Origin of the sequence: Aliiglaciecola lipolytica, from assembly GCF_018860635.1 — a bacterium.
Lineage (GTDB): Bacteria > Pseudomonadota > Gammaproteobacteria > Enterobacterales > Alteromonadaceae > Aliiglaciecola > Aliiglaciecola lipolytica_A.
In genome coordinates, this window is the sequence record NZ_JAHKPT010000026.1 from 57,992 (window position 1) to 115,662 (window position 57,671).

The window sequence follows — 57,671 nt, forward strand, 5'->3', positions numbered from 1 at the left end:
CCAAGTTATATATATGTACCCCTGCTTGTTCGTGCTTTTTCTCTAACGCAGATACGTGACCCTCAGCCAAATCCACCACATGAATATAATCACGTACTCCAGTACCATCTGCCGTTGGATAGTCACTACCAAATACTGCCAGCGACTCACGTTTACCCACCGCCACTTGCGCGATAAAAGGTACCAAGTTGTTTGGGATGCCATTGGGATCCTCACCAATCAAACCGCTGTGATGAGCGCCAACAGGGTTGAAGTATCTTAGAATAATAGCGTTAAGATTTGCATTCGCTATAGCCGCATCTTTTAGCATTTCTTCAACAAACAGCTTTGTGCGGCCATAGGGGTTAGTCGCTTTTAGCGGAAAGCCTTCGTCAATGGGAACTTGATGCGGATCACCATAAACTGTGGCTGAAGAGCTAAACACAATACTATTGACGCCATGTTTTTGCATCACATCTAAAATCACCCTAGTGCCACTAATATTAACGTCATAATATGCCAAGGGCTTTTGTACTGACTCACCAACCGCTTTTAATCCAGCGAAATGAATTACCGCATCAAAATCATGTTGAACAAAAACTTCATCCAAACCGTTTTCATCTCGAATGTCGACATTATAAAATGGAATTTTTGTTTGCGTAATTTTTTCGACGCGCTTCAAAGCTGCAGCTTTACTGTTAATTAGATTGTCTACCACCACAACATCATGACCGCTCGCGATAAGCGAAATCAGCGTATGTGTGCCAATGTAACCTGCTCCACCGGTAACCAATATATTCATATTATGACTCCTTAAGGTAAACATGAAGGTTATACGTTTTCCCTACATAAATAAAGGGATATAATGGAGATAAATGAAAAACAGGTTAAACTTTCACAAAAACAGCTAGGATGGTAGCAATAGTTAGTTTACTATCAGTAGCGTTAATGCTCACAACAACTTCGGATTTGAGAGGTACTTCCAGCTATGGCTACAATTAAAGATATTGCACAAGAAGCGGGCGTTTCGTCTGCCACGGTATCTCGTGTGATCAATAATGGCCCTAAGGTGGGAGAGGCAACACGCAATAGAGTAAAAAAGATCATGGCCGACCTTGGATATCGGCCAAATGCCAATGCACGCGCGCTTGTTACCCAGCGAAGTGCCTCTTTTGGCATCGTACTACCAGAATTATCAGATCCATTTTTTGCGACTATGGCACATGGCATTGAATCGGTAACCCGTAAGAAGAATGTTCAAATATTGATGAGCACAGGATCAATTGAAAAGGCCACAGAATTAAAAGCAATTGAAACCCTTTTAGAGCACCGCTGTAACGCTATGGTGGTGCATAGTAAGGCACTAGATGATGCCACTTTGATAGATTTCGCAAATACCATTCCCGGATTTGTATTAATCAATCGTTATATCGAAGAAATCGGCAATCGTTGCGTTTGGTTGGACAATATTGCGGGGGGGGAAACTATGGCTCGATACATACTAAAGCAAGGACACAAAAAGCTTGTTGTTGTAAGTAGTAAATATCAGATAAACGATCCAGTAGACCGAATTGCAGGTATTGAACAAGAGCTGAACGCAAACGGTATTGATTTATCACCTAATATGATTGAGTACAGCACGCCAGATCAAGAAGGTGGCGAAGTAGCGATGCAAAATTTTCTCGCTAAGGGAGCAGAATTTACCGCAGTGTTAGCCTATAACGATGCGATGGCTTCAGGTGCAATGACCATGCTACTAGATCACAGTATTGATATACCCAACGAAGTCTCAGTCATCGGTTACGATGATGTTTTACTTGCCAAATATTGTCGCCCTAAATTGACTACACTTCGATACCCTATAGAAATGATGGCAGTCAAAGCGACCGAACTTGCGCTGCAATATGCAGCAGGGATTCAGCCTGAGCCAGGAAAAACTTTTAAGTACGCACCGACTATAGTAAAAAGAGAATCGGTTTCCAAAGCAAACCAATAAACTATGACCCCATCCAGACAGGTTTGTATAAATACCTAAAAAAAGTTTTTGACCTAGCTAACCAAAGTCTGATCATGGCCTAATTACTAATATGCAATATGAGGGTGTTAATCACTACTAATTCCTGTATTTTAAGTCCCTAATTTAAGATGTTTGCCGTTTTTAAATTTAGCTGCATCGTCTAGGTATTTTTATATAAGTAAATTGTGAGTTTAATCCATGAAGTTTGTTCCTTTGCTTTTGTTGTTGCTGTGGTTTTCTAATATTGGTGAGATTAGCGCCTCGATTAATGCGACAGATTGTGTCTCTTGCCACCAACAAGCAGTGTCAGATTGGAATCAGTCAGACCATGCAAAGGCGATGGCCATCGCCAACAAACATAGTGTGTTGGGTGACTTTTCCGGCGTTGAGGCAGAGCATTATTCACAAAACGCCAAATTTTATACAAAAAATGATACCTATCGTATTCGCTTTACTGAAAACGCAAGCACCAATGATTATGAAGTAAAATTCACCTTTGGCCATTACCCATTGCAGCAATACCTCATCGAAAAAGACGGTGGCCGATTGCAGGTTTTTCCCTTTGCCTGGGACTCTAGAACAGAACAAAACGGTGGGCAGCGTTGGTACCCCATTTATCCCGAAGAAGACATCAAACCCAATGACCGCTTACATTGGAAACAACCTTTGCAGAACTGGAATGGCATGTGTGCGGACTGTCATTCTGATGGTCTGAAACGTAATTACAATGTGGCTGACAACAGTTTCGATACACATTGGGACAACATCAATGTTGGCTGTCAATCATGTCACGGGAAAATGACCGAGCACCCAAAAACTGACTCCACTCAAACCACAAGCTCTGAGCCCCTATTAAGCAAAGAAGAACAGCAGGAGTTTGGCAATTGGTTGCGTACAAAAGATGATAAGGTCGCCCATTGGCAAGGGCCTCCCCGCGACAACAAATTTATGGATACTTGCTTTGCATGCCACTCGTTACGCGCTCCACTGACAGATGGAATCGATTCCGAAACGGCATTTTTAGATCAATTTTCACCCACGTTATTATCACCTCCCTTGTATCATGCTGATGGCCATATTAAGGAAGAGGTCTATGTTTATGGCTCATTTTTACAAAGTAAAATGTTTGCAGCTGGAGTCAACTGCCTTGACTGTCATAATCAACACAGTATGAAGATTAAGGTGCAAGGCAACGGATTATGTCTGCAATGCCACAATCCTCAAGAATACCAACAGCCTGAACATATTCGTCACCCAATGGATTCTGCTGGTGCTCAATGCGTTAATTGTCATATGCCGGAGACCACATATATGGGTGTAGATGATAGGCGCGACCACAACTTAACCGTCCCTCGCCCTGATTTGTCGGTAACCTATGACACACCGAATGCGTGTAACCAGTGCCATCAAGATCAGTCAGCCCAATGGGCAGCCAAAAATGTCGAACTCTGGCACGGCAAACCTAAGTCGTTACCGCAAGGAGAACAGGCTTATATTGACTTAATGCATCGAGGCTATTTGCCCCAGCAAGCGCATTTCAGATTGATTAATGATGAACAGCTGAGCGTGATAAAACGCGCCAGTGCCATCTCTATGTTACCAAATTCTGTGCAACAATTGAGTGATGCAGATATTCAAAAATGGGTAAACTCAGAGCATGATTTAATTCGCTTGGCTACCGCCAGAATAGGCCATTTACTGCCACCAGCAGAGCGTTTAAAAAGCTATCAAACACTGCTCAGCGATCAATATAAAGCGGTACGCGTTTTTGCGGCCAGTAACCTAATTAACTTGGGCTTCGAAGCAACCCCAGTTTTCAAACAAGCATTAGACGCTTTACTTAGCAGCAATGAATTAACCCAGTGGCGCGGTGAAGGGAACCTTAACCAAAGCCAAGCGTATATGAAACTTCAACAAAACCAGCAAGCGATAGATGCACTTTTACATGGAATTGAAGTCGATCCTTACTTTGATATCAATTACGTTAATTTGGTGGATATTTATCGTGCATCACAACAAACCGATAAAGTTGCACAAACCCTTCAACAAGGGCTAACAGCCAATCCTAAATCAGCAGTATTACACTACGCGCAAGGTTTGCATTTAATTCGTCAGCAACAAAAATTGCAGTCTATAAAGTCATTTAAACAGGCTATAAAATGGGACTCGCAAAATGTTCAATACGCTTATGTTTACTTTATTGCATTAGATAGCGTTGACCAAACAAAACGCGCGGTCAGTGAACTGAAAAAAGTCATTAAACAGTACAATAATGCACCTCAATTGATTGAACTTGGCATTAGTTTTTCTAGAAAAATCGGTGACCAAGGATCATTCAATTTTTTCCAAAGGTTAAACTAACAAATTAACTTTCACTGACCGAGCAAGGCGATATTGCCAGTTTATGGGCAAATCGCCATCGGCGTGAGCGCAACAAAACTGCTAACAATCCCTCATTTATGATCGCAAGATAGTCCATAATGTTCACAAGATTATCAATCTTCTAGTTCGGCCAGATATGCTAATCTTAAAGTATTGATACGATACTTGAGAATTGTTATGTCCGAACAAATACACAAAGTGCCATTGCTAATTAATGGTGAGCTAGTCCAAAGTAAAACCCAACACTGGTTGGATGTTACCAACCCAGCCGACCAACAAGTGATTGCTCAAGTCCCTCTCGCCACCTCGCAAGAAGTCGAAGATGCAGTGAACGCAGCCAAAGCAGCGTTTGAAACTTGGAAAGATGTGCCAGTTGGTGACAGAGCGCGACTCATGTTGCGTTACCAAGCTTTACTTAAAGAGCATCATGATGAACTTGCAAGCTTACTGGCTAAAGAAACCGGAAAAACCTTTGCTGATGCCAAAGGGGATGTATGGCGGGGTATCGAAGTTGTTGAACATGCCTGCAATATCGCCTCATTGAGTATGGGTGAGATTCTTGAAAACGTAGCTAACAAGATTGACTGTTACAGCATCACGCAACCTTTAGGTGTTTGCGTCGGTATTACCCCCTTTAATTTTCCAGCGATGATCCCGTTGTGGATGTTCCCCATGGCAATTGCCTGCGGTAACACATTTGTACTTAAACCGTCAGAACAAGATCCACTCACGCCTATGCGATTGGCGGCACTGTTTAAACAAGCAGGTGCACCTGACGGCTTATTGCAAGTTGTGCACGGTGGAAAAGATGCTGTTAATCAATTATTGGAACATAAAGATACACCGGCGATTTCCTTTGTAGGATCAGTGGCTGTGGGTGAACATATTTACCGTACCGGTACCGACCACCTAAAACGAGTACAAGCCTTTGCTGGCGCTAAGAATCACATGGTCGTCATGCCTGATGCATCAAAAAACCAAGTTATTAATGGTATTGCAGGAGCTTCAGTTGGCGCTGCCGGACAACGTTGTATGGCGATTTCGGTAGTCGTGTTGGTAGGTGAAACAAAGCAATGGATTGGTGAAATGCGTGATGCATTGGCGAAGGTCAAACCTGGTGTTTGGGATGATCCTGAAGCCGGTTATGGTCCTTTGATCAATCCACAAGCGAAACAACGGGTGTTGAAGCTGATTCAAGAAGGCAAAGATGCGGGGGCAACCTGTTTACTCGATGGTAGTGACTATCAAGTTGCTGGATATCCCGATGGTAATTGGGTTGGTCCAACGATGTTCACCGATGTCACTCGCGACATGTCAATTTACCAACAAGAGATATTTGGTCCGGTATTGATTGTATTGGAAGTGGACACCTTAGAAGAAGCCATTAACCTAATTAATGAAAACCCTTATGGCAATGGCACCTCCATTTATACCTCTTCTGGCGCAGTTGCTCGTAAATATCAACACGAGATAAAGGTCGGACAGGTAGGTATCAATGTCCCAGTCCCTGTGCCGCTCCCGATGTTTTCGTTTACTGGTTGGCGAAAATCGTTCTACGGTGATCAACACGCTTATGGTAAGCAAGCCGTGAAGTTTTATACTGAGACAAAAACCATCACAGCAAGATGGTTCGATGATGATATTGATACCGGTGTAAATACCACTATTGAATTGAAATGATTTTTCACCGTTTAACTTTATATTAGTAAGGGACAAAGTCATGGCCGTTATTGGTTTTATAGGTTTAGGTAATATGGGTGGTCCAATGGCCATCAATTTAGTTAACGCTGGTCACTCTGTTAAAGTATTCGATTTATCTTCTGAGGCGATTAAACATGTCGTAACAAAAGGTGGTTTAGCCGCAAGCAGCGCGGTTGAGGCGGCTCAAGAGTCAGATGTAGTGATCTCAATGTTGCCTTCAGGGAAGCATGTTGAAGGGCTTTACGTATCGTCATCGCAACCATTGTTTGATGTGGTTAAAAAAGACGCCTTAATCATTGATTCATCAACGATTGATGCAGCAACTGCAAAACGTGTATGTGAAATTGCCGAGCAGCGCGGATTAAGCTTTGTTGACGCTCCAGTTTCTGGTGGTGTGGCTGGCGCAGTGGCAGGTACCTTAGCGATTATGGTTGGCGCGACAGATGCACAATTTGCCGAAGCTAAACCGATTTTATTGAACATGGGTCAAAACATCTTTCATGCAGGCGCTAGTGGCGCAGGTCAAATCGCAAAATGTTGTAATAACATGTTGCTGTCAGTGCTAATGGCAGGCACTGCGGAAGCACTTAATATGGGCGTAAAAAATGGCCTAGATCCCGCAGTGTTATCGCAAATAATGTTACAAAGCTCTGGCAATAATTGGGCGTTACAAAAATATAATCCTTATCCCAATGTGATGGAAGGAGTGCCTTCGTCTAACGGATATCAAGGAGGCTTCCAGGTTGATTTGATGTACAAAGATTTAGGCTTGGCGATGGACATTAGCCATCAAAGTGGCTCACCAGCGCCCATGGGTTCGCAAGCAAAATCACTGTATTCGATGCACAAGTCAAAAGGCAATGGAGCTCTGGACTTTTCCAGCATAATGCAATTATATCAAGACTAATAAAACCAGTTTATTCAAATACATACGGCTAAAAATAGTCCGTTATAAGTGACACTAATTTGACCGTTACTAGGCTAGTATGATGGAATTTATGTTTTGTGATGATTATTGAGGTAAAGCAATGAGTATCTGGTTTGCAAAACCACAGGTTGAAGATCTAAATCAAATGTTAGCCAAAGGTCAGATTAATCGCTCACTTGGGCTGGAAGTAACGGAAGTGGGTGACGACTTTATACGTGGAACTATGCCAGCGGATGAACGCACTTTTCAGCCATACGGTGTAGTCCATGGAGGCGCAAATGTGGTACTTGCAGAAACCTTAGGAAGCATAGCTGGTTACTACTGTGTCGACACAAGCTTATTTCAAGTGTTTGGTCAGGAAGTCAATGCCAGTCATATACGTTCGGTATCCTCAGGTTTAGTAACGGCAACAGTTAGACCTATTCACTTAGGTTCTCGCTCACAAATCTGGGAAATTCGCTTAGAGAACGATCAAGGTAAACTTAGCTGTTTGTCGAAATTGACGACTGCGGTAGTTCCAATAAGACGTTAAGCAAGAATAACCAAAGGCATTATCACTTAACTATGCTTTAGTTTTCGATACTCTGAAGGCGACAACCCAGTGTGTTTTTTAAATAATCGAGAAAAATACAAACTATCGTCATAACCTACCCGTGAAGCGATACCCTGTATCGCTAATTCGCTGGTTTCTAATAAGTAGCTGGCATATTCCACTTTCATTTTTAAAAAGTGTTGAACCGGTGAAAAACCCGTCGCTTCTTTGTATTTCTTACTGAAATGAAACTTAGACAAATTCACCTGCTTTGCCAATGCATCCAGATCAATTGATTTATTCAGGTTCTGCAACATATAAGCTTGTAAAATATCGAGGTTAAATTGCTGCCTTTCAGGAGTGTTAACTTGCTGCGCCAGCTTACCGATATAAGCAAGTAGTTGTTTAAGCATATTGGCAGCATAGATCATAGCTGGCGTATTGTAACCTGTGCTTGATTCGGCCAGCACTGAGGCAAACTGTGCCATTAGTTGGGGTGAATGCCCGATTTTAAGGATCGGCATTTGCTTTTTATAATCCATATTAAAGACATATTCTTGAGCTTGATGACCGGAAAAGTGACACCAATAAATCGACCAAGGATCATCGGCATTTGCCCAATATCTATGACTCACTCCCCTAGGCAATAACGCCAGCTCACCACTTTGTATCTCGCCGCTCCAGTCACTAGTACGTAAAAAACCTTTGCCCGAAAAGCAATAAATCAAGATATTGTCGTCATGCCTATTTCGTGACATTTCATGAAAAAGCGCTTTTTCGTAGCGGCCCACTGCCAAAGGGTAACAATCTTGAGTAAGTGGATGTTGTTGTAGTTGCTGGCGAATAACAACGGGCGACACCATTCGTTCGCTGTGGCTACTGAGGGGCCAGTTCGATGTTTTGCTCACTGCGCTGTTCTCTCCAATTGGATAATCTAAACCTAAGGCTTCATTTTACTCAAGGCTGCACAACGCAATATAATCCATATTAATAATGAGATACAAAATAAATTAGCGGAACCGAGAGGGTGATCCAGATGAGTAGAAGTCTAATGTGAGGACGCACTGGGGCCATCTTCTAACAGAAATTAGCAGCTAGCAAAGCAGTGGCAGGGGGTGTGGCAAACTAATCGGCTGTCCAACCACCGTCCACCACTATACTGGTTCCAGTGACTAACGAAGAAGCATCCGAAGCCAAATATACTGCAGCGCCCATCAAATCTTGCACTTGTCCTAATCGACCCAATTTAATTTTGCTTAATACCGAGCGTAAAAATAACGGATCTTCAAAAAACGGCTTGGTTAAGGGTGTTTCAATAAAGGTTGGCGCTATGGTATTGGAGCGAATGCCATAACTTGCAAGATCCAGAGCTAGGCTTTTATTCATTCCCTCTAAGGCCCATTTTGAAGCGCAATATAACGACCGATTAGGGCCGCCAACATGACCCATTTGCGAACCAATATGTATAAGCGAACCTTTAATATTTGACGCGACCATTTTTTTCACACATGCCTGTGCAACAAAAAACGCACTTTTGAGATTCAGATTTAAAACTGCATCGTAGTCATCTTCAGTGACATCCATCATCCCTTTCGGACGATTAGTACCCGCGTTATTAATCAAAACATCAAACCCTTGGCGCTGCTCGAAAAAGACCTCGACTTGTTGTAAATCGGTAACATCCAAACACACAGCTTCAGCCTGACCACCAGCAGCGACGATGGCCGCAGCCACCGCACTTATTTCGCCCTGACTACGGGCAACTAAGGTCACATGCGCACCAACCTCAGCTAAACCAGCAGCCATTGCCATGCCAATACCTCGACCAGCCCCCGTCACTAGCGCACGACGTCCATCTAGTCGCATATTTGGAAGTTTAGGTAAGCTAATCTCAGTCACAATTCACCTCAGGCGCGAGTTTTATCAGAAGGAACAACGGCACTTGCGTATGGCACATCTCTATGACCATAACGACGAACACGTATATTCGCTTGTTCACCATGACCAGAAAAACCTTCCAAGTTACATAAACGTGAACAATACTCACCCACCAAAGCGGATGCTTCGTCAGTGGTGACTTTTTGATAGGTACAGGTTTTCAAGAATTTACCGACCCACAATCCGCCAGTGAAACGAGCCGATTTTTTGGTTGGTAATGTATGGTTAGTACCAATCACCTTATCTCCAAAGGACACATTGGTGCGTGGACCAAGGAACAAGGCACCGAAGTTTGTCATGTTATTCAAGAAATAGTCCGGGTCACTGGTCATCACTTGAACATGCTCAAACGCAAGTTCATCGGCAATTTGTACCATTTCTTCGTAACTTTCTGCGACTATAACTTCACCGTAGGTTTCCCACGCTTTGCGCGCGATATCTGCGGTCGGCAATATCTCTAATAGGCGTTCAATTTCAGCCATAGTTTCACGGGCAAGTTTTTCAGAGTTGGTTAATAAAACACCTGGACTATCAGGGCCGTGTTCAACTTGACCAAGGATATCGGTAGCACATATTTCACCGTCAACCGACTCGTCTGCAATAATCAATGTTTCCGTAGGACCGGCAAATAAATCGATACCGACGCGACCAAATAACTGGCGTTTGGCTTCAGCCACAAAAGCATTTCCAGGGCCAACAAGAATATCGATAGGATCGATAGTTTGCGTACCTAATGCCATCGCGCCCACAGCTTGAATACCGCCTAAAGCATATATTTCATCAGCTCCCGCCAACGCCTGAGCTGCGACTATCGCCGGTGCAGGTTTACCTTTGAACGGTGGCGCACAGGTTATGACTCGTTTAACCCCAGCCACTTTTGCAGTGATAACTGACATATGAGCAGAGGCCAAAAGCGGATATTTACCGCCAGGTACATAACAACCAGCAGCGTTAACTGGCACATTTTTGTGGCCCAAAATAACTCCGGGCATAGTTTCCACTTCTACGTCTTGCATCGATTGGCGTTGAATGGTGGCAAAATTTTTGACTTGTGCTTGAGCAAACTCGATGTCTTTTAAGTCTTGTTTCGACAAGGTATCAATACATGCTTGGATCTCTTTAGCTGAGAGTCGATAATCTTCACGATCCCAACCATCAAATTTTATCGACAAATCTCGCACTGCGGCATCACCACGTTGATCGATATCGGCTAAGGTACTTTCTACAATATCTCTGACTTTACGATCAGCATCAGCTTTTACTTCTGCGGTTGCTCCGCGTTTTAACCAAACGGCCATTCTATTATCCTAGTTTGTTAATTGGGCTTGTTGTTTTACTTCGTTTTACCAACGGTACTGCTACGAATAAGCAGCTCTCCTGGTACGACAAAATGTTCTGCCTGTTGACTCACAAGTGCAGGGTTTATAATTAGCTCGGCGGCCTTTTGTGCCATCAGTGCCACCGGTTGACTAAAAGTGGTTAATTCAAAGCTCGGCCAGCTAGCGGCGCTTACGTCATCAAAACCGACGATGCCGATGTCTTTACCAGGCTCTAAATCAAATTCAAATTTTGCGACATCAAGGCAAGCCATAGCCATATGGTCATTGGCACAAAATATGGCATCTGGCGGCTGTGGTAGCGCTAATAGTCGTCTTGCCGCTGCTAATGCACCTTGACGGCTAAAATGTCCTACTTCGCGAATTGGAGCTGGCCGCCCTTGTTCTTGTATGTATTGGCTAAATGCCTGCTCTCGTTCTGAGCTGGTAGACGAATCAACATAACCAGCCATAAAGGCGATTCGCTGATAACCACAATCGATTAAGTGCTTACCAATTAAGTGTGAGCCACGCTGGTTATCACCTGTCACTGCCCAGCATTCGGGAAATTGTCCCGTGCGGTTTAAAAAGACAACGGGAATACCGGCACTTTGACATTGTTTAGCGAGTGAGGAAGACAAGGTGGTCGACATAAGAATCAAGGCATCAACTCGGTACTGAAGCATTTCATCTATCTGCGCATCAGCTTCAGCATTGGCTCCAACGGTAAAGACCAACAGCCTTTTACCACCCGCCGATAAACTGGTTGATAACACATCAAGTATCTGAGAATAAAACGGGTTTTCCAGATTTCCTAAAACCACGCCAACAATATTGGACTTACCCTTGAGTAAACTGCGAGCCAATAAATTAGGTCGATAACCTAATTGCTGCGCCGCTTCGATTACTTTGTTACGGGTTTTTAGCGAAACACTCGCTCCTTCAGTAAAGGTGCGGGATACCGCGGACTGGGATACGCCTGCGAGTTTGGCTACATCGCTGGCCGCGGCCACTTGTTTATGATTTTCACTCATTTACCAAACCAACAATTAGATAGTTATGACAACGTTTTAGCGCTGCGCAAAAATGCCCGCTAATGAACACTCGCCTAAAGTCCATTTGTACTATTTGATAAATCATATTCAGACCTTAATTAAGCTTGTTTTTATCAGCCAGAATTGGCTAATCAGCATTTTTGCATAGCTATGCAAAAATCTATATTTGCACGCATTGATAATTATTGTCAATATAAATTCGAAAGTTGAAATATATGCAATCTGAGATAATTGCAGTACGGCTTATTAAGGATTAAAAGAGTTTGACGCTTAAAAAAGCGTCATAATGAGTATTAGCAAAGAAGAAACAATTTGAGTTTATCGGCCTTGCAAGGCGTGTAATATGATTAAACTAAATAATGCCATTTGTGGGGCATAAACTTATCAAGCGCAAAACTAAATTAGCTTCGCGCTGAGTGCGGTTTTGATATCACTAAATTGACGTTGGAGTGCAATGTAGTTTTGCAAAATCAAACACTTGCTTGCCAACCAGTGTGAGTTGAGTGTCTACGTTAGCATCATCAACTGCACCGTCTTTAAACATACCTGGGGTTACTCGAATACCAGCTCCAAAAGGTGTAGGCCAACCGCGCAATGCATGTACAATTGAGCGCATTGAGCCAAGTGTCGATCCTATTGCTTGCCAACCATAAGCTGTCACAATAATCCCAACCGGAAGACCATCCATATAAACTCGGGAATCCTTAGACGTTTCTTCGAAATAATCAATGGCGTTTTTTATTAATCCAGAAATTGAGCCATGATAACTTGGAGTGGCAATGATAATACCATCTGCCTGACGTATCTTGGCGACTAACTCACGAGCTTCAGCAGAATTGTTTAGTGCATCCATTGAATAGTGCGGTAATTCGGAAAGAAACTTTCCGTCAAAATGGGTTACTGAAGCGCCTTGAGACACAGCTGATTGCAATGCAATATGCAACGCACACTCAGTAGAAGAGTTCGGTGAAGTAGTACCACCAATTCCGACAATTGATATACTTTCAGTCATTCATCTTTCCTCGATTAATTGGGTACAAAGTCTTGAGTACCGTTTATATTAGTTATAATTCTTAAGTTACTATCTTGCATCGCCACTTTTTCACGGATCAGCGGGATAAGCTCCTGACCAAATAGACGAACATCGTTTATCGTATCGAAACCATTTAGGAGGAAACGGTCGACTCCCACTTGGTAGTAGAGCATGAGCGCATCAGATACTTGTTCGGCAGTACCAACAAGGGCCATTGCATGCAACCGCCCTTCAGTTGCTTTGGTAATACCAGTCCAAAGTCTTTCATCAAGACAATCTCCCTGCTCTGCAATCGCTAACATATGTTTAGCGCCCAAATCATCAGGCCCTTTATCACGACCGATTTTTTTGCCGGTAGACTGAATTTTAATTACAGCGTCCAATACTCCTTGTGCTTTTTGCCATGCGGCCTCTTCAGTTTCTCCGACAATGACTCGCATCGACATTGAAATACCCGGGTTACGTCCGTGCTCTGCAGCTGCGGCTTTAAAATTTTCGATAACCTTAGCTGTCTGCTCAACAGTGCCAGGGCCGATTGCATATGTATCCGCACATTCTGCGCCCAACTTAACGGCGAGCTCCGAACCGCCGCCCCAATAGATTGGAATAGATTCCTGCTTGGGTTTGATGGTTGAATAGCCAGCATTAAAGCGATACCAGTCTCCTGCAAAATTTGAAGGAGCATCGCTTTGCCAAATTTGACGCAATACATCAACATATTCACGACTGCGTTTATAGCGTTCATCTTTAGTATGGAAGTCGCCATCGCACTGCATTTCAACATCACTGGCGCCAGTAATAATATGCACACCCACACGACCATTTGATAACTGATCTAAAGTAGCGAACATACGAGCAGCCATAGTCGGGGCAATGAATCCTGGACGATGTGCGATCATAAATTTCAGTTTGGTTGTTACCGCAGCAATATGACTGGCGATAGTAATTCCATCTGGCCAAGTGGCAGTTTGCCCAATCAATACTCGATCAAACCCTGCTTCTTCATGGGCGATGGCATATTCACGAATAAAATCAGTATCCAAAACATTGTCCACTGGATGTAATTCTGACGAGTCAGCAAAAAAGTGTAAGCCAACAATTTCACATGGCATTTCATAACCTCCATAAGGAAAAACAAGCGCGTATTAGTTTGACTAAAGTACGCAGAATTTATTTTTAATATTGATCACCACATTTAACCAAGTAAGCATTGTTTAAGTGTCTTGATTAAGGGTTCATACCCATTGTTATTTCGATAAAGACAACCAACGTTGCCAAGACGCTTTCTCAACGGCTAGCAATTCTTCGGCACCAGGTGTAGGCCCGTTAGGAAAGGTATTCTTAGGCCAAAGGGGAAAATCATTTAACTCGCGATGAAGCGCGGTCTGAATCTGTGCTAAGAAATTGGCACCAGGCTGTTTGCGCGCCAAGCGTAGCGCCTCAATATCGACCTCAGCCAATGTCATGCCGTAATTCGCATCCTCGCCAATGTTAGCGCCATTAAAATCAAATATTTGCGGATCAGCGGCTTGTTCACCGACAATATTAGTCATGCCAAAATACAGCATGTTCTCAAATGCCCTAGTACCTCGCACCAGCTCAGCACCGGGTCGCTTCATATAATCCACACCAAATAGCGAGCCAACAGGATTGAGCACAACTTCTGCACCTCGAAGACTCAACTCACGAATAGCCTCTGGCCAATGAGGTTCAGCACCAATGGACAAGGCCAAAACACCAAGAGGAGTATCTAAAACCGGAAAGAAAGCATCGACACCAAACTCAGCAATATATTGGTCGTACACATCTATAGGACTAGTGCGCAATGATATTGTGTAATTTTTGCGGTATTTAAGACCAATATCGCCAGCAGGAGTAATGATGATAGCCGAAAGAAAGTAACGCCCCGGAAACGCATCATGACGTTCGACCGCTTGAACGACCACGTAAGCATTGGCTTTTTGAGCTGCTTCGGCAAAGCGATCGGTTTCTGGCCCAGGAAAGGTTACTCCTGCCTCTACCCAGTCTGCATTGGTCAAGGGACCATAGCCTGTAAAGGTAAATTCAGGGAATACAATTAGACGGGCGTTATGCTCTGCGCTGGCCCTAGAGATATGGTCACAGCAAAGTGTCAAATTCTCATCAAGTATCTCTTGTTGCACTTTGTTGGATGAATTAAAAACGGGCTTAATCGCTGGACGGCACATCGCCATCACATATGGTTTCATTGTTTCATCTCTTTATTCTGTTGGTTACTGCGCAAATTGATATGCATCCTACCGGGGACGATTTTTTGTTGAATTGATAAGGGGAAATGACGGTTCAATAAATAAGAGTCACCGAATATAGCTAAGTCTACAAATAAATTCTTTGCCATTATCAATTCCTATCATCGGCTATCAAATAATCAAAATGAGCGTCCACCATAACCATTTAGTTATAAAATATCTAAATGAATTTATCGATTGCCTATACAATAAATCTATAACAAAATATCTAGTATGCAGAATCAATGGTCACATACATTAAGATTATATTTATCTAGGAGAATAAAGTTTGGATATCCGACAATTAAAACGTTTTGTAACTGTCGCTGAACATGGCAGTTTTAATAAGGCGTCAGATATACTCGCTGTGTCACAACCTTCATTGAGTCGCAGTATTCAACAGTTGGAAGATACCTTAGACATCAAGCTCTTTGAGCGAGGATCTCAAGGTATCACCTTAACGTCTCAAGCTAGAGAACTCCTTCCTCATGCTCGTATTATTTTGACTGAAAGAGATCGAGCTCTAGAAACCATCAATTCACTTCGTGGTCGACGGGAAGAAGCTATTACAATAGGTACAGAAGCAATGTTTATTATGCATCGACTACCTCTAGCTATTTCACGATTAGCAGTAACGACCCCACAATTACAAATTACCGTAGTTGAAGACAACATCCATGAATTAGTAGAATTGGTAAAGGAAGGAAGTGTGCGCATGGCCTTCGGTGCAAGGGCGCCAACCATAGATCTTACAGGTTTAGTTTTCGAACAATTATCCGATGAAGGCGCTAGCATGTTAATGCGCGCTGGCCACCCGTTATTGAAAAAAGGCAAACCAAAACTCAAAGATGTCGTCAATGCACGATGGATCGTGCCAGACGATACAATGGTCACTCAGGGTTGGAAAAAGATTTTCCTCGATAATGAATTACCTGTACCAGAGATTGGTCTGCGAACATCGTCTTTATTACTGATGAAAGGTTGTTTGTTAAACAGCGATTTTATTTCGCTAGGAAATCACAGAGAATACGCTGACGAAATTAAATCAGGTCAATTAATCCAGATAGACTTCGGACAGTCTAGCTACTCTCGTCCTGCTGGAATATTTTGGCGAGAGGAAGCGCGCTTGTCTCAGAGCGAGAAAACCTTAATTAATACTCTTCGCAAAGTCTGTCAGTAGACTAAGCGAAGAATAGGTTGTAAACACTTACTTAGGGTAGCTCTTGTGCATGAATTTGATCGATAAAATCTTTCAAATCCTTGCCGGTTTCATCGGGTAACTCCAGCATTGGATAATGTCCAACATCTGGGTAGTGAATCACCTTAACATCTGTGTTCTCAAACTCAGCTACAGCACCAGGAACCAAATCAATAGGCAAAACAGGGTCGATGTCCCCCCACTGAAGCAGTATCGGCGCTGTAACCTGAGCCGCTTCTTTACCCGCACCGTCAGCTTTAGACCAAACGGCTTTCACATTAGCCTGATAATATTGCTTAACCTGCGCAAATTTTCCTGGGGTATTATTGGTTTCATAATACCAAGTTACTGTTTCAGGTTTAAGTCGCGAAGAAACGCCATACAACCAACCCAAAGAGGATTCATAATAGAATCTCGGTAAATAATTAGGTACCCAATTTTGGTGGAAATACTGCACCATAGTAACTATAAATGGAGGTTCAGAAGTAGGAGGTGCTGACAACGGTAGCGTTGATAATGCAAGCGCACGAACCTGCTCTGGATGCGACGCAGCATAAAGTACTGAGATAGTTGAGCCACTGGAACTGCCAACTAATGTAAATTTGTCTAACCCCTCTTGCTCAACAAACTTCTCAAGCAACGCAACAACACCTGGCATGCCAATAGATGGCTTAGGATCGGTGGTCAGCCCATAGGGAGGCCAGTCGATGCGGATAACCCGGTAGTCTGTTTTTAAGCGATTAGCCCAATCATCATAAATGCGCAGATTTGTCATTGAGCTATGCAACATGATGATAACCGGACCTTCGCCTTCGTCCCGCACATGTAACGTTGTATCACCTACTTTGACAAACTTTGAAGGTGCTATTGCATGTTTTTGTTTTACATCCTCAAATGCCGGATTCCACATACCGGCACGCATACTTACAAGCACGCCGATAAAAACCAAAAATACCACGAGAAGAGTGCCACTAACCCATTTTAATATACGTTTTATCATATTTAACCTTTATTAATTGTGACGCTAGAGGTGAAACAAACATCCCCATAAGGGATGCTTACTCCGCCTTCATCCCAGCATACTTTTTGATGATTTCTTTTTTTAGAACAAACGCTAAAATAGCGGCAATTAGCATAGCCGGCCCGACAACTAAACCAAGGGACACACCCACCATATTATCTTCTTCAAAAACATATTGAGTTAACATCGCAACCAACATTGGGCCCATTGAAGCGCCAATAAGGCTCGCAAATAATGTGTTAACTGAAGTAGCTACACCGCGCATATGGGAAGGTACAATATCTTGCATAATAACCAATGACATAACTCCGGCCATGGCTAACAAAACCCCTGGGAAAGAAACAAGGAAGATACTTATATAAAGGCTTGGATTAAATGCAATTAAGCCATAACCCACACACAAGCAGTATGCACAAATCATCACATTAAGCCGTTTAACAGGACTTTTTCCAGTAAGTTTAGAAACGTAACCACCAGCCAGAGAACCAATACCACCAGCCGCAAACATCACGACGCCCATAATCAAGCCAACTTGTTGAGGCCCTAACTCGAAACGTCGTAAAAACAAAGGTACATTCCAAGCTAAACCAGAGTACTGAACGACCGCAACAACCATTGTTAGCAAATATAATGAGCCGACGGACTTCCAGTTGATTTTGAAAAATTCATAAAACTCGCCTAAACCAGCCAACGGATGTGTTGATTTACTTATGTGCTCTCTAGGAGGTTCTTTGCCTGCAAGTAACATCACAATAGCCAAAGATCCTGCTATGCCATACACCATAAACAACATACGCCAAGCATCCATGTCACCAATTATAGGAAGATGTGCTAATCCGCCATCCATTCCTGCTTGCAATAACTGTCCACCTAAAATGAGCGAGAAACTTGCACCAAATAACTGGCCGAGGATAATCCCTCCAATTAGAAACCCACGGTTTCGCTGAGGAGCAAGATCACCTATTAATGAAATTGCCACTGGCCACAAGGCAGCTTCACCCGCGCCAACGAGCATGCGAAACACAAATAGCGACTCAAAACTATTGGCCATACCACAAGCAATGGTGCCACCACTCCAAGTCACTACCGCCATTGCCAGCAGCTTATTACGATTTAATCTATCGGCCATTAATCCCAGCGGAATTCCAGCAAATGCGTAAAGCAATGAAAAGGAAAAGCCTTGTAAAACGCCTATTTGGGTTTCTGTTAATCCAAGATCTGCACGTATTGGCTCAACAACCATTGAAAGTACCATACGGTCCATGGTGCACAATGCAGCGGTAAGAATCAGCGCCATTATGGTAATGCGACCACCAAGAGAATAAAATGTCGCAAATTCGGTTCGTTCTGCTTTTGTATCAATTGGTGCCAGTGTTGGCAGAGCATCGTTTATATTTTGATTAGCCACGTATAGCCTCCAATTTATTTGAGTTATTATTATTCAATTATCAGACTCCACAAGTAGGCTAACAGCCGCCCATTTGTTAATTACGAAAAAAGGCCCTGACTACAAAAAACAGTAGTCAGAGCCAACGGGAACTATAAATTTAGAACCTGTAAGCCACCTCAATACCAAATTCAGCTGGTCTTTGCGCTGTTGCTTGTAAACACTGTTGGTTACTACCGTAAGTTGCCGTATCAGTTTCCATGAAAGCACAACCTGAAGAGGCACCCGCCAGACCAGTGCCGATGGCACGATCTTGGTTAAAGATATTTTTACCATAAAGAGCTACTTCAAGGTCATCCCCAGTCAAGCTGATGCGGCCATTAAATGTCCAAGCACTTTTAACGGTGACTAGGTTAGACAGATCCGCATAGAATTTACCGCGATATTTGGCATCCAAACGAATGACCAAATTCATATTTTTATAGAAGTTATCTACATAATATTCACCAGCGACACTACCGTTCCATTTTGGCACGTCAGTCTGGGTTTTACCGTCCAATGATACTGGGTCACCAACTTCCCCAGCAAAACCCCAAGCAGAGGTAGATGACATAATAAAAGGTTCATCGTTAACAAATTCATGATCTGCGTAACCAATTGAACTACTTAAGGTAAAAGAATCCGTAACAGCCACTTTTGATTCCACCTCGAAACCATAGATCTCTGACTCACCAACGTTATTAACGTACGTCACTGGAATCAGTTGATCGCCTAAAGGGAGATTAATGGAACTAACCAACTGCTGGTTTTCAACATGTTGATAAAAAGCGGCCATATTAAGCAACCATCTTCCGTCGTAAAACTCGTTTTTAGAACCTAGCTCAAAGTTATCCAACTCTTCTGGTTCTGCGGCAACAACTATCGCTTCACCATTTGCCACGACGCGACTCAAACGTGCGCTTTTTACGCCAGCGGAATACAGTCCATACAGCAAATTATCGTCAGACATTTTATAACTTAAGGTAAGTCGAGGAGAGAAATCGGTAGACGAATTACTATCACCTTTTTCAATTGGTGAAGAACAATCAGCACAATCCATATAAGTCACGGTTTCATCTGAGACTCGACCTTCGACGCTAACGGTAAGTTGTTCGGTCAAATCATAATCAAAGCCACCAAATACAGCGTAGTTCTCCATTTTGTCTTTACGAGACGTACCATCTGGGTTTGCATCTGTGGCTAACGAAGTGAATTGAGTTTCATCAAATTCATAGAAATAATAGAGCCCTGCTCTCCAACGAAAATCTGAATCACCAGGCGACAATAAGACTAACTGTTGGCTGTAGTTCTCAAATATTTCTCGAGATGGAAAAGTAAAGCCAGCAAAGAAACCTAAAGTGATTTCATCAGTACCAATAAGGTCCCCAAATACGGGGTCTTGGCCGGGTAAATAGGCGCGAGCAGCAAAAGCAAAATCTCGTTCATCTTCACTGTAATAATAACCACCGCTATAGGTTAACTCGTAATCACCAATATCTTTTTTTACAATCAAAGACGCAAAATAGCGATCTCTAAGGAAACTATCAGCCCCCAAATTAGCAATTTTATCTACATCAGGGTCAGGTAATACCGAAGGATAAAATGAACCTGATGCACGAGGTAACGTGATTAAATCTGCACCGGCTTCAAGCCATTCTCTTGGATGCTGTATAACTCCAAGCTGACCGTGATCTCTATCATGTGAATACAGCCCTCTGAACTTTACTGAAAGCGTATCCGTTGGTTTATAAAACAATTCGGCTGATGCAACTTGACTACGTTCTTGACCAATAGAAGTACCATCGTCTGTGGCTTCTGCCACACCGCCATTTTGGAAAGTACTACCAGCAATATTTAACCAAAGCTTATTGTCAATCAATGGCATCTCTACAGAACCTTCAAGTAAATAACTGGTATCAGGTCCACCACTGACTTGCCCTAGTTTGGCACGAAAATTACCAGTCACCTCGTCACTGCCAAGCTCTTTGGTTACAAAATTGATAGCACCACTGTATGTAGCGCGGCCAAAACTTGCAGCTTGGGGGCCTTTGATGACTTCAACTCGCTCTACACCATTTAGCCCTAATGAGGCTAATTGACCACTAAGCGGAATACCATCAAGGAAAAAGGAAACCCCTTGATAACGTTCGTCTGAGGTATTCGGCGTTAGTCCACGCATACCAACAGCAGTAGGATCATTCCGATTGCTAGCAGAGAGATAAAGGTTGGGAACTGCATCTTGCAGATCACGCACACCATTAATCTGATTATTTTTTAAATCATCTGCAGATAATACGTTGATAGCAAGTGGTACTTCCTGTAACGGTTCTACTCGATTTTTGGCTGTGACTACGATTCGCTCTACAGAAGCATTTGTAGAATTGTCAGAGGATTCAGCTGCGATTGTAGAGCTTGCAACACCTACGCTTCCTATTGCTAAAAGCGCTTGAGCAAGTAACGTTAACTTAAAGTTTTTATTTTTTTTCATAAGTTTTCCTGTCATTTTATTTTTATGATCATTTTCCAATCTTTGGAAAAGTGCTCAGACTTTGCCCTTAACATATATTTACATATTGAAATGTTAATATATCTTTTAAGTCACAAACAACCTTTAAAGCATTGTTAAATAACAGTATTTTATGGTTAACAGTGGCGTAATCACAGCTCTCGAAAATTTATTTCACGGTAGTGTTGAGAATTCATACTAGGCCTTATGAGATAGTTTTCCTAAATCAATTTATGTATATGCGATACATAAAGTCTATAACTAGGTTCGATAAGAATCGTTTTGCTTGGATAGTTTGATGACTAGCTTAGGTGAGTTAATAGCGAGGACATTAATCTAAAGGGAAATAGTAAGACAACTGGCTTCTTTGTATAGCAATTAAACCGAATACTCTAAAATCAAAATTTTCTAGGTTTCGATAGTATTTAAAATACTACATAACCATACTTTAGTAACAATGAGGTAATAGGTGGCTCAGAAGGATTTTCAAATGTAACTGAAAGTAGCTTCAATTTATAAGTACTTTACTGTTCTTTTACGTTGCTAATTGATGGTCCTTTTATATGACAATAAATTCACTGATTGATACCCCTTCGCAAAAGCTTCTTAAACTGAGCGAAGAGGATAGTCAATAATGCGCTTTTTAGAGTAATTCTTTAGCATGGACTTGGTCAATATAGTCCTTCAGATCTTTACCGGTTTCATCCGGTAACTCTAGCATCGGATAATGTCCAACATCTGGGTAATGAATCACCTTCACTTCGGTGTTCTTAAATTCAGCGACTGCACCTGAAACCAGATTTATAGGTAAAACAGGATCAACATCACCCCACTGAAGAAGTATCGGTACCCTAACTTGGGCCGCTTCATTACCCGCACCTTTAGTTTTCGACCAAATTGCTTTCACATTAGCCTGGTAATACTGATTAACCTGCGCAAATTTTCCCGGGATATTATTAGTTTCATAATACCAAGTCACCGTCTCAGGCTTGAGTCGCGAAGGGACACCGTACAACCAACTCAAAGAAGATTGATAGTAAAATCGTGGCAGATAATTAGGCACCCAATTTTGATGTATATAGCGACTCACACTTGCGATGATTGGTCGCTTTGTTGTTGGTGGTGCTGACAAAGGTAATGTCGACAACGCAAGCGCACGCACTTGTTCTGGATGAGATGCGGCATAAAGTACTGAAATAGTTGAACCACTAGAACTACCGACCAAAGTAAATTTCTCTAATTCTTCTTGTTCAACAAATTTTTCAAGCAACGCAACAATACCGGGCATACCAATAGATGGTTTAGGGTCATTAGAAAGTCCATACGGAGGCCAGTCTATACGAATAACACGATAGTCTGTTTTTAACAGATTAGCCCAGTCATCATAGATGCGAAGATTTGTCATTGAACTATGCAACATGATGATAACCGGACCTTCGCCTTCGTCCCGCACATGTAACGTTGTATCACCTACTTTGACAAACTTTGAAGGTGCTATTGCATGTTTTTGTTGTACATAGTCGTAAGTCGGATTCCACCAACCAGCGCGCATACTTGCAATCAATCCCGCACAAATTAGAAATACAACGATAAGTATGCCACTCACCCATTTTAATATACGTTTTATCATATTTAACCTTTAGTTAATAAAAAGCTAGCAGTAGAAAATAAACAAAGAGCCCCACTTAGGACTCTTACTCTGCCTTCATACCATCATACTTTTTAACAATCTCTTTTTTCAGAACGAACGCTAAAATAGCCGCAATTCCCATGGCTGGCCCCACGACCAAACCAAGCGATACACCAACCATATCATCAGCCTCAAATACATATTGGGTTAACATCGCTACCAGCATTGGGCCCAATGATGCACCAATCAAACTAGAGAACAATCTTTCCAACGATGTAGCTACACCACGCATATGAGAAGGTATAATGTCTTGTAGAATAACCAACTTCATAATGCCCGCTATAGCCAATAGTATTCCAGGAAATGAAACCAGAAATACAGTCACATAAAGGCCAGGATTGAATGCGACAAGCCCATAACCGATACATAAACAATACGCACAAATAATCACATTAAGCCGTTTAACAGGACTTTTTCCAGTAAGTTTAGAAACGTAACCACCAGCCAGAGAACCAATACCACCAGCTGCAAACATAACGATTCCTAAAATCAGACCCACTTGCTGTGGTCCCAACTCGAAACGTCTTAAAAACAAGGGCACATTCCATGCTAAACCTGAGTACTGCACTACTGCAACTACAGTGGTCAATAGATATAACGAGCCGACTGATTTCCAGTTTCTCTTAAAGAAGTTATAAAACTCTCCAAGACCGGCTAAAGGGTGTGTAGATTGATTGCTGCTAGTATATTCACGCGGAGGCTCTTTGCCTGATAACAACATCAATATCGCCAATGAGCCAGCAAGGCCATAAATAACAAACAATATTCGCCAAGAATCCATGCCACCTATAAATGGAATGCCAGCTAAACCACCGCCTACTGCGCTTTCAAGTAGATGTCCGCCTAAGATGAGTGAGAAACTTGCACCAAACAATTGACCAAGAATCAACCCTCCAATAAGGAAGCCCCTGTTACGCTGTGGAGCGAGGTCTCCAATTAGGGAAATTGCCACCGGCCATAGTGCCGCTTCGCCAGCTCCAACGATCATACGAAACACAAATAATGATTCAAAACTATTTGCCAAGCCGCAAGCAATGGTCCCACCACTCCAAGTCAATACGGCAAATGCTAGTAGTTTATTACGTTTCAAACGGTCTGCCATCAACCCCAACGGAATTCCAGCAAATGCGTAAAGTAACGAAAAGGATAAGCCTTGCAAAACGCCTATTTGGGTTTCACTAAGAAGAAGATCTGCTCGCAATGGCTCCACAACCATTGAAAGCACCATTCGGTCCATTGTATTCAATGCTGCTGTCAGAATTAGGGCAAAAATGGTTATGCGACCGCCTAGCGAGTAGAAAGTCGCATATTTATTTTTTTCTGCATTGATATCAACAGCAGTTGGATCAGGCAGAGTGTCGCTTAAACTTTGATTAGACACAGATAGCCTCCGATTTATTTGAGTTATTATTAATCAATTATCAAACTCCACAAATAGTAAAAAATGACCCATTTGCTAATAACGAAAAAAGGCCCTGACGACACAAAAATGCAGCCAGAGCCAACGGGAATTGCAATTTAGAACCTGTAACCCACTTCTACACCAAACTCAGCAGGTCTTTGCCCTGTTGCTTGTAAACAAAGTTGGTTATTACCGTAAGTTGCGGTATCTGTTTCGACAAAAGCGCAAACTGATGATGAACCAGCTAAACCGGCACCAATGGCTCTGTCTTGGTTAAAGATGTTCTTACCATACAAAGCAACTTCTAGGTCATCCCCAGTCAAGCTTATGCGTCCATTAAAAGTCCAAGCACTTTCAATGGTGACAAGATTAGACAGATCCGCATAGAATTTACCTCGGTAGTTGGCATCGAATCGTACCGACAAGCTCATATTTTTGTATGCATCAGCTACATAGTATTCACCACCAAGTCGGCCATTCCATTTAGGTACGTTAGTCTGGGTTTTACCGTCCAATGATACTGGGTCACCGACTTCACCAGGGAAGCCCCAAGCAGAGGTTGCCGACATAACAAATGGTTCATCGTTAACAAATTCATGCTTTGCATAACCGACCGAGCCATTCAGAGAAAAGGAATCTGAAATCGCAACTTTTGATTCTATTTCAAACCCAGATACTTCTGATTCACCCACATTGTTAACATAAGTTACGGGAATGGCCCCGTCACCCGTAATAACGTTCACTGAACTAACTAACTGCTGATTTTCAACATGTTGATAAAAAGCCGCCATGTTCAAGGTCCAAAGACCATCGTAAAACTCATTTTTGGAACCGAGTTCGAAGTTATCCAACTCTTCAGGATCTGCTGAAGCGACTTGAGCCTCTCCATTTACGACGATGCGACTCAAGCGAGCACTTTTCACACCTGAGGAATAAAGACCATAAAGCATATTATCGTCTGACAATTTATAACTAAGGGTTAATCTAGGCGAAAAGTCGGTAGACGAATAACTGTCTCCTTCAGCGATTGGCGACGTACAATTAGGACAATCAGTGTAGATAACTTTTTCATCTGCAATTCGACCTTCAGCACTAAAGGTAAGTTGCTCAGTCAAGTCATAATCAAAGCCACCAAAGATCGCATAGTTCTCCATCTTATCTCGACGCGCAGTTCCATTAGGATTGGCAGAATTAGTAAGAGCAGTGAATTGGGTTTCATCCGACTCATAGAAGTAATAAAGCCCAGCACGCCAGCGAAAATCCGAATCTCCTGGCGACAACAAGACTAGCTGTTGACTAAAGTTTTCAAAGATTTCACGAGAAGGAAAAGTAAAACCCGCATAAAAAGACAAATCAATTTCGTCGGTACCCACAAGGTCACCAAAGACTGGATCTTGCCCTGGTGCATAATCCCTATTCGCATACACAGAGACCCGCTCATCTTCATTGTAAAAATAGCCGCCACTATAGGTTAACTCATAATCTCCGATTTCTTTTTTCACTATCAAAGACGTAAAATAACGGTCTCGCGTAGTGCCACTAGCGCCTAGATTAGCTATTTTATCAAAATCAGGGTCCGGCAGAACCGTGGGGTATCTTGAGCCTGACGCGCGTGGCAATGTAACAAAATCTGCCCCCGCCTCAACCCAGTCTCTAGGATGTTGAATAACAGATACATTCCCCCCATCTCTATCATGAGAATACAAGCCCCGCAATTTGACTGAAAGAGTATCCGAGGGTGTATAATATAATTCTAATGAAGCAATATTCGATTTTTCTTGACCAATAGATGAACCATCATCTACTGCTTCGGTCACCCCGCCATTTTGGAAAGTACTGCCAGATATACCTAACCAGAGTTTGTCATCGATCAATGGTATTTCCACTGAACCTTCAAGTAGATAACTGGTGTCAGGACCGCCTTTAACTTGACCGAGTTTAGCTCGAACATTACCGGTCACCTCGTCACCGCCTAATTCCTTAGTAACAAAGTTGACGGCTCCGCTATATGTAGCGCGACCAAAACTTGCAGCTTGGGGGCCTTTGATGACTTCAACTCGCTCTACACCATTTAGCCCTAATGAGGCTAATTGACCACTAAGCGGAATACCATCAAGGAAAAAGGAAACCCCTTGATAACGTTCGTCTGAGGTATTCGGCGTTAGTCCACGCATACCAACAGCAGTAGGGTCATTCCGGTTCGCACCTGAGAGATAAAGATTGGGAACTGCATCTTGCAAATCGCGCATTCCATTAATTTGATTATTTTTCAAATCGTCGCCAGATAATACGTTAATAGCTAATGGTACTTCTTGCAGAGGCTCTACACGATTTTTAGCTGTTACCACTACGCGCTCAACGTTAGCATTATCTGCCATATCAACTTCTTGAGCTGATACAGCAGTGGTAACAGTTCCTGCACTTGCAATAGTTAAAAGCGCTTGAGCAAGTAACGTTAACTTAAAGTTTTTATTTTTTTTCATAAGTTTTCCTGTCATTTCAGTGCTAGTTATAGTTTTAATTAATCGTCGTTTCTCAATCTCTGAAAAAGACGCACAGCCTTTGCTCTAAACGCATATCCACACAACCACATATTGTATTATCAATATACCTTTCAAATCGTAGTAACCCCATTGCGAATATGTAAAATGCATAAATGAGGTTTGAATCTTGACGACTATCAGCACATTAAGCTTGGCTACACAGTCATTTTTAGTTTGCTAATATGAGCTATTTATTCAGTGTGTAAGTTTCAAAAATGTCTCTTATTCAGGATTAAAAGCCTTGGCATATTCCTGAATAAACTGCTTCACTGAACGAGGCTCTCTACCTAATAAGTCTCTCATGGTATCTGTTGTGTGATTAGACGCGCCTTCAGCCAAACTACGTATTTCCTCGCAAACAGCATTGACTCTCCACTTATCAGGGACAAACTTGGACAATAAAGCGTGAAAATCTTCCATAGGTTGATCAACGTAATCAATCTGCCGTCCCAGCAACTTAGTGAAAATGTCTGCAATTTCACTAAAAGTCAGAAGCTCTGGACCGGTTAAGTCATAACTCTTATTTTCATGACCAGATTGGGTAAGTACGTTAGCCACAACTTCGCCCACATCGCGAGCGTCAGTAGCAGCGACTTGGCCTTGCCCCATAGGAAAAGTGAGTTTATTTGCAGCTTTAATACCAGGAGCACAGGTAAGTAACATCTGAGTAAAGAAGGTAGGTCGTATCATCACCCAATTCAAACCAGAAGCTTTAACATAGGCTTCTGAAGCAAGATGATTCAATGGAATTGGTTTGTCTGTTCCTTCCACCGACTCCTGTGAGGATTGTTTAACAAATAACTCAACACCCACTTTAACCGCAGCATCGACAACCTGTTTTTCTAATTCCAATTGATCAGAGCTATTAGGTAAAAGCAAAAACACTTTATTCACGCCATGCATCGCTTTTTGCAAAGCCACGCTGTCAGCAACATCTCCAACGACAACATCGACACCAACATCAGTGAGGGCCGATGCTTTGTCTGGGTTTCTAATCAATGCTCTGACCGAACACCCTTTTTCAACTAAGTGTTTTACTGCGCTACTGCCAGTTTTACCTGTTGCTCCAATTATCAAAATCATATACGACCTACTATTGTAAAATTAAAATGGTTATCCATTAAACTTGGCTGGTGAAACCTTTCAATCAGTTTCTTCTGGTCTGTGCAACTAGGTGTTTCATTTACTTAGTCATTAATCACAGCACTAGAGGGCATACAAGCCCTCTAGGTTATTCAATATTTAAGCACTTTGTTTTTTGGCCATTGCCTGAGCTATTTTTTCTCGCAATTCAGGAACTAGCGTACTACCAATTTTTGCCGCATCTACATCTTGATCCGGTGCTCGCAGCAAAAACCGAGTAACACCTAAGCGTCGATATTCCATCAAACTATCTGCAATCTGCTCTGCTGTTCCCACCAAGACGCTATTATTTCCTCGACCTTTATAGGCTTTGTTAAGACCAGTCCATAAACAACGGTCTAATCTATCGCCCTCTTTGGATTGGTCCATCATACGTCGAAAAGCACCAGCGGCAGGTTTGTCGCCGATTTTCTCATGCTTGGCCAATATGGCACCGTTACCATTAGCCACTTGAAGTTCGACTTTTTCATAAAGCATCTGAGCCTTAGCCCAAGCGTCTTCTTCTGTGTCTGCAACGATGATCACCATCGTCATTAACACTTTTATCTCACGTCCATACTTTTCAGCGGCTGCATAAGCTTTAGTTGCCAGTGTTCCGGCTCTATCGAAGGTATCACCACCTAATGCATAAACATCCGCCACTTTTCCACAAAGATCGATTGCCAAATCAGAGGTACCGGCCCAGTAAACAGGAATCGCTCCACCCTTAGGTTTTACCATGGCATAGGCGCCACGAAACTTATAAAACTCGCCATCGAAATCAAAGGGTTCCGCAGAAGCCCATACTTTACGCATCACTTCTACATATTCGGCGGCAATGTGATAACGCTCTTCTTTGGTGTTAAACAGTCCGTCGGCTTGCACTTCGCGGTCGTCCGCACCGGCAATGATATGCACAGCAGCGCGCCCACCACTAAGACGGTCAAGTGTGGCTAGATTACGAGCAGCAGTTGTGGGAGGAACAACACCAGGACGGTGCGCCAATAAAAATCCTAAACGTGATGTTACGCCAGAAAGATAAGCCCCAATGGAAAAACTCTCTGGCATTGTCGCTGCATTGGCAATTAGAACTCTGTCATAGCCGGCATTTTCTTGTGAGGTCGCAGAATGACGAATATGCTCAGCATCAAAATCGACAGGAGATGGAGGATCACCTACTGCACCCGCATGGTGATTTACTAGTCCAATGATCTCTAGGTCGTCTGAAGTTCCAAAATTCATGGTAGCTCCTATAAATAAATTTCATTTCGATGGATTCGATACTAGGCCCTATGAGATAGATTTCCTAAATCAATTTACGTATGCGCTATACATTAATCCTATAACCAATCTTAAGCTGATTTTGTAAACTCACTGTTCAGATAGCCATCAAAACTAGTTCAAATTACAAGCAGAATTAGCACAAAAGCTTTGTTATACGGGGGCTGAACAAATTATGCGGATTAGTCTCGTCATAATTAATAAAGGAATTTTATCTGTTCAATACTTCATGAAAAAAAGGAAAATTAAATGATATATAGTCATACTTTAGTGACAATAAAATTATAAATATTGTTTTTTAAGTTTAACGAGTAGAAAAATGCTGGTGGCCAAGTGACCAAAAAATTGGTCACTTGATTTAGCAATGGATGTTTGAATCAGTTATCCGAGGTTATTCAAGTGCCTTAGTTTTTTAACTTTTTTGAAAATTCCGCAAAACCCACGGCCATTTCAGTTAGTACCTTCTGCACATAAGGTTCTTTGATTATTGACTCCCACCAAGATTTAACCAGTGGGTAATCAGCTAGAACATCTGGCTTATCGTAAAAAGGCGCTAACGTTGTGGCATACCAAATACTACTGGCTAAAGCAAAATCACCAATATCAAACGAGTCGGATTTATGAACACTCATCCAACGATTCAATTTATCTAGCTCTGCACACAGAGGAGCTGTAAATGTGCTTTTATCACTGTGAGCATCTTTTTGCGCCATATTCTTAAACAACGGAAATAGTGACGGTCCGAAGTGCGAGTTGGCAAAACTCACTGTTGCTCTGGTGATACTTAATGCATAGGGTTCACTAGGTCGACATGGATTGTCAGGAAATACATCTTCTAAATATTCTGCTATGGCTGTTGACTCCGGCAACAACCCAGTTGCAGAAATCTCTAATAGCGGCACCTTTCCCATAGGGTAAGCCGCTTTGAACTCATCTGTTTTTAGGGGAATTTCAGGGGCTACAATTTTGAGGTTCAGTTGTTTTTTGTATATTTGCATTCTTACCCTAGCAGCATAAGGAGAATGGGGCAGACTGTATAATTTCATTTTTATTCGCTTCCTAATTAGTCAGGGTTGAAACGTTTTCCAACCCTAATGAATGGGTGAATTGATGAGTAATCCACAGCTATTTTTAAATGGGTATTGGTTAAACATATGCTCTGTTTTCTCATGAGATCTTTTATAAAGCGTCTTGAGACTGAGCTTAAAACTTAGACTTTACACTCTAATGATATAATATTATGCTAATATTTCTTTATAGGCCAGCAAGAGTTTTGTAAACAAACACTTGCTATAAATACCGTTCATTGCACGGGCACAAATTTAAACGACAAAAACGCGTAATCTCGATAACGATTCTAAAAATGGAGTGTTCCACTATGACTGCACATGACCTACTACTACTTATTCATATTTTGCTTTTTTGTTATTGGCTTGGTGGTGATATAGGCGTGTTTTATTCCAGCAATATTGTGGTGGATAGCAAGGCTAGCCGTGAAGCTAGGATTGTCGCAGGTAAAATAATGGTTGCCTGTGATTTAGTGCCCAAACTTTGTATGACGTTGATGTTAACCACTGGCGGTTTACTCACTACATTTTTTGGTGTTGAGCATCCTGTATGGCAGATGGCTGCGATTATTTTGTTAGGCCCATTTTGGTTAACCTTAGTATTACTGCAACATTACAAACATCACGCGTCGTACATTAACAATCTTGTTAAATTTGATTTTATATTTCGCTGTGCGTTGATTGTAATTGGCTTAATATCCCTTTGTTTTGCGCTAATTAATGGCAAATTGAATGACAACACTTGGATAGCAGCAAAACTGTCTATCTTTTATTTATTGGTATTTTGTGGACTGATGATTCGTCTCGCGTTAAAAGACTTCGGCCCAGCTTATTCTAAACTTATCCAAGGCACTCATACTGCAGTTGAAGACCGAGCAATGTTAAAAGCAATGAACAAAGCCAAGCCTTGGGTATATACAATTTGGGCAGGATTAATCAGCGCAGGTGCAATAGGCATTGCTAAACCCTTGTTTCAATAGCCATTCATCTTTGACTGTGAATCGACTTCCAGCTTTCACAATAAATACATATAAAATGGGTAGGACTGACTAAAACCAGTGCCTACCCAATTACTTTGAATCTAAATTTTTCTGTTCAACTAAATGAAAAGCCTTTAGTTAACGGTAACTAGTTAAGTGCTGATGTCTATGCTGATAACGCTTTGTTGTAGCGGCTAAATATCAACAAGCTCAGCGCCATGATACAACTAGGAATTGTCGAATATAGCCACACCATACCGTCGATAGCGCCAGTCCCTTGGACAATTACCCCTCCGGTTGAGGATTGAAATCCGCTTAGGCTCAATACAACTCCCGCTAACATCGGACCTAATGCAAAAGCCAATTTTTCAACCGCTGAGAACACCCCAGAGAAAACCCCTTCATCTACACTACCGTGTTTAATGCGCTGATTGTCGATGGTGTCAGTCATTAGTGAAAATGTTAAAACCGAAAATGCAGCGTTAGTGCAGCCAATAATAAAAGCCCTAATTAGGACCAAAAAATGCTCCGTTGGCATCTCGCCCCAAAATGGCAAACTAAATAGCACGTCATCGCCAGGCGCGACCCAAAGCCAAGTAAAAGTCACTAACATCCAACCGACACAGGCAATCCAAAACGCCCCTTGCTTACCGATATTTGCAGATAACTTTAACCACAAGGGCTGACTCAGAATGGAACCTGTCGCCATTACCATGACAAACGGAAGCAACAGATTGATATCTTGTATGGCATAGATAAACACAAATGCAACCACTGCATATCCACTTGCCTGAGCAATAGATTGCACAAAAAAGGTACTGCTTAACACCACAAAGGCTTTATTTTGCATAACCACTGACAAGCGCGTTAGTAGCTTTTTGGGATCCACTGTGTGCGCTTTACCATAATTGATGGGAACGCCGTATGCGGTAGCCAACATGGCAAGCAATGAGATACTGCCAAAAACAATTGCCATTGTACGCCAAGCTGCAGCATCTCCGCCCAATTGAAATACCAAAGGTTGTGCAAGACCGACGCCCATCACCACGCCTACCACCGCAAAAATAATACGATAGGATAAAATTTTGGTGCGCTCATGGGGATCGCTAGACAACTCTGAAGCCACTGCTAAGTAGGGTACTGAAAATGCGCTAAACGCTGTAGAAGCAATAAAAAACAGCACACACACGGTAGCGGCCGCCCATAAAGGTGAAGCAAAGTTGGAAAAAGCGAACAATGCCATGAACGACAAACTGGTTAATATCGCACCAAACACCAAAAACGGTTTACGTCCATAGCGCGGCTTATAATGGTCGGACATTGCACCGATGATAGGGTCACAAAAGATCAACCAAATTTTCGGTACTAAAATCACCATGCCAGCCAACCAAGGGGAAATTCCCAGCATAGTTGTCATAAATAATGGTAATAAAGCCGCTGGCGCATCCCGAAAAAGCTGTGCACCTACTTGACCAAAGCCGTATAAAACCATGGTTTTCTGCGGCACTTTTTCAGCCTGCGCTGTTTTTCCGGCTTGTATTGCTGAGTTCGAACTTGTTGTTGTTATTGTATCGCTCATCATTTTTACCTTTTTAGTGACTTATTTTTGCTGCTGTTTAAACTGAATTAAACTGACTCAGTTACGCAGTCGTAGTTGAAAAGCCCTAAGGTCTCCTCGTTTCGCAAATTGCCTAAGCCATATAATTCGGCGGCTTCTCCTTGCAAACGATCGGCGTTTTCATTGGATTCTTTTTGAATAAAAGTAGTACGTTCATGGCGAGCAGCTTGGTATCGAGCAAGGGCTTTTGCGACTGATTCAGCATATTCCAATACCCGCGCCAACATAACGGCATCTTCAATCCCAGTTGCCGCTCCCTGTCCCAGAAATGGGGTCATGGCATGGGCTGCGTCGCCAATCAAAGTCACTTTATTGTCAATTGACCAATGAGGTAGAGAGCTATGCGCATTGATTGCCCATTTAAATACTGTGCCAGGCTTAATCGCATCAATTAAGGTGCTAATATCATCGCTCCAGCCAGCGTATAAATCTTTCAGTTCTTGCAGCTCAGCAGGAATTGACCAACCGTCTTCAGTCCAACCATCTTGACGAGCAAAAAACACTAAATTGAGCAGCTTTCCTTTGCGAAGTGGATACCGGACAACCATTTTCCCAGGGCCAATGTGCATGCCTGGCTGTTCAATTAGATGTTGAATAGCGGGGGTGATAGGCGCTAAAGCTCGATAAGCGATATGACCAGTAAAATGGGGCTGAACTGAATTAAATAGCTGTCTAACTTGAGACTTTAGACCGTCCGCACCTATGATCAAATCAGCATCTGCAGTGCTATCATCAGCAAAAATTAAAACTGGTTTAGCGGCTTGATAATTCACTGATCGCAGCAATTTGCCTAAATAAATGGCTACCCCAGCTTTTTCCGCCTCAGCAACTAAAATACGGTGTAGATCAGCACGATGAATATAAACATAGGCACTGCTATATTGTTCTCGTGTTTGAGAACGGTCCACCATTAATAATGTTTCGCCGCTTTGCCAATGTGATATTTTTTGCGTACTAGGTTCAATGCCGGCTTCAACGATTGCTTCCCCAACACCAATATAATCTAACCCTCGCATTGCATTGGGCGCTAATGTAATACCCGCCCCCACATCCCCCCATGCGGGGGCAGACTCATATAAGCTGACCTTCTGTCCATTTTTTGCTAGCGCAATCGCCGCGGTGAGCCCAGCAATGCCGGCACCGACCACAGCGATATCTAAGTTTTTCATACTTACTCTCCTAATTGCTACCAGATCTGCTTTTCACGGGTCGAGCAAAAAGCCCTCGTAATCTAACTAGTATCCCAGTAAGTAAATTTTCAACCATGACAATTATCAAGGACGCAGTTTACCCCTGATAGTATTCTGAATTTTCAATCAATAACGAATACGACTATTAAGTGGTCATAGAAACGAATTGAAAAGTGCAATATTCATCAGGATATTGCGCTACTCCCTACTCTTAACAAGTAATAGGTAAAAGCATGACAAATATACATCAGGCACAAGACCAACATGTAACCCTTGATCCCATAATCAAAGATAAGTTGTGTGACATCGTAGGAGCAGAGCAATGCTTAACTGGCACTGCGGGTGCAGCGTTCTACACTGATGTTTATCGTCAGCTTGAAGTTCCTGACGCTGTGGTTCGTCCAACCACAGTTGAACAACTGCAACAGTTGGTCGCCTTTACCAATGAACATGATATTTGTGTGACCATAAGAGGCGGTGGAGCGTCCTATACTGACGGCTACTTACCAGCAGTTAAGGGTGTTGTGATTTTAGATTTAAGTTTGTTGAACAAGATAGTAGAAATCAACGAAACGGATGGCTACGTTACTGTCGAAGCGGGTGTAACCTGGTCTGCGCTTAAAGATGAGCTGGATAAACGGAATCTCAGAACACCATTTTGGGGACCATTTTCCGGAATAAAAGCCACTGTCGGAGGCTCTGTATCACAAAATACTATCAGCCATGGATCGGGTTTATATGGAATTTCCGCGCAATCAGTACAAGCAGTAGACATTGTTTTAGGTGATGGTTCATTATTGCAAACCGGTTCTGCAAGTGCTGGCGCAAGTCCTTTCATGCGCCATTTTGGCCCTGACTTAACCGGATTATTTACCGGAGATTGTGGTGCGCTTGGAATAAAAGCTCGCATTACACTCCCACTTATTCGCCGTCGTTCTGCGCACCGCGTCATTTCTTTTGCCTTTGCAGACTTTAATTCCATGCATGAATCTATGCGCCGCATTGGCTTAGAGCGATTAGAAGATACTCACTTTGCTTTAGATGGCGCATTGTCTCAAGGGCAAATTGCTCGTCAAGATAGTGCTGGGCAAACGCTGAAAATAGCCTTGTCCATTCTGACTAGTTCGCCATCATATTTAGCTGGTATTAAACAATTGTTTAAGTCTGCATTTTCGGCCCGCAAAGCGATTAGTTCCGCTCCCTACATGACACACTATATCGTAGAGGGCACCCATGACGCTGAAGTTAAAAGCCGATTACACCGCATCCGTGAGCTAACCACTGATTTGGGATCTGAAATTCCAGCAACCGTTCCAGCCATAGTCCGAGGAATGCCCTTTGCACCTTTTTTCAATACTTTAGGCCCTGCTGGTGAACGCTGGGTTCCTTTACACGGTATTATTCCCCACTCTAACGTTGCAAAATTTCATCAACAACTTGAACAATTTTATGCGCAGCGTTCAGCCGAAATGCAGCGCCTTGGAATATGGTGTGGCGGCATGTTTGCCACCGTTGCTTCATCGGGTTTTTTATATGAAATAGCATTATATTGGCCTGACGAAATCACTGCATATCACAAAGAAGTTGTCCCCCAAGACTATCTTGCCAATTTACCTAAACATCCTGCTAACCTTGAAGCGAGGGAATATATCCATCAATTAAAAGAGGACATTATCGCGTTATACGTTAAACACAATGCGACCAATTTCCAGTTGGGCAAAGCTTATCCCTATGCATCAAGAGTCTCACCACAAACCTTAGAACTAATTAAAAATATCAAACAAGTGACAGATCCAAAGAATACATTTTCGCCAGGCACTTTAGGTCTTTAATTAGTTATTTAATCAAGGAGATAAACGACGATGAGCAAAACAGATTGCACTATATCCCGCCAATATGCCTTGATTGGTGAACGACAAGTACATTATCGATATGCCGGGAGTGGACCGCTATTAGTATTGATTCATCAATCTCCGAACAACAGTAAAGAGCTCATCCCTCTGATAAAATACTTAGCACCTTATTTCACTGTTATCGCCCCTGACACACCGGGTTACGGGCAATCTGACCCGTTAGGCAGTACTAATCATCAGGCTTCAATAGATGATTTTGTTGATGCATTGGCTAGTTTTCTTGATGTTTTAGATTTACAAAAACCACTGTTATATGGCAGTCATACTGGTGCAATTATAGGTGTGCGGTTAGCCGCTCGTTACCCACAAAAGATCGCAGCGTTAGTGGCAAATGGTGTGCTAATTAACAGCGCAGATGAACGCAAAGATCTATGTGACAAATATTTTCCTACTTATGATATTAAATGGGATGGTACTCACCTAAGCTGCTTGTGGTCGAGGCTTAGGGATCAACATAGCTTTTTCCCGTGGTATGAACGCGCCACCACCAGCATCAATTACTGGCCAGCAACCGATGCTGAAATAGATGCGAATTTTTTAAATTACATGGAAGCTGGGAATAACTATCCCGTTGCATATCGTGCCGCCGTAGATTATGCCATTGCTGATGATTTAATTAGATTAACCGTTCCTAGTTTAATGTTAGCCGCAAAAGCAGATACCTTATCTCGTTATGTTGAACACTACCCCCCTTTACCCGCCAACGTAGATATTCAAACAGTGCCAGATTTTTGTGACATACCCGAAGCACTCTTAATCTATGCACAGAAAAATTGTGTTCCCTTGCATGAGTCTTTCGAAGGGATTTCTAAAAGCAAACAATATGGACTGAGTAACCGCTTCGTGACCACTGAAAAGGGTGTATTTCATTTACTCAGCAACCAAGATTCTGCTACCGATACACACTCAAAACCTTTGCTAGTTTTGCATGAGTTAGGCTTAAATAATGAGACATTACGTACATTAATGATGACCCTTAGCGAGCAAAAAGTGTTAATCGCACCAGACTTACCAGGCCATGGTGAAAGCGACTATGCGAATTGCAGCAGCCCCACAGAAATGGCAGCTGCATTGGCTCAACTATTAGCAACATTGAATATAAGCAAGATAGACGTTTTCGCTATCGCTAACGCAAGTGCATGCGCGCTGGCACTGAAAACTCAATTTCCCGAATTAATAGGAGCAGTGACGTTTTGCAATCCAGAATGTGCCAACATGCAACCTAAAAATGCCGATAGATTGCCAGATTTACGGGTTGATTCTGCCGGTTCTCACTTGTTAAGGGGATGGTATTATTTGCGCGACCGCTACCTTTATTACCCTTGGTATGAACGGTCGCTAGATAGCCAAATTCAGAATGCACAAATCCCAGAAGCGCATAGCTTGCAAGTAGAACTATTGGCATTGTTAAAATCCCGCGAAGGTTTGCAGGAGTGTTTGCAACATGGGTCGATGTTCAGTGCCGATGATTATAATAATTGCCCAGATTCACAGGTAGCCTTTACCTCAACAGCTCCTTGTAGAAACCTGTTTGTCGACTCTATTCCGTTAGCAAATGAAATGTATCGTTGGCCGCAACTGCTGCTTGCGAATTAGGCTTAGAGGTTAATCAAAACAATTTACACAATTAACAGCAGACATCGAATTAGACGGAATTACGTTCCGTTAATTCGATGAGCTCGTACCAATTATCAATTTTCTGCCAAGTCATTTTCAGAAAAATGTAATCGCCCTCTTTCACCCACACATACGCAGGTGGCCAGTCGGGCTGCCAGCGCAAAGCGTACTTTCGTGCATCAAATTGCCCTGCGGCAACGGTGAGTTTTTGATTGCCTAAATAAGCAACTTCAATGGTCACAGGGGTAGCTGTTAATCCTTGATCACCGTTTTCCGATAGGGAGTTAGTTAAACCATGAACCGCAACATATTCTCCGGGTTTCGATTTATCGACCTGAGTGGTGACCAATGCGTCCCCTTGCAATGGATGCAAACCCAAATAGCAATAAGCCGGTTGATTCTCAAATTTTTGTGAAATCCGCTCCTTGCCTTTAAGATCCGTCTCGACAACGACCTGATCGTTATTAAAACTGAACCAATTCGCAGCAACCACCTGACCAGCAGTTGTAATGCGGCAGAAGCCATCAATGGGTGACCAATTGCGATCAAGAGACATAGTCACGTCGCGCAGTAAAGCAATGTCATCCATTTCGCAGAATGCGCGAAAACTATACCCTTGAGCGTGTGAGGCTAAACTAAAACTCTCCCTTCCAATCAGGGTGTTATCCCTTCCCCAATAGGCAATGCGTGCGCTAATATATTTTTCTAATGCAGGTTGCAAAGTGACAGTCATAAATTAAAAGCCCATCTCTGGTCCTTGCAGGTTTTGGCAGTCAGGGCTGCGCTCAACCAAATTTAATAAGGTGCCATCGGCATCTCTAATGCAAACCTCACGCTGTGAAATAGGTCCCATTTCAAACAATTCTGGTTCGGGTAGCCAAACCGCCCCAAGCTGTTTTAGTTTTGGCAAAATAGCGTCTAGGCAAGACACATAAAAAACCAGCGCCACTTCACCGATACGGGCAGCGCCAGTGGCTATCTGAACTTGCTCTGCCTGATGTTCTTGGGCTAATTGAAACAAACCAAGCATGCCAAAATTTGGGCCCGCAACTTTTAGGATTTTAATGGGATACGGGTGATGCTGCTGAAATCCCAGCACCTTACTGGCTGAAGGATGCTCGAGCTCACCTTCATAATAGCTTTCACACAAACCTAAGGCGCGATAGAACTGAGTTGCGACTTGTAAATCTCGCACAAAAATGGTCGCACGTATCAGCGCCGAAACATTAGTATTGGAAGTTTGCATAATATAGTTTCACTTTTAAACTCGACAGCCACACTCTACGTGAATTATCTAAAGGTTATCCTTGATAATAATCAATCTTGTCGAACAATTAAGATATTGCCAAAGCGCGAAATAACCACAAAAAACCCACAAATATGGCTAAACCAAGATGGCTCGACTCGATAACAACTCCAAGGGTATAAACCAAGGAGTTGCTAGTTTCAAGATGCATCGGGGGAATTGACATTTATCATAGTGAACAAAAACTGTTCGTTATAAGTTGAGGTTAGGTTGACACTTTGTACCGGCGTTCAAAGCATAATTGAACGCTAAGTGAATGAGATCTTTCTTTTGAAAAAATGACATTTCCGAACATTTTCGACACATGGGAAAGCGACGGCTAATAATTTAAGTGGGCGAGTAAATAACAATGCAAAACATGAATAACAGCAGCATCAAAAATATCACTATTTCAACAGCCACTAAACAATTTCTAACACAACCTCACAAGTTATTAATTAATGGGGTGTGGGTTGATGGGGTTGAGGGAAAAACCATTGAAACCCGCGATCCTGCCAGCAATGAAGTAATTGCAAGAGTGGCGATTGGAGGCTCCAAAGACATTGATAATGCGGTTATTGCTGCGCGCAAAGCATTCGAAGGACCATGGTCGAAACTGACTAATTTTGAGCGTGCCAAGTTGCTTTCTCGAATAGCTAGGTTGATTGAATCCAATACTGACTTATTGACTGAAATTGAAGTGTTGGACAACGGCATGCCAACCAATATTGCTCGTCTAACAATTCAAAATATTGCAGAAATGTTTGATTATTATGGTGCTGCCGCACAGCGTATTGAAGGCACAACGACCACTCCACCGCGACATATTACCGATCATGCAGAAGCCTTGACCTATACTTTGCGTGAACCGATTGGTGTTGCAGGATTAATCGTGCCTTGGAATGTGCCAGCGTCAACAGCGGTACTAAAATTAGCACCGGCACTTGCAGCCGGTTGTACTGTCGTTATGAAACCATCAGAGGAAACACCGCTTTCCGCATTATTACTTGGTCAACTTTGTTTAGAAGCAGGGATTCCAGCAGGCGTGGTAAACATTGTAAATGGTTATGGAAGCGAGGCGGGGTCAGCAATTTCTGAACATGCTGATGTGGATAAGGTTTCGTTTACCGGTTCTACGCAAACCGGTCGAAAAATTATCTGTGCAGCCACTGGCAATCTAAAAAAAGTTGCTCTGGAGCTAGGCGGAAAATCCCCTGTGGTAGTTATGCCTGATGCAGATCTTGATCTTGCGACTGTCGGTATCGCGATGGCGACATTTTTTCTACAAGGCCAAAACTGTATGGCCGGAACACGTATATTCATCCATGACGCCATCCATGATGAATTAGTGCAACGTGTAAAGTTATTCACCGAACAATTGGTGATTGGCCATGGCATCAATCCAGCCACCATGATTGGGCCGCTTATTTCTGAAAAACATTGTGAAAAGGTTTTGAAGTACATCGAAATCGGCGTGAATGAAGGTGCGACTATGCTAACCGGAGGCAAAAAGTTGGAAGGCGATGGATATTTTGTGCAACCAACTATTTTCACTGATTGCACAGCACAAATGCGCATAGTGAAAGAAGAGATTTTTGGACCCGTAATGACCGTCCAACGATTTTCCAGCCTTGATTTAGATGAGATAGCGCGAATGGCTAACGACACTATTTATGGTTTATCCGGTAGCGTCTGGACACAAAATTTATCCATTGCACATTCACTTGTTGCACGGATTCGAGCTGGGCATGTATCGATTAATTGTCATGGTGCTGTAGGCACAAATATTCCCTTTGGTGGTTATGCTCAATCGGGATGGGGACGAGAGTTTGGTCAAGAAGGTCTAGATGCCTATTTGGAAACAAAAGCAGTTACAGCTCAGCTGTAACTATATTGCACATAAGTGGTATTGGGTACTGAGTAGCGTAATTCATTTACTGATTAAACAACCCAAAATAATAGAGAGAGATTCAACAATGGTGCAATTAACTAGTCCGTATAAAAGCATTAGCTTTGGAGATGATTGTCTATTATTCAAGCACATGAACAAGCCGGACCTGGACTGCTTATCAAACAGCGCTAGGTTGAAAGTACTTGCCAAACAACAGTACCTTTTTATGCAACATGTTCCTTCCGACAGGCTATATAATATTGTTTCTGGTGTAGGGATAATGGAAAAAATAGCGAGCAATGGACGTCGTCAAATATTTGCGTTCGTTTATCCTGGCGACTTCATTGGTTTATCCAATTCTGACAGTTACCAATATGGCGTCAAAAGTCTAAGTAATCTGACCGTTTACGAATTTAAACGTCAACACCTTTTGGCGCTCTCCGAAGAGCTTCCGACGTTAGGCGAAAACTTGAAAGAAATCCGTTCAGTTGTCATGTCTCATACCTTTGAACAAGTTTACCTTTTGGGTCAATTAAAAGCCTATGAACGCGTCTGTTTTATGTTGAAACAATTACTTAATCGCCTGCCTGGTGCCAAACCAGAAAAAATAGAATTACCGATGACGCGAACAGATATAGCCGATTATCTAGGGCTAACAGTAGAAACTGTCAGCCGCACCCTCAGTCAACTAAGAGGAGATGGACTCATTTCGGTCATCTCACCCAATACTATCAGCATTCTTAACCTCAAAGCAGTGCAGGAAATGGGCAGCATAAACTAACGTTAAGGCTTAAAAAGTATTTATCGTTGCGGGTAATACGATTATTTTTGCCCTTACCACGGCACTGATTTACCAAGTAAATCTATGAATTTCCCCGTTGCAGAGGGAATTAAATTGGCAATAACATTACGCTGGTGTCTGACGCTATCGTCTACTTCCCAAGGAGCATCATCACCTCCTAAATCTGTTTTCACCCACCCTGGAGCAAGTGAAATAACAGTGATCTTATTGGGCGCTAATTCAATAGAAAGACCTTTTGTTAACATATTTAAGGCTGCTTTACTGGAACGATAAGCGTGAGCCATCCCAAGTTGATTATTGGCGATAGAACCTAAATCAGATGACATCATAATGATGGTTTTTCGTGTACTCGCTTCAACATTAGCCAATAAAGCTGCAATCAACTCAAAATGGCCATATACATTGGCTTGCATTATTTCATGCCAAAGGGCGTAATCCATACCCGTTAATGACTGTTTATAGCGATCAGCCTGATTCGACCAACCACCACCGAATAAACCGGCAATATTAAACAAAATATCAATGGCCACACCATCTAAACGTTTAGCGATAGCCGCTATGGAATCATGCTCAGATAGGTCAAGTTGCTCAATTCTCAGCTTTGGATAACGCTCACTTAATGCCAACAACTCAGTTGCTTTTTCTGGTTCTCGGCAAGTTGCAATAACGCTCTCGTCAGCCGCTAGGGCTTGTTTAGTATGCTCAAAACCTAAGCCTCGATTAGCGCCAGTAATTAGATAAGTTGTCATTATTTAAGCTCTCCTGTAAGCCGAATGAAACAGTGTAATTCATATCCCCAGACACAAAATACGTAGTCAGTTTTCCACTAATCAACAATCTCAACATTGATAATTGTCATAGTACTTTGAAGGAATTTACATTTAACCACTCCAGTCCATTGGGAAGCCATTGGATATTGGTCTTGGATATATTCTATGATTTAAAAGATTTACAGGAATTATGATTAAATAATGAGCAGCTTTACGTGTAATTCTACTCCCCCTAAACATAAAACACCTAAATGCCATAAATGATTGAATGCAAACCTTTCTAATATGCAAAAAGATAGGCTGTTTTTGACATTTGTTAATGCCCATGTATTTTGCAGCCCCTAATCTAAAGCCATTGCAAAATAAGTTTGCAAATTAAATTAGTACTTATTACTGACAAGATTAAATACTTGATAAACGTAAACGAATACCAGTGCTGTGCCAAATATAACAACTTAGGTATTCGCAAGCATTACATAGCTGATGACCGAGGATATTATGGATTCTAAAAAGCTAGAAACTAACACTTCTGAGCGCAGAGATTTTCTGCTTAATTCAGGTAAAATTTTGATTGGTGGTGGTGTTGCAGCTTCCGGTACACTGGCATTAGCAGGTTGCGCAACTGATCGCCCTGCTAAGCCTTTTAAAGCATCTGGAGCATTGCCTTACCACGATCCTGAATGGAATCGTGATGCCATGGCTCGTTTGCAAGGTGATCTTGATTTTGGTAAACAAAAATTTGGTTATTTTGCCGGTATAGTGAATGGCGTTCGTCCTAATGAAAAAGTTAAACCTTTGGTTGGGTTTGAAGGATTTTCATATGCCCGTTTAATTGACGAAGGCAATGGCGTATACGGAAAAGTGCTCAAAGAAGTTGGTTTTTATACAGATTTAGAAACTGGCGACGTATTAGAAGAATGGACGAATCCATATACCAACGAAACCGTGAAAGTGGTGCCTGTAGCAAACGACCCATTCAACTATAAACTAACTCCCTATGTTCCGGAGGGGCCTTCTTATGGTGGTCTAAATAAAACCGAGAAGAAAAAGATCCCCATGCTCTACCCTTGGAAAGAAACACCAAACAATACCGTCACATTAAATTCGCATATTCATTTATTTTATCCAAATGCACTGCAACCAGATGCATGGCCAAGAGAATCTTCAGGTCCAATGAATCGTGTTTCTGAGATGTTTAATTACGTTATCAATAAAGACGACTTAGCCAACCCAAACGTGACCAGCATTCAATACTCTGGAGCTTGGAGTCGAATCACTCCTTGGTTACCGTGGATGTTAATGGGACAAGCCGAAGGACATTGTTTCTACGATTGTGAGATGGGTGCCTATAATAGTTCGGAAATTCTTTCACCTAAAGTACGTGCCTATGCCGAAAAACACTTCCCAGAGTATTTCGAAGCGCCAACAGAATGGTATGGCCCGAGTTTATCAAGTTTAGAAAACTATGCCCGCCAACAAACACCAGCCCCAGTTAAAAAATAATTAAAATAAGCATATGCCCTACAAATACAAAAGCGGCTTAATTGCCGCTTTTTTATATTTAACACAACGCAATACTTGTAAATTGCCTTCTAATCCCTCTTCACCTTTACTAGGTAACTTATTGATACTCTGTTACTACTAGTGAAAACCAATTGATTGTAGGTATGTGCCTATGGCAACCCATCAGTTATAGTAGGCTATACTTCAGGTTTTAATGGATTAGCGCTGCTCATCGATGTCTAAAATAATTACACAATGCATACTTTTGTTAGTCCTGATTTTTTATGGAAAATTTTCAGCGGCTTCTGAACTAGCTTCAAAAGAAACAATTAAAGTACTCGTTCTCGGTGCTGAATTTCCCCCATACAGCACACAAAAGATAAAAAATGGTGGACTGATGTTTGATGCACTGCGTGCTTATACAAAAAAGCATCAACTGCCAGTCAATTACGATTTCGCCCCTTATGTAGTGCCTACTGCCAGAGCGGAACGAATCATGGGAAGCGGTGAGTGGTGTATTAGCATGCACACCATGCAAGGCAAAAAGAATCTGCCTTATATCATGTTGGATATGCCTCATGTTGCATTAGGCTTATATCGACTTGCAGAATCTACCCCTTTTGATTGGCAGTCGATAAATGAGCTATCAGGCAAAAGCATCAGTGTTCTTAGAGTATCTGACGAACAACCAGTAATGAAACGCTTAACCCAAGCAGGCGCGCAGTTAGTCAGTGTTGATTCGTTGATGCAAAGCTATCAGATGGTTATGATAGGCCGAGTAAACTATAGTTTGGGGGATAGTTTGTCTTACCAATACTACCGTGAAAATGGATTGATAGATGGCCCAGCTTTGCAATTTTCAGAAAAGATGCTGGCTCGTTTTCCTTTGCCTGTTTGGCTAAATCCAGAATGTGAATCAGTTGCGCATTTAATACCGAAAGGCTTTATGCCCCAGGCGAAAAAGTACCCATAAACAATAAATTTTTGATTGTTGTTGTCGCTAAAGGTATCAACTTGTCAATCCCCGCTATCATGCCGCGAAGAACGCTAAAAGAGCGCAAATGAAGTAGCCACTAAATGTTATTTAGTGGCTAATTTTGCACTCCCTTAGGTTACATATTCGCGCTTATTTTAACCACGATTGCTGCTTAACTGATTCGAGTATTAAGTAGTTTATTGGTACTAAAATCAGCGTGATAAAAGTGGCAAATAAAATCCCAAAACCTAAAGAAACCGCCATAGGAATTAGAAATTGTGCCTGTGTCGATTTTTCAAATAATAATGGCATTAAACCAATAAAAGTGGTCAAACTGGTTAACATTACTGGCCTGAATCGGGACGAGCCAGCGGTTAGAATAGCCTTTAATAAGTCCATACCCAGCTCACGTTTTTTATTAATGTAATCAACAAGAACTAACGAATCGTTTACCACTATGCCAACTAATGCCAAGAGTCCTAAAAGGCTAAAGATAGTGAGGTCCATTCCCATTATCCAATGTCCAGCTATCGCGCCTATCGCACCAAAAGGAATCACACTCATCACCACAAGTGGTTGTGTATATGATTTAAATGGAATTGCTAAGAGCGCATAAATAATAAACAGTACAATGACCAGACCTGTCGTCAAAGAACCGAAGGAGTCTCTTTGTTCCTCCGCTTCCCCTTCCAACTCGTAGCTCACGCCAGGATATTGGATCAATAAGTCAGCTATATATTGGTTTAAATCTTCTTGTAAAACCGTCATGTTAGTGTTGTTTTTATCTACATCAGCAGTAACACTAATTGTCCTTAAACGGTCAATTCGACGAATTGACGACGGGCTTTGTCCCGGCGTAAGAGTCGCAATACTCGACAGAGGAACCGTCTCGCCATTACCCACATCAATCAACAAATTGGTTAAGCTCGATAACGATTGTCGCTCACTTAACGGTAACCTCAACATCACTTTTATATCGTCTCGGCCACGCTGAATACGCTGTACTTGCGCACCAAAAAACGCATTGCGGATTTGTCCGGTTACATTAGCTCTAGTTAAACCCAGTGATTCACCTTGTTTGTTCAGTTCGATTTGCAACTCTTGTTTGCCATCAGAAAGACTATCGGCGATATCATATACTGTAGGGTAAGTGTTTAGTCGTTCTATCACTTTGTCGGCGACTTGTTCCAAAGTGGCGACATTGTTAGCACTCAATCGCACATCGATAGGGTCTGATGAACGACCTAACTCGGCCCGATAACTTAGCGCTTCAGCCCCAGGAATATCCCCAATCATCTTGCGCCATTCATTTAACAATTGAGCGGATGTAATAGTCGAAGCTCTCGATTCTGGTGGTGTAATTTCAAATCTTACACTACCGGCATTAGTTGTCCCGCCGCGCCCACCGGTGGTGGCTAAAATATTTAAGATAATACTTTCACCGGTATCTTCCTCGGTGTATTTTTCCTGCAACTCTCGGGCATCATCGGCTATTTTCACAATATATTTGTTAGTGATTTCAAATGCAGTGCCTGTTGGCATGGTTAAGGATACCGTTATTGTTTCACTAGGGATTCGAGGGAAGAATACAAAACGCGTCCAGCCACTGAGAATAAGCACTAAAATAATTGCAAAAATACCACTGAAAGTCATTATGGTAGTCCACTTATAACGCAGTGTTTTTACCAACGCAGGTCGATAATAGCGCAGTATGGCCTGCTCGAATCCGTCGGCAAATTTTTGCTGGTAGTAATCCAATTTACTTTGTTTGGTTTTTTCAGTTCTCAGTTTCAAGTGCTTCAAGTGTGAAGGCAAAATAAACTTGGACTCGATAAGGGATAACAGTAAAACGGGAATTACTACATAGGGAATCTGAGCAAAAACATCCCCCCTTCGCCCCTCAATAAAAGCTAATGGCAGAAATGCCGCTACAGTAGTTAAAATGCCGAACGTAACCGGCTTAGCGACTTCAAGTGTCCCTTCAATGGCAGCCTGCTCGCCTGATTTGGCAGTACCTAAGTGGGTGTAAATATTTTCACCGGTAACAATGGCATCGTCGACAACGATCCCCAACACTAAAATAAAACCAAATACGCTCATCATATTTAACGTCACACCAAAAACTGGCATCAGTATAAACGCCCCCATGAATGCCACAGGGATACCAATAAATACCCAAAATGCGATAGATGGACGCAAAAATAACGTGAGTAGAATAAGGACTAGAATTCCGCCTTGAATCGCATTTGAAACCAAGCTAGAAATACGCCCTTTAACAATCATAGAGTCGTCATCCCAGTAGCTCAAAGTAAAACCTTTGGGCAGACTCTGTTGATGTTCGTCTATGTAATTTTTTACTTTATCGGCGACTTCTATGGCACTTTGTTGGCCAATTCGATAAACCTCAATAAATGCTGCCTGCTGACCATTAAATCGCGTTCGCACCGGCGTTTCTTCAAAGCCATCTTGAATATTAGCGATATCTTGTAAGCGGATAATTGAGCCATCTGAATTAGTTTTGATTGGAATAGATGCAAACTCGTCCTTTCGGTATGCTTGGCCTTTTGAACGAATCAGTACATCGCCACTTTCAGTACGTAAATTACCTGCAGACACATCGACACTATTATTATCAATAATATCAGATACTTGGCTAATGGTTAAATCAAGCTCTCGGATTTTATCTAGACTAAGTTCGATGGCAATTTCATAATTGCGGATACCATCTAACTCTACTTGGGTAACACCATCAATAGCAAGTAACTCATCTCGCACCTTCTCAGCATATTCACGCACTTCCTTCTCGCTGTAAGGAGCTGTGACAGCTACCGTAATCACATCTCGTTTGCGATCGGCTAAGGCAACAACCGGGTTTTCAGCTTCGGCTGGAAATGTATTGATGGCATCGACTCTACTTTTTATATCGGCAAGTAAATCGCGCCTGTCGTAATCACTATCAAGTTCAAAGGTAACACTTCCGCCCCCTTCAGAAGACTGACTAATGATTTTAGTGATACCTTCGAGGTCTTGCACCGCTTCTTCAATGCGAATAGTAACGCCCTGCTCGATATCCTCTGGCGTTGCCCCATCCAAGGTGACACTGACTGACACCACATCGACTTCAAAGGAAGGAAAAACTTCCAGAGGAATTCGATTCGACAGACTCAATAGACCCGCACCAATGATGGTGATCATTAGCAGATTCGCGGCAACCGAATTTCTTGCAAACCAAGCTATCATTTACCCTTCCTTCTGCGCTGCAGAGTTAGATCCAGGACGACTATTTGATTTGTCTGGTCTTAGGTTAGGATTTTTAGATCGTTCTTTGCCTTTACGCTCAGTATTCTTAAGCCTTTTAGTGCTTTTTCCATCTTGATTTATTACTGAAACAGCGGTTCCAGAACTAACTTGTCCCAGTGGCGTTATAACTAACGCTTGACCGCCTTCCAAGCCAGATTTAATTAAGGCTTGGCGATCATTTTGCCATGCAATTTGTACTTCTTTTCTCAGCAGTACACCATCTTCTTCAATATAAACATAACTCCCTTGATAGATAGCCGTTACCGGTATAACAATAGCCTCTTCGATTGTTCGGCCATCTATTTCTGCGGTTAAATACTCACCTATTTTAATCGAGACGCCCCTTTCGATAGCCTGATTAAAGGGATCATCTATTTGCGCGACCACGTACAATTGTCGCGAAACAGAATCTATAGCGCTTTCGGTGCGCACAATTTTACCTGTCCAACTCTGCTGACCAATCAGATCAGATGTGAAAGTCACATTGATAGGTGGCGTAGAGATTGTATTGTCGATATTCGCTTCCGGTAAATTCACAAAGCCTAAATCACTATTGTTAATCGCTAATCGAACCTCCAAATAGTCAGTCGCATAAATGCTCGCCAACTCTGTATTGTTGGAAACAACCGAGCCAATATCGACGTTTTGGGTGACCACACGCCCACTGTAAGGCGCGACTATCTTAGTCCGTTTTAGCGATAATTCAGCTTTTAACAATTGTGCTTTTGCAGAGGTCAAATTAGCTTGCGCACTTTCCTGTTGCGGTATTCGTAAAACCAGATCTGTTGGTTTTTGTTTACCGCCTAAGCGCTGCCAATCTATTTTAGCTTGTTCAGACCGAGCCATCTCCTCAGCTAAATTTTGTTGCGCAGTAATAAGATTCGCCTTGGCGATATTTACTTCAGCAAGATAGTCGCTATCATCTATGGCGACTAACAAATCACCTTTTTGGAAGAATCCGCCGGTGCGAAAACCATCGTTGACAAACACGACTTGCCCAGCCACCTGCGACATTAAGGTGCTTTGTGTGCGCGGAGTAACTACCCCGTAGCTATCCAAAGTGATGTGAAAACGTTGAGGTCGCAATAGTTGCGTTTCGACACTTAACACTGCCGCACTAGATGGCTTTTGACGGCCAGCTTGGGGAGGGTTGTTGTAGATGATCAACACGGTAACTACAGTGATAAGTAAAACAACAATGGGCAGTACGATTTTTTTAGAAATTACCATTTAATCAAAGCTCTTGAATAGGGGCGTAGAGGTTCATTCCTCCTCCAAGGGCAACATGCAGTTGCACTCGATTCGCAATTAAGTCAGTTTTAATATCAATAAGATTGTTTTCGGCCGCAATTAATCTCGCTTGGGCTTCTAACACTGTGGTGTAAGTAATTAGACCGGCTTGGTATTGCTCGAAAGACAGTTGATTTGCAAATTGCGCATTTTCAGCCGCTTTTTGGGTCGCTTGATAACGTTCAACTAAACTCGCCTCGGCAGACAATGCATTTTCAACATCGAGTAATGCATTCAACACCGAATCTAAATAATCTTCTTCCAGACTTTTTAAGGTTAACAACTCAATCTCTTCGTTGGCGCGCAGTTTACCCGCATTAAAAATCGGAGCTGAGATACTGCCAATCAACGACCAGCCTGCGGAAGCTGATAGTAAATCGGATAGAGAATCACTTGAGGGACCAACACTAGCGGCCAAATTGATTGCAGGGAAACGAGCTTTATGTGCAATGGCAAGGGTTGCATCTTGTGCCATTAACGCCAGCCAACTGGCTTGTAAGGCTGGTTTGCGGGTCACCAACTCAGAAGGTAAACCGACTGCAACATCCACATCAGGCAATGCCAATACTTGAGTTACATCCAGTTTTGCATCAGGGTAGCGCCCTAACAACCGTTCCAAAGCTCGTACACTCTCCAGTAATGTTTGCTGGTTTGTTGCAAGTGTGGATTTATCACTGTTAAGTTCATTACGAGCAAGGTATACATCTAAAGATTCGTTTAGGCCGGCCCGATAACCACGTTCAATAATGTCTAGACTGTCAGTTGAATTTTGAACTTGTTGAGCGGCCAGCTCAACCCGCTGAAAAGCCCTAGACGCATTCGCATAAGCGACAATAACGTTGCCAGCGAGCTGCAATCTTGCCTCTTCTAATTCAGCTTTAGCCTGCAAATAATTGAGCTTTGCTTGACGCTCTGCGTCCGACAACGCCCCCCAAATATCAAGTTCATAAGAAAGTTGAGCTTCTAGGCTAAAACTATTACCGCTACTACGACTTCGAGACGCATCAAAAGATGCATCCAGTGATGGCCAAAAATTACTTTTAGCAATAGTCAGACTCTGCTCAGCGATGTCTACAGAATAGGCTTGAGCGCGAATAGCCTGATTTGCTTGAATAGCTTCATTAAGCAACGAGGTTAAATGTTGGTTATTTGCATCAGAAGTGAAATTTGCTAACCAGTTATCGTCGATTTTATTGGCGCTGTGCTGAAACTGCCACTCATTGGGTAATGCTGGGATTTCTTTGTCTTGGTCTAACTTGACAGAAGCACACCCATGCAACAACGCCAAAATAAACAATAGCGAAATTCCCTTTATTTTTTTGTTCATAGGAGAAAAAGGTGACAATATAAGTCCATGTAATTTGTGCATTTTGATTAAAATAATAAAGGTAGTGTACAAGTTCTGCAGCAATAAAAAATTGAATTTACGTAAACTTTACGAAGCTAACAAATTTGCTTTTAAATATTACATAAACTGATGCAACACTGATTTTTAAGTCGCAGTGGAAGTTTATTAGACAATAACGGCTAATCAAACAGGAAAAAACGATTTTATGACGTATTATGTAGGTTAAATGAAGTTTCAACTTCACTTAATTTCACAATTCACTCTTGGACACGAGTAAGTTTTATGACTTGTTGCAGTTTTTTCAAGATATCCTCTGTTAGAACCCAGCTTTTGGCTTGGATGCTATTCTTTGTTTTGGCTTATTTTGGAATGGTTTCAACTTCTCAGGCAATCGATAAAAAATCAATCACATTAAAATACAACTTAATTGGCACCGAATCTTGGACTCCCTATGGATACTCCGGCGATGATGCAAACCCCGGCATCTTCGCAGAAGTGATTGACTTAATATTGGAAAAGGCTGGCTACTCTTATGAGTTTTATTATTATCCGCCCAAACGAGCAGCAAAAGTATTCGAAGAAAATCAATTAGATATCGATTTTATGAGCCCGAGTTGGTTTAAAAATGGTGATATGGGAGATGAATATGTGCAATCCATTATGATTTTTGAATTAACCGAATACAATGTCACCTTACAAGAAAACGCCGAGAAATATGCAGATCCTCACGCCATTTATGACAAACATGTAGGTACTATTGCAGGCTATAGTTACTTCGATGATGATATGTTTACAAGAATCGACTTTAGCACAGAAGATGGATTAATTAGGGGCTTAAAAAGAGGCCGTTTTGAAGTCGCCATTCTAGAAAATTTAACCGCTCGTCACTGGGCCAAAAAACATAATGTCAAAATATCACTCGCCAGTGTTCATTCCCATGGCGATATCGTTTTACGCCTTCGTCGAGAACTGAGTCATCTGTTACCGAATCTAAATGCAGCAATAAGAGCACTTAAACAGGAAGGCGAAATTGATAACATTTTACGCAAGCATGATGTAATACCGAAAAACCTAAAACTCAACAACGAATGAAGTTATTGATTTAAGCGCGCCCTAATTCGCGCGCTTTTGATTCATCAATATTGTCTGAGTTCGGTCTTAAGCTACTGCTTTTTGTAACCCTTGATGAGAAAGGTATTCCTCATAAGTGCCCTGAAAATCAATTACTTGTTGATCTTTAATCTCAATAACACGAGTCGCCAAAGAGGAAACAAATTCGCGGTCGTGGCTTACAAAGATTAAAGTCCCATCGAAATCTTTCAAAGCATTGTTAAGTGCTTCAATCGCTTCCATATCCATGTGGTTAGTAGGCTCATCCATCACCAACACATTTAAGTCAGCCATCATCAGCTTGCCGAATAACAAACGATTTTTCTCACCACCTGAACACACTTTCGCTTTTTTATTGAAGTCGTCTGCGCTAAATAACAAACTGCCCAATAAACCTCGGACCATCAAATCGTTGTGTTTTGGCGTGCGCCATTGAGACATCCAATCAAAAAGGCTTAAATCACAATCGAAATCGTCTGAACTGTCTTGAGGACAATAGCCGACAGTGGCATTCTCAGACCACTTAACCACACCTTCCGCTTTCAATTGATCCATCAAACAACGTAAGAAACTGGTTTTACCCACACCGTTTTCACCAATAATGGCTAACTTTGCACCCGCTTCTAATAACAGATTAGCGTCTTTGAACAAGAGCTCTTCTTCAAAACCAAAACTCATATCTTCTAAAATCAGAGCTTGTCTGTGCAGTTTTTGATGTTGTTTGAATTGAATACGCGGTGTACGACGACTCGAGCTCTTCACCTCATCCAATTGGATCTTATCCATTTTTTTCGCACGAGAAGTTGCCAGTTTAGCTTTCGAGGCGTTGGCAGAAAAGCGTGCAACAAAAGCCTGTAATTCTTCTATTTCTTCGCTCTTCTTGGCATTTTCTCGCAACAACTGCTCTTGAATAAGTGAAGCAGCTTCTTGATACTTTTCATAATTACCTGGATAAATACGTAATTCACCATAGTCGATGTCTGCCATGTGGGTACACACGGAATTCAAGAAGTGCCTATCATGGGAAATAATTATCATGGTAGACTTACGCTGATTCAACACTTCAGCTAACCAATTGATAGTATAAATATCCAAGTTGTTGGTAGGTTCGTCGAGTAATAATATGTCTGGATTGGCGAATAAAGCCTGTGCAAGTAACACCCTGACTTTCCAACCTGGTGATACTTGTGACATCAAACCGTAGTGATAATGTTCATCGATACCCGCTTCTAACAAAATCTCGCCTGCCCGTGATTCAGCAGTATAACCGTCCATTTCAGCGTAAAGGGTTTCTAATTCAGCCACATGCATACCATCAGCTTCGCTCATTTCAGGTTTGGCGTAAATTTCATCACGCTCTTGTTTAACCTTCCATAACTCCATGTCACCCATAATAACGGTATCAACCACAGAATATTTTTCAAACGCGAACTGATCTTGGCTTAACTTACCCAATTTTTGACCAGGTGAAACAGAAACGTTGCCAGAGGTAGGTGCTAAATCGCCACTGAGAATTTTCATAAGTGTGGATTTACCACAGCCATTAGCGCCAATTAAGCCATAACGATTGCCATTGCCAAATTTAGCAGAGATGTTTTCAAACAGTGGCTCAGCGCCAAACTGCATAGTGATGTTTGCGGTAGATATCAAAACGAAATTCCAAATAGTAAAAAAGCAACAAAAACAAACCAAGGTTCACAATAAAAGCCCAATGTCGCTGCGCAATACTACTTAGTTCAAAACGGCGCGCACTATATATAAATATGCACGAAAAGTCGAGGAAAACTGACTATAAATTGTACTAAAAAATGGATTCTCGCAGCGACTCTCTTTGGCTGTTTCATGTTGCTGAGTCATTTCTCACACTTTTTCTGCTAAATGGCATAAAAAGCAGAATAGAAGTATCAGTAATCTATGCTGATTGACTAAACAACACCTTGTTCGATCATCGCATCCGCAACACGGCGAAAGCCGGCTATATTGGCACCAAGAACGAGATTTCCAGCCTGGCCAAATTCTTTGGCTGTCTCATTTGCAGTCACAAAAATGTTTTCCATAATGTGCTGTAGTTGCTGATCAACTTGTTCAAACGTCCACTTCTGCATACTCGCATTTTGCGCCATTTCCAGTTGGCTTGTTGCCACACCACCAGCATTAGCGGCTTTGCCCGGGCCATAAGCGATATCAGATGCAACAAACAAATCGGCAGCCTCTTGAGTGGATGGCATATTGGCCCCTTCGCAAACCAAGTGACAACCATTAGCGAGTAATTCTTCAGCATCTGACTTGGTTAACTCATTTTGCGTCGCGCATGGAAATGCAGCATCAGCGCAATAACGCCAAACTGCATGACCGTCTGATGGATAATCTGAAGTCGGCGTATATTTAGCATTAGGATACTTTTCAATATAAGCAATTAAACTGGCTTGTTGCTGTTCTTTGAGCTGCTTTACCAATTCTAGGTCGATACCATTGGGATGATAAATAGTGCCTGAAGAATCGCTGCAACTGATGGGCGTAGCCCCCAACTGATAAAGTTTTTCCATTGCATAAATTGCCACATTACCCGCCCCTGAAACTAAACACGTTTTCCCCTCTAAACTGTCTTCTCTGGCTTTTAGCATATTATCTGCAAAATACACTGTTCCGTATCCAGTGGCTTCTTTACGTGCTAATGAACCTCCCCAAAGCAGACCTTTTCCAGTTAGGATCCCTTCGTAACGCCCAGTTAGGCGCTTATATTGACCAAACATATAACCTATTTCAGCTGCGCCCACGCCAATATCGCCCGCAGGAACATCTGTAGTTGGGCCAATATGACGGTAAAGTTCACTCATAAAAGATTGGCAAAAACGCATAATTTCATTATTGGAACGTCCTCTAGAATTAAAGTTTGCTCCACCTTTACCTCCGCCAATAGATAGACCAGTAAGGGAGTTTTTAAAAATTTGCTCAAAGCCTAAAAACTTTATGATGCTAGCATTCACCGAAGGATGAAATCTTAAGCCGCCTTTATAGGGTCCAAGGGCAGAATTAAACTCAACCCGATACCCCTTATTGACCTGAATGTCGCCATTATCATCAATCCAAGGAACGCGAAACATAATCTGCCGTTCCGGCTCGACTATACGTTGAATAATTGCTTGTTGACGATATTTACTGTTGGATTCCAATATGGGATCCAAGGAGTTCAGCACTTCTTCAACGGCTTGATAGAACTCCGCCTGAGCTGGGCTGGTTTGTTTTAAGTCTGAAATAGTTTGATTTGTGTATGTCATCAATCGTAACCCTATATTTTCCATTAAGTTTTTTTGTAGCTGCAGAATCAGTGAAACTTTGAATGTGATGAATTAAGCACAAATCAACTGCAAAGAAAGCCCATAGAACCCATTTCCACGAGCTTTCCGAAGACAATAAGATGTTTAGCTAGATCCAGTATTCACTTGTACTATTTGCACTGACTGCTGCCCACGTTGAGTTTGCCAGTCAATACTCTGACCAGCTCTTAAGCCTAATAAAGCTGAACCTATGGGAGCGAAAACTGAAATGCTATCTGCATGCTTGGCCGTATCGGCGGGAAGGCATAAGGTTTTTGTAAACAACTTATCGCTATCTAGTATTTTGAAGGTCACTTGTTTGCCAATAGTCACTACATCTTCTGGCATATTTTTACCGTCAATAACGGTTGCTCGTGCAAGTTCATCTTCTAAGGCAGCGACTAATTCTTCAGGCAATTTTGACGCTTCAAGTTGTTCCTCAAGCATGGCTAAATCAGAAGTTGAAATAAATATTTCAGGTTTATTTTGCATAAATCACCTCTTTCATTGAGATCGGTTAACGGCACTTTGCCGTGCACCTTGGTTTGAAATTATCGTTTCTGTTTTATGTTTAACCTTTCAACTTCAGACAATATAAAAACCACTACTGCGCTAACCTATTCAGTTGAACACGGTGACTAGCGTCGGTGAATATTGACGTTAAAAGGTAAACCAGGATTTGCAAATATGAATATTTTAATGAGCAGGCGTATTACGCTTGCTAACGTTACTAACTAACTTAAATTAACGAACAGGAAAGTATCGCCGAGCGTAAGGAATACGCTCGGCTTAATTTGGTAAGGTGAGTAAATTACTCTTTATTGTGTTGCGGTAGTTGTACATTTTATCCTCACAATGGAATGCTAATAATAGCTTGCTTAAAAATAAAAACAAGATCAAAAAAGGTCAATTATTTACACTCTAAAAGATAGATAAATTCGAGAGTCTTGGTAACTTTCTCAATAAAAAATGCCAGTTAGGTAACTAACTGGCATTTTTGATCAAGCTGAGGAATTTCTAAATCTACGGATTATTTTCTGTAGCTAATATTGAAAAATACACTATACAACACGGGCACAGCAATTAACGTGAGTACAGTGGCGAAAGCCAATCCACCCATAATTGTCACTGCCATGTCAGCAAAAAACGCATCAAACAAAAGAGGTGCCATACCTAAAATCGTGGTGATTGCGGCCAATGAAACGGGTCTCAAACGACTTAAACTGGCATTAGTAATAGCGAGTTTGGGAACCTGTCCCTCGTCAATTAATAAGTCAATTTCTTCAATCAAAACAATGGCATTTTTTATTAGCATACCGAATAAACTCAAAAAGCCGAGCAACGACATAAAACCAAACGGCATATCGGCTGCCAACAGGCCTGCAACTACACCAACAACTGCCATAGGCACCACCATCCAAATAATTAGTGGTTGTTTTACTCGGCCGAACAGTAACACCGAAATTAAGAACATCACCAAGAACCCTGCGGGCAAACCTTTACCTAAGGCTTCTTGGGCTTCTTGCGAACTTTCATATTCTCCGCCCCACTCCAAATGATAACCATCGGGTAAATCAATTGCTTCCATTACGGGACGAATACGATCAAATACTTCACCTGCTGTTTGACCAAAATCAGGCTCGGCATTCACCGTTATAGTACGAATCCGGTTGCGACGTTGAATGAGAACTTCTTCGTTGACCAATTCTAGTTCTTTAGACACTTGCTGGAATGGGATGTAGACCCGTTGTTGTGAACTCCACACCTGATTGTTCTGAATTGCTTCAATGGGTGTCTGCCCAGCTGTCGCCATTTTGGCTTTTATTGGATACGAATAATCCCCATCACGAATCTGCCCTAAACTTAAACCGTCGCTAGCATATTGAATCGCGTCGTTAAAATCAGCCCGTGAAATCCCAGACATACCAGCGTTAAACTCATCATAATGGGCATTTAACGCTAATCCTTTGTCACGCCAGTCATGACGAATGTCTCGAGTCTCACCGTCTTGCTGATATATATCGATAGCTTGGGCCGCCAGATCACGCAGAACCAATGGATCAGGGCCGGAAAAGCGCACTTGCAGTTTTGCGCCAGAGCCTGGTCCGAATTGCATGCGTTCCAAGTAAAATTCAGCATTCAGATCAACAGGTTTTATCTTTTCCAATATAGCGGGAGCCAACTGCTCTATAACGTCTAGACTTTTAGCCCGAATAAATAACATGCCATAGCTTTCATTATTAGCTTGCGGCGCATAAGTTAAAGTGAAACGGTCTGCTCCACGGCCAACAAAACTAGTAACAGATTCGATCCCTTCAAAATCCAAAATGCGTTTTTCAGCAAGTTCAATTTTCTGT

At 42.1% G+C, this 57,671-nt stretch carries 44 protein-coding genes (2 of these 44 running past the window's edge); 14 read left to right on the plus strand and 30 right to left on the minus strand.

The window, feature by feature from the left end:
• A protein-coding gene (galE, locus tag KO530_RS14960) for a UDP-glucose 4-epimerase GalE (RefSeq protein ID WP_216049255.1) crosses the window boundary here: on the minus strand, positions 1 to 781 show its 5' portion. 230 nt of this gene lie to the left of the window's left edge; only the first 781 of its 1,011 coding nucleotides appear in the window; it begins with the start codon at positions 779 to 781; its stop codon lies off the left edge, out of view.
• Between the two features lie 186 nt (positions 782 to 967).
• Here galE and KO530_RS14965 point away from each other — a divergent pair, with 186 nt between their 5' ends.
• The 5 genes from KO530_RS14965 to KO530_RS14985 all read left to right on the plus strand — a co-directional run bounded on the left by KO530_RS14965 (position 968) and on the right by KO530_RS14985 (position 7,539).
• Positions 968 to 1,975, plus strand: coding sequence for a substrate-binding domain-containing protein (locus tag KO530_RS14965; RefSeq protein ID WP_216049256.1), 1,008 nt, complete (start codon positions 968 to 970; stop codon positions 1,973 to 1,975).
• Positions 1,976 to 2,194: 219 nt separating this feature from the next.
• Positions 2,195 to 4,357: an ammonia-forming cytochrome c nitrite reductase subunit c552 gene (locus KO530_RS14970; protein ID WP_216049257.1), complete on the plus strand. Its 2,163-nt coding sequence runs from the start codon at positions 2,195 to 2,197 to the stop codon at positions 4,355 to 4,357.
• Positions 4,358 to 4,567: 210 nt separating this feature from the next.
• Positions 4,568 to 6,058 carry a CoA-acylating methylmalonate-semialdehyde dehydrogenase gene (locus KO530_RS14975; RefSeq protein WP_216049407.1) on the plus strand — a complete coding sequence of 497 codons (1,491 nt, stop codon included), beginning with the start codon at positions 4,568 to 4,570 and terminating at the stop codon, positions 6,056 to 6,058.
• 40 nt (positions 6,059 to 6,098) lie between these two features.
• Positions 6,099 to 6,986 (plus strand): 3-hydroxyisobutyrate dehydrogenase, encoded by an 888-nt coding sequence (gene mmsB, locus KO530_RS14980; protein ID WP_216049258.1) that lies wholly within the window; start codon positions 6,099 to 6,101, stop codon positions 6,984 to 6,986.
• Between the two features lie 121 nt (positions 6,987 to 7,107).
• Positions 7,108 to 7,539, plus strand: a complete 432-nt coding sequence (locus tag KO530_RS14985) for a hotdog fold thioesterase (protein ID WP_216049259.1) — start codon at positions 7,108 to 7,110, stop codon at positions 7,537 to 7,539.
• A gap of 26 nt (positions 7,540 to 7,565) precedes the next feature.
• On the opposite strand, the gene KO530_RS14990 is transcribed toward KO530_RS14985, so the two are convergent.
• The 8 genes from KO530_RS14990 to KO530_RS15025 all read right to left on the minus strand — a co-directional run bounded on the left by KO530_RS14990 (position 7,566) and on the right by KO530_RS15025 (position 15,258).
• Positions 7,566 to 8,447 carry an AraC family transcriptional regulator gene (locus KO530_RS14990; RefSeq protein ID WP_216049260.1) on the minus strand — a complete coding sequence of 294 codons (882 nt, stop codon included), beginning with the start codon at positions 8,445 to 8,447 and terminating at the stop codon, positions 7,566 to 7,568.
• 217 nt (positions 8,448 to 8,664) lie between these two features.
• Positions 8,665 to 9,438 (minus strand): SDR family NAD(P)-dependent oxidoreductase, encoded by a 774-nt coding sequence (locus KO530_RS14995; RefSeq protein WP_216049261.1) that lies wholly within the window; start codon positions 9,436 to 9,438, stop codon positions 8,665 to 8,667.
• A gap of 8 nt (positions 9,439 to 9,446) precedes the next feature.
• Positions 9,447 to 10,775 carry a histidinol dehydrogenase gene (gene hisD, locus KO530_RS15000; protein ID WP_216049262.1) on the minus strand — a complete coding sequence of 443 codons (1,329 nt, stop codon included), beginning with the start codon at positions 10,773 to 10,775 and terminating at the stop codon, positions 9,447 to 9,449.
• 35 nt (positions 10,776 to 10,810) lie between these two features.
• Positions 10,811 to 11,827 carry a LacI family DNA-binding transcriptional regulator gene (locus KO530_RS15005; RefSeq protein WP_216049263.1) on the minus strand — a complete coding sequence of 339 codons (1,017 nt, stop codon included), beginning with the start codon at positions 11,825 to 11,827 and terminating at the stop codon, positions 10,811 to 10,813.
• 454 nt (positions 11,828 to 12,281) lie between these two features.
• A complete protein-coding gene (locus KO530_RS15010) occupies positions 12,282 to 12,860 on the minus strand; it encodes an NADPH-dependent FMN reductase (RefSeq protein WP_216049264.1) in 579 nt (192 codons plus the stop codon).
• A gap of 14 nt (positions 12,861 to 12,874) precedes the next feature.
• Entirely contained in the window at positions 12,875 to 13,993 is a 1,119-nt protein-coding gene (locus tag KO530_RS15015; protein ID WP_216049265.1) for an LLM class flavin-dependent oxidoreductase, read from the minus strand.
• A gap of 135 nt (positions 13,994 to 14,128) precedes the next feature.
• Complete coding sequence (locus KO530_RS15020; protein WP_216049266.1) at positions 14,129 to 15,109, minus strand: nitrilase-related carbon-nitrogen hydrolase; 981 nt, start codon at positions 15,107 to 15,109, stop codon at positions 14,129 to 14,131.
• Positions 15,106 to 15,258 (minus strand): hypothetical protein, encoded by a 153-nt coding sequence (locus tag KO530_RS15025; RefSeq protein ID WP_216049267.1) that lies wholly within the window; start codon positions 15,256 to 15,258, stop codon positions 15,106 to 15,108. Before KO530_RS15025 ends, KO530_RS15020 begins: the two co-directional genes overlap by 4 nt.
• Before the next feature lie 179 nt (positions 15,259 to 15,437).
• On the opposite strand from KO530_RS15025, the gene KO530_RS15030 reads away from it, so the two are divergent.
• Entirely contained in the window at positions 15,438 to 16,328 is an 891-nt protein-coding gene (locus tag KO530_RS15030; RefSeq protein WP_216049268.1) for a LysR family transcriptional regulator, read from the plus strand.
• 31 nt (positions 16,329 to 16,359) lie between these two features.
• On the opposite strand, the gene KO530_RS15035 is transcribed toward KO530_RS15030, so the two are convergent.
• From KO530_RS15035 to KO530_RS15075, 9 genes are all read right to left on the minus strand, one after another.
• Complete coding sequence (locus KO530_RS15035; protein ID WP_216049269.1) at positions 16,360 to 17,346, minus strand: alpha/beta fold hydrolase; 987 nt, start codon at positions 17,344 to 17,346, stop codon at positions 16,360 to 16,362.
• Between the two features lie 58 nt (positions 17,347 to 17,404).
• Positions 17,405 to 18,775 carry an MFS transporter gene (locus KO530_RS15040; RefSeq protein WP_216049270.1) on the minus strand — a complete coding sequence of 457 codons (1,371 nt, stop codon included), beginning with the start codon at positions 18,773 to 18,775 and terminating at the stop codon, positions 17,405 to 17,407.
• A gap of 139 nt (positions 18,776 to 18,914) precedes the next feature.
• A complete protein-coding gene (locus KO530_RS15045; RefSeq protein WP_216049271.1) occupies positions 18,915 to 21,281 on the minus strand; it encodes a TonB-dependent receptor in 2,367 nt (788 codons plus the stop codon).
• 661 nt (positions 21,282 to 21,942) lie between these two features.
• The gene (locus KO530_RS15050) at positions 21,943 to 22,929 is read right to left on the minus strand and encodes an alpha/beta fold hydrolase (RefSeq protein ID WP_216049272.1); all 987 of its coding nucleotides are present in this window, start codon (positions 22,927 to 22,929) and stop codon (positions 21,943 to 21,945) included.
• Positions 22,930 to 22,993: 64 nt separating this feature from the next.
• Complete coding sequence (locus KO530_RS15055) at positions 22,994 to 24,370, minus strand: MFS transporter (RefSeq protein ID WP_216049273.1); 1,377 nt, start codon at positions 24,368 to 24,370, stop codon at positions 22,994 to 22,996.
• A 137-nt stretch (positions 24,371 to 24,507) separates the two neighbouring features.
• Positions 24,508 to 26,874, minus strand: a complete 2,367-nt coding sequence (locus tag KO530_RS15060) for a TonB-dependent receptor (protein WP_216049274.1) — start codon at positions 26,872 to 26,874, stop codon at positions 24,508 to 24,510.
• Between the two features lie 282 nt (positions 26,875 to 27,156).
• On the minus strand, positions 27,157 to 28,017 hold the full coding sequence (locus KO530_RS15065; RefSeq protein ID WP_216049275.1) for an NmrA family NAD(P)-binding protein: 861 nt from the start codon (positions 28,015 to 28,017) through the stop codon (positions 27,157 to 27,159).
• Between the two features lie 159 nt (positions 28,018 to 28,176).
• The gene (locus KO530_RS15070; RefSeq protein WP_216049276.1) at positions 28,177 to 29,298 is read right to left on the minus strand and encodes an LLM class flavin-dependent oxidoreductase; all 1,122 of its coding nucleotides are present in this window, start codon (positions 29,296 to 29,298) and stop codon (positions 28,177 to 28,179) included.
• Positions 29,299 to 29,741: 443 nt separating this feature from the next.
• Complete coding sequence (locus tag KO530_RS15075) at positions 29,742 to 30,383, minus strand: glutathione S-transferase family protein (RefSeq protein WP_216049277.1); 642 nt, start codon at positions 30,381 to 30,383, stop codon at positions 29,742 to 29,744.
• Between the two features lie 332 nt (positions 30,384 to 30,715).
• Here KO530_RS15075 and KO530_RS15080 point away from each other — a divergent pair, with 332 nt between their 5' ends.
• Positions 30,716 to 31,384 (plus strand): hypothetical protein, encoded by a 669-nt coding sequence (locus tag KO530_RS15080; RefSeq protein ID WP_216049278.1) that lies wholly within the window; start codon positions 30,716 to 30,718, stop codon positions 31,382 to 31,384.
• A gap of 166 nt (positions 31,385 to 31,550) precedes the next feature.
• On the opposite strand, the gene KO530_RS15085 is transcribed toward KO530_RS15080, so the two are convergent.
• Positions 31,551 to 32,963 carry an MFS transporter gene (locus tag KO530_RS15085; RefSeq protein WP_216049279.1) on the minus strand — a complete coding sequence of 471 codons (1,413 nt, stop codon included), beginning with the start codon at positions 32,961 to 32,963 and terminating at the stop codon, positions 31,551 to 31,553.
• 47 nt (positions 32,964 to 33,010) lie between these two features.
• The gene (locus KO530_RS15090) at positions 33,011 to 34,171 is read right to left on the minus strand and encodes an FAD-dependent oxidoreductase (protein ID WP_216049280.1); all 1,161 of its coding nucleotides are present in this window, start codon (positions 34,169 to 34,171) and stop codon (positions 33,011 to 33,013) included.
• 254 nt (positions 34,172 to 34,425) lie between these two features.
• Here KO530_RS15090 and KO530_RS15095 point away from each other — a divergent pair, with 254 nt between their 5' ends.
• Together KO530_RS15095 and KO530_RS15100 are read left to right on the plus strand one after the other, a co-directional pair.
• Positions 34,426 to 36,024: an FAD-binding oxidoreductase gene (locus KO530_RS15095; RefSeq protein WP_216049281.1), complete on the plus strand. Its 1,599-nt coding sequence runs from the start codon at positions 34,426 to 34,428 to the stop codon at positions 36,022 to 36,024.
• 30 nt (positions 36,025 to 36,054) lie between these two features.
• Complete coding sequence (locus tag KO530_RS15100) at positions 36,055 to 37,701, plus strand: alpha/beta fold hydrolase (protein WP_216049282.1); 1,647 nt, start codon at positions 36,055 to 36,057, stop codon at positions 37,699 to 37,701.
• 49 nt (positions 37,702 to 37,750) lie between these two features.
• Here KO530_RS15100 and KO530_RS15105 read toward each other — a convergent pair whose 3' ends face one another.
• Positions 37,751 to 38,455, minus strand: coding sequence for a hypothetical protein (locus tag KO530_RS15105; RefSeq protein ID WP_216049283.1), 705 nt, complete (start codon positions 38,453 to 38,455; stop codon positions 37,751 to 37,753).
• 3 nt (positions 38,456 to 38,458) lie between these two features.
• Positions 38,459 to 38,968, minus strand: a complete 510-nt coding sequence (locus KO530_RS15110) for a VOC family protein (protein WP_216049284.1) — start codon at positions 38,966 to 38,968, stop codon at positions 38,459 to 38,461.
• Between the two features lie 409 nt (positions 38,969 to 39,377).
• On the opposite strand from KO530_RS15110, the gene KO530_RS15115 reads away from it, so the two are divergent.
• On the plus strand, positions 39,378 to 40,895 hold the full coding sequence (locus KO530_RS15115) for an aldehyde dehydrogenase family protein (RefSeq protein WP_216049285.1): 1,518 nt from the start codon (positions 39,378 to 39,380) through the stop codon (positions 40,893 to 40,895).
• A 154-nt stretch (positions 40,896 to 41,049) separates the two neighbouring features.
• Positions 41,050 to 41,679 carry a Crp/Fnr family transcriptional regulator gene (locus KO530_RS15120; RefSeq protein WP_289847921.1) on the plus strand — a complete coding sequence of 210 codons (630 nt, stop codon included), beginning with the start codon at positions 41,050 to 41,052 and terminating at the stop codon, positions 41,677 to 41,679.
• Between the two features lie 53 nt (positions 41,680 to 41,732).
• On the opposite strand, the gene KO530_RS15125 is transcribed toward KO530_RS15120, so the two are convergent.
• Positions 41,733 to 42,449: an SDR family oxidoreductase gene (locus KO530_RS15125; RefSeq protein WP_216049287.1), complete on the minus strand. Its 717-nt coding sequence runs from the start codon at positions 42,447 to 42,449 to the stop codon at positions 41,733 to 41,735.
• Positions 42,450 to 42,968: 519 nt separating this feature from the next.
• Here KO530_RS15125 and KO530_RS15130 point away from each other — a divergent pair.
• Together KO530_RS15130 and KO530_RS15135 are read left to right on the plus strand one after the other, a co-directional pair.
• Complete coding sequence (locus KO530_RS15130) at positions 42,969 to 43,973, plus strand: DUF1838 family protein (RefSeq protein WP_216049288.1); 1,005 nt, start codon at positions 42,969 to 42,971, stop codon at positions 43,971 to 43,973.
• Between the two features lie 235 nt (positions 43,974 to 44,208).
• Complete coding sequence (locus KO530_RS15135; protein WP_216049289.1) at positions 44,209 to 44,946, plus strand: transporter substrate-binding domain-containing protein; 738 nt, start codon at positions 44,209 to 44,211, stop codon at positions 44,944 to 44,946.
• Positions 44,947 to 45,099: 153 nt separating this feature from the next.
• Here the strand turns inward: KO530_RS15135 and KO530_RS15140 are convergent, their stop codons facing one another.
• The 3 genes from KO530_RS15140 to KO530_RS15150 are packed head-to-tail and all read right to left on the minus strand — an operon-like array spanning position 45,100 to position 50,836.
• The gene (locus KO530_RS15140) at positions 45,100 to 48,189 is read right to left on the minus strand and encodes an efflux RND transporter permease subunit (protein WP_216049290.1); all 3,090 of its coding nucleotides are present in this window, start codon (positions 48,187 to 48,189) and stop codon (positions 45,100 to 45,102) included.
• Positions 48,190 to 49,479, minus strand: coding sequence for an efflux RND transporter periplasmic adaptor subunit (locus tag KO530_RS15145; RefSeq protein ID WP_252729297.1), 1,290 nt, complete (start codon positions 49,477 to 49,479; stop codon positions 48,190 to 48,192).
• Positions 49,480 to 49,483: 4 nt separating this feature from the next.
• A complete protein-coding gene (locus KO530_RS15150; protein ID WP_252729298.1) occupies positions 49,484 to 50,836 on the minus strand; it encodes an efflux transporter outer membrane subunit in 1,353 nt (450 codons plus the stop codon).
• A gap of 333 nt (positions 50,837 to 51,169) precedes the next feature.
• Here KO530_RS15150 and KO530_RS15155 point away from each other — a divergent pair, with 333 nt between their 5' ends.
• Positions 51,170 to 51,979: a substrate-binding periplasmic protein gene (locus KO530_RS15155; RefSeq protein WP_216049291.1), complete on the plus strand. Its 810-nt coding sequence runs from the start codon at positions 51,170 to 51,172 to the stop codon at positions 51,977 to 51,979.
• A 66-nt stretch (positions 51,980 to 52,045) separates the two neighbouring features.
• Here the strand turns inward: KO530_RS15155 and KO530_RS15160 are convergent, their stop codons facing one another.
• The 4 genes from KO530_RS15160 to KO530_RS15175 form a co-directional block, all read right to left on the minus strand.
• Positions 52,046 to 53,647 carry an ABC-F family ATPase gene (locus tag KO530_RS15160; protein ID WP_216049292.1) on the minus strand — a complete coding sequence of 534 codons (1,602 nt, stop codon included), beginning with the start codon at positions 53,645 to 53,647 and terminating at the stop codon, positions 52,046 to 52,048.
• A gap of 275 nt (positions 53,648 to 53,922) precedes the next feature.
• Entirely contained in the window at positions 53,923 to 55,275 is a 1,353-nt protein-coding gene (gene gdhA, locus KO530_RS15165) for an NADP-specific glutamate dehydrogenase (RefSeq protein WP_216049293.1), read from the minus strand.
• A 144-nt stretch (positions 55,276 to 55,419) separates the two neighbouring features.
• On the minus strand, positions 55,420 to 55,806 hold the full coding sequence (gene rnk, locus KO530_RS15170; RefSeq protein WP_216049294.1) for a nucleoside diphosphate kinase regulator: 387 nt from the start codon (positions 55,804 to 55,806) through the stop codon (positions 55,420 to 55,422).
• A gap of 538 nt (positions 55,807 to 56,344) precedes the next feature.
• On the minus strand, positions 56,345 to 57,671 hold the 3' portion of the coding sequence (locus KO530_RS15175) for an efflux RND transporter permease subunit (protein ID WP_216049295.1). 1,712 nt of this gene lie beyond the right edge of the window; 1,327 of the gene's 3,039 nt are visible here — the last part of the coding sequence; its start codon lies off the right edge, out of view — the gene reads right to left on this strand; it ends in the stop codon at positions 56,345 to 56,347.

Coding starts and splice junctions, on each gene's coding strand:
- KO530_RS15115 (WP_216049285.1), top strand. CDS start 39,378: ATGCAAAACATGAATAACAGCAGCATCAAAAATATCACTATTTCAACA.
- mmsB (WP_216049258.1), top strand. CDS start 6,099: ATGGCCGTTATTGGTTTTATAGGTTTAGGTAATATGGGTGGTCCAATG.
- KO530_RS15005 (WP_216049263.1), bottom strand. CDS start 11,827: ATGAGTGAAAATCATAAACAAGTGGCCGCGGCCAGCGATGTAGCCAAA.
- KO530_RS15145 (WP_252729297.1), bottom strand. CDS start 49,479: ATGGTAATTTCTAAAAAAATCGTACTGCCCATTGTTGTTTTACTTATC.
- KO530_RS14985 (WP_216049259.1), top strand. CDS start 7,108: ATGAGTATCTGGTTTGCAAAACCACAGGTTGAAGATCTAAATCAAATG.
- KO530_RS15140 (WP_216049290.1), bottom strand. CDS start 48,189: ATGATAGCTTGGTTTGCAAGAAATTCGGTTGCCGCGAATCTGCTAATG.
- KO530_RS15135 (WP_216049289.1), top strand. CDS start 44,209: ATGTCTAAAATAATTACACAATGCATACTTTTGTTAGTCCTGATTTTT.
- KO530_RS15110 (WP_216049284.1), bottom strand. CDS start 38,968: ATGCAAACTTCCAATACTAATGTTTCGGCGCTGATACGTGCGACCATT.
- KO530_RS14970 (WP_216049257.1), top strand. CDS start 2,195: ATGAAGTTTGTTCCTTTGCTTTTGTTGTTGCTGTGGTTTTCTAATATT.
- KO530_RS15100 (WP_216049282.1), top strand. CDS start 36,055: ATGAGCAAAACAGATTGCACTATATCCCGCCAATATGCCTTGATTGGT.
- KO530_RS15010 (WP_216049264.1), bottom strand. CDS start 12,860: ATGACTGAAAGTATATCAATTGTCGGAATTGGTGGTACTACTTCACCG.
- KO530_RS15070 (WP_216049276.1), bottom strand. CDS start 29,298: ATGAATTTTGGAACTTCAGACGACCTAGAGATCATTGGACTAGTAAAT.
- KO530_RS15045 (WP_216049271.1), bottom strand. CDS start 21,281: ATGAAAAAAAATAAAAACTTTAAGTTAACGTTACTTGCTCAAGCGCTT.
- gdhA (WP_216049293.1), bottom strand. CDS start 55,275: ATGACATACACAAATCAAACTATTTCAGACTTAAAACAAACCAGCCCA.
- KO530_RS15035 (WP_216049269.1), bottom strand. CDS start 17,346: ATGATAAAACGTATATTAAAATGGGTTAGTGGCACTCTTCTCGTGGTA.
- KO530_RS14965 (WP_216049256.1), top strand. CDS start 968: ATGGCTACAATTAAAGATATTGCACAAGAAGCGGGCGTTTCGTCTGCC.
- KO530_RS15105 (WP_216049283.1), bottom strand. CDS start 38,455: ATGACTGTCACTTTGCAACCTGCATTAGAAAAATATATTAGCGCACGC.
- KO530_RS15095 (WP_216049281.1), top strand. CDS start 34,426: ATGACAAATATACATCAGGCACAAGACCAACATGTAACCCTTGATCCC.
- rnk (WP_216049294.1), bottom strand. CDS start 55,806: ATGCAAAATAAACCTGAAATATTTATTTCAACTTCTGATTTAGCCATG.
- KO530_RS15130 (WP_216049288.1), top strand. CDS start 42,969: ATGGATTCTAAAAAGCTAGAAACTAACACTTCTGAGCGCAGAGATTTT.
- KO530_RS15085 (WP_216049279.1), bottom strand. CDS start 32,963: ATGAGCGATACAATAACAACAACAAGTTCGAACTCAGCAATACAAGCC.
- KO530_RS15015 (WP_216049265.1), bottom strand. CDS start 13,993: ATGCCATGTGAAATTGTTGGCTTACACTTTTTTGCTGACTCGTCAGAA.
- KO530_RS15080 (WP_216049278.1), top strand. CDS start 30,716: ATGACTGCACATGACCTACTACTACTTATTCATATTTTGCTTTTTTGT.
- KO530_RS15075 (WP_216049277.1), bottom strand. CDS start 30,383: ATGAAATTATACAGTCTGCCCCATTCTCCTTATGCTGCTAGGGTAAGA.
- KO530_RS15125 (WP_216049287.1), bottom strand. CDS start 42,449: ATGACAACTTATCTAATTACTGGCGCTAATCGAGGCTTAGGTTTTGAG.
- KO530_RS15050 (WP_216049272.1), bottom strand. CDS start 22,929: ATGATAAAACGTATATTAAAATGGGTGAGTGGCATACTTATCGTTGTA.
- hisD (WP_216049262.1), bottom strand. CDS start 10,775: ATGGCCGTTTGGTTAAAACGCGGAGCAACCGCAGAAGTAAAAGCTGAT.
- KO530_RS15060 (WP_216049274.1), bottom strand. CDS start 26,874: ATGAAAAAAAATAAAAACTTTAAGTTAACGTTACTTGCTCAAGCGCTT.
- KO530_RS15025 (WP_216049267.1), bottom strand. CDS start 15,258: ATGGCAAAGAATTTATTTGTAGACTTAGCTATATTCGGTGACTCTTAT.
- KO530_RS15020 (WP_216049266.1), bottom strand. CDS start 15,109: ATGAAACCATATGTGATGGCGATGTGCCGTCCAGCGATTAAGCCCGTT.
- KO530_RS15090 (WP_216049280.1), bottom strand. CDS start 34,171: ATGAAAAACTTAGATATCGCTGTGGTCGGTGCCGGCATTGCTGGGCTC.
- KO530_RS15065 (WP_216049275.1), bottom strand. CDS start 28,017: ATGATTTTGATAATTGGAGCAACAGGTAAAACTGGCAGTAGCGCAGTA.
- KO530_RS15155 (WP_216049291.1), top strand. CDS start 51,170: ATGACTTGTTGCAGTTTTTTCAAGATATCCTCTGTTAGAACCCAGCTT.
- KO530_RS15120 (WP_289847921.1), top strand. CDS start 41,050: ATGAACAAGCCGGACCTGGACTGCTTATCAAACAGCGCTAGGTTGAAA.